Annotated in this window: 57 protein-coding genes (1 of these 57 running past the window's edge); 27 read left to right on the top strand and 30 right to left on the bottom strand. The window is 59.2% G+C overall.

Going from position 1 to position 55331, the window contains the following annotated elements:
* Positions 1–53: 53 nt before the first annotated feature.
* Positions 54–167, bottom strand: a complete 114-nt coding sequence (locus tag EDE05_RS27185; RefSeq protein WP_245505247.1) for a BA14K family protein — start codon at positions 165–167, stop codon at positions 54–56.
* Positions 168–732: 565 nt separating this feature from the next.
* A complete protein-coding gene (locus EDE05_RS27180) occupies positions 733–1044 on the bottom strand; it encodes a hypothetical protein (RefSeq protein WP_245519891.1) in 312 nt (103 codons plus the stop codon).
* Positions 1045–1148: 104 nt separating this feature from the next.
* Here EDE05_RS27180 and EDE05_RS11100 point away from each other — a divergent pair, with 104 nt between their 5' ends.
* Complete coding sequence (locus EDE05_RS11100) at positions 1149–1388, top strand: DUF378 domain-containing protein (protein WP_112803666.1); 240 nt, start codon at positions 1149–1151, stop codon at positions 1386–1388.
* A 62-nt stretch (positions 1389–1450) separates the two neighbouring features.
* On the opposite strand, the gene EDE05_RS11095 is transcribed toward EDE05_RS11100, so the two are convergent.
* Positions 1451–1762, bottom strand: a complete 312-nt coding sequence (locus tag EDE05_RS11095; RefSeq protein WP_112803664.1) for a hypothetical protein — start codon at positions 1760–1762, stop codon at positions 1451–1453.
* Between the two features lie 80 nt (positions 1763–1842).
* Here EDE05_RS11095 and EDE05_RS11090 point away from each other — a divergent pair, with 80 nt between their 5' ends.
* The 3 genes from EDE05_RS11090 to EDE05_RS11075 all read left to right on the top strand — a co-directional run bounded on the left by EDE05_RS11090 (position 1843) and on the right by EDE05_RS11075 (position 3598).
* Positions 1843–2082 carry a DUF982 domain-containing protein gene (locus EDE05_RS11090; protein WP_348631503.1) on the top strand — a complete coding sequence of 80 codons (240 nt, stop codon included), beginning with the start codon at positions 1843–1845 and terminating at the stop codon, positions 2080–2082.
* Positions 2083–2420: 338 nt separating this feature from the next.
* A complete protein-coding gene (locus EDE05_RS27495) occupies positions 2421–3008 on the top strand; it encodes an HNH endonuclease signature motif containing protein (protein WP_348631502.1) in 588 nt (195 codons plus the stop codon).
* A gap of 323 nt (positions 3009–3331) precedes the next feature.
* Positions 3332–3598, top strand: coding sequence for a DUF982 domain-containing protein (locus tag EDE05_RS11075; RefSeq protein ID WP_105370892.1), 267 nt, complete (start codon positions 3332–3334; stop codon positions 3596–3598).
* Between the two features lie 43 nt (positions 3599–3641).
* Here EDE05_RS11075 and EDE05_RS11070 read toward each other — a convergent pair whose 3' ends face one another.
* Positions 3642–4346 (bottom strand): DnaB-like helicase C-terminal domain-containing protein, encoded by a 705-nt coding sequence (locus EDE05_RS11070; protein ID WP_112803660.1) that lies wholly within the window; start codon positions 4344–4346, stop codon positions 3642–3644.
* Entirely contained in the window at positions 4279–5055 is a 777-nt protein-coding gene (locus tag EDE05_RS11065) for a DnaB-like helicase N-terminal domain-containing protein (RefSeq protein ID WP_162712564.1), read from the bottom strand. The genes EDE05_RS11070 and EDE05_RS11065 overlap by 68 nt, the downstream gene beginning before the upstream one ends.
* 19 nt (positions 5056–5074) lie before the next feature.
* On the opposite strand from EDE05_RS11065, the gene EDE05_RS11060 reads away from it, so the two are divergent.
* From EDE05_RS11060 to EDE05_RS11050, 3 genes are all read left to right on the top strand, one after another.
* Positions 5075–5389 (top strand): hypothetical protein, encoded by a 315-nt coding sequence (locus tag EDE05_RS11060; RefSeq protein WP_208325207.1) that lies wholly within the window; start codon positions 5075–5077, stop codon positions 5387–5389.
* 117 nt (positions 5390–5506) lie between these two features.
* A complete protein-coding gene (locus EDE05_RS11055) occupies positions 5507–5713 on the top strand; it encodes a hypothetical protein (protein WP_105370890.1) in 207 nt (68 codons plus the stop codon).
* Between the two features lie 199 nt (positions 5714–5912).
* On the top strand, positions 5913–6404 hold the full coding sequence (locus tag EDE05_RS11050) for a cupin domain-containing protein (RefSeq protein ID WP_105370889.1): 492 nt from the start codon (positions 5913–5915) through the stop codon (positions 6402–6404).
* A gap of 39 nt (positions 6405–6443) precedes the next feature.
* Here the strand turns inward: EDE05_RS11050 and araD are convergent, their stop codons facing one another.
* A complete protein-coding gene (gene araD / locus EDE05_RS11045; protein ID WP_134101030.1) occupies positions 6444–8180 on the bottom strand; it encodes an L-arabinonate dehydratase in 1737 nt (578 codons plus the stop codon).
* Positions 8181–8324: 144 nt separating this feature from the next.
* Between araD and EDE05_RS11040 the strand changes: the two genes are divergently transcribed.
* Positions 8325–9044 carry a GntR family transcriptional regulator gene (locus tag EDE05_RS11040; RefSeq protein ID WP_112800866.1) on the top strand — a complete coding sequence of 240 codons (720 nt, stop codon included), beginning with the start codon at positions 8325–8327 and terminating at the stop codon, positions 9042–9044.
* Between the two features lie 99 nt (positions 9045–9143).
* Here EDE05_RS11040 and EDE05_RS11035 read toward each other — a convergent pair whose 3' ends face one another.
* Positions 9144–9866 (bottom strand): FCD domain-containing protein, encoded by a 723-nt coding sequence (locus tag EDE05_RS11035; RefSeq protein WP_166675445.1) that lies wholly within the window; start codon positions 9864–9866, stop codon positions 9144–9146.
* A 211-nt stretch (positions 9867–10077) separates the two neighbouring features.
* Between EDE05_RS11035 and gudD the strand changes: the two genes are divergently transcribed.
* Positions 10078–11421, top strand: a complete 1344-nt coding sequence (gene gudD, locus EDE05_RS11030; protein WP_112800886.1) for a glucarate dehydratase — start codon at positions 10078–10080, stop codon at positions 11419–11421.
* Positions 11422–11493: 72 nt separating this feature from the next.
* The gene (locus EDE05_RS11025) at positions 11494–12462 is read left to right on the top strand and encodes a tripartite tricarboxylate transporter substrate binding protein (protein WP_134101024.1); all 969 of its coding nucleotides are present in this window, start codon (positions 11494–11496) and stop codon (positions 12460–12462) included.
* Between the two features lie 102 nt (positions 12463–12564).
* Here EDE05_RS11025 and EDE05_RS11020 read toward each other — a convergent pair whose 3' ends face one another.
* Genes EDE05_RS11020 through EDE05_RS10990 form a run of 7 tightly spaced genes read right to left on the bottom strand, consistent with a single transcriptional unit; the run spans position 12565 to position 20074 of the window.
* Positions 12565–13272, bottom strand: a complete 708-nt coding sequence (locus EDE05_RS11020) for a hypothetical protein (protein ID WP_134101021.1) — start codon at positions 13270–13272, stop codon at positions 12565–12567.
* A 10-nt stretch (positions 13273–13282) separates the two neighbouring features.
* On the bottom strand, positions 13283–14335 hold the full coding sequence (gene ugpC / locus EDE05_RS11015; RefSeq protein WP_134101018.1) for a sn-glycerol-3-phosphate ABC transporter ATP-binding protein UgpC: 1053 nt from the start codon (positions 14333–14335) through the stop codon (positions 13283–13285).
* 14 nt (positions 14336–14349) lie between these two features.
* A complete protein-coding gene (locus EDE05_RS11010; protein WP_134101015.1) occupies positions 14350–15192 on the bottom strand; it encodes a carbohydrate ABC transporter permease in 843 nt (280 codons plus the stop codon).
* Entirely contained in the window at positions 15182–16114 is a 933-nt protein-coding gene (locus EDE05_RS11005; protein ID WP_134101012.1) for a sugar ABC transporter permease, read from the bottom strand. The genes EDE05_RS11010 and EDE05_RS11005 overlap by 11 nt, the downstream gene beginning before the upstream one ends.
* Before the next feature lie 11 nt (positions 16115–16125).
* Positions 16126–17397 carry a sugar ABC transporter substrate-binding protein gene (locus EDE05_RS11000; protein WP_112800853.1) on the bottom strand — a complete coding sequence of 424 codons (1272 nt, stop codon included), beginning with the start codon at positions 17395–17397 and terminating at the stop codon, positions 16126–16128.
* A 29-nt stretch (positions 17398–17426) separates the two neighbouring features.
* On the bottom strand, positions 17427–19028 hold the full coding sequence (locus EDE05_RS10995; RefSeq protein WP_134101219.1) for an FAD-dependent oxidoreductase: 1602 nt from the start codon (positions 19026–19028) through the stop codon (positions 17427–17429).
* Positions 19029–19048: 20 nt separating this feature from the next.
* Positions 19049–20074, bottom strand: a complete 1026-nt coding sequence (locus EDE05_RS10990) for a LacI family DNA-binding transcriptional regulator (protein ID WP_112800851.1) — start codon at positions 20072–20074, stop codon at positions 19049–19051.
* 106 nt (positions 20075–20180) lie between these two features.
* Between EDE05_RS10990 and EDE05_RS10985 the strand changes: the two genes are divergently transcribed.
* Complete coding sequence (locus tag EDE05_RS10985; RefSeq protein ID WP_134101009.1) at positions 20181–20843, top strand: GDSL-type esterase/lipase family protein; 663 nt, start codon at positions 20181–20183, stop codon at positions 20841–20843.
* Positions 20844–20990: 147 nt separating this feature from the next.
* On the top strand, positions 20991–22013 hold the full coding sequence (locus tag EDE05_RS10980; RefSeq protein WP_134101006.1) for an LLM class flavin-dependent oxidoreductase: 1023 nt from the start codon (positions 20991–20993) through the stop codon (positions 22011–22013).
* A gap of 53 nt (positions 22014–22066) precedes the next feature.
* Here the strand turns inward: EDE05_RS10980 and EDE05_RS10975 are convergent, their stop codons facing one another.
* Positions 22067–22783: a response regulator transcription factor gene (locus tag EDE05_RS10975; protein ID WP_105370875.1), complete on the bottom strand. Its 717-nt coding sequence runs from the start codon at positions 22781–22783 to the stop codon at positions 22067–22069.
* A 1-nt stretch (position 22784) separates the two neighbouring features.
* On the bottom strand, positions 22785–24017 hold the full coding sequence (locus EDE05_RS10970; protein WP_112800845.1) for a sensor histidine kinase: 1233 nt from the start codon (positions 24015–24017) through the stop codon (positions 22785–22787).
* Positions 24018–24255: 238 nt separating this feature from the next.
* Here EDE05_RS10970 and EDE05_RS10965 point away from each other — a divergent pair, with 238 nt between their 5' ends.
* The 5 genes from EDE05_RS10965 to EDE05_RS10945 all read left to right on the top strand — a co-directional run bounded on the left by EDE05_RS10965 (position 24256) and on the right by EDE05_RS10945 (position 29647).
* Positions 24256–25272 carry an ABC transporter substrate-binding protein gene (locus EDE05_RS10965; protein WP_112800843.1) on the top strand — a complete coding sequence of 339 codons (1017 nt, stop codon included), beginning with the start codon at positions 24256–24258 and terminating at the stop codon, positions 25270–25272.
* A 91-nt stretch (positions 25273–25363) separates the two neighbouring features.
* Positions 25364–26827: a sugar ABC transporter ATP-binding protein gene (locus EDE05_RS10960; protein ID WP_105371045.1), complete on the top strand. Its 1464-nt coding sequence runs from the start codon at positions 25364–25366 to the stop codon at positions 26825–26827.
* A complete protein-coding gene (locus tag EDE05_RS10955; protein ID WP_105370872.1) occupies positions 26824–27765 on the top strand; it encodes an ABC transporter permease in 942 nt (313 codons plus the stop codon). Before EDE05_RS10960 ends, EDE05_RS10955 begins: the two co-directional genes overlap by 4 nt.
* Positions 27762–28709 carry an ABC transporter permease gene (locus EDE05_RS10950; RefSeq protein WP_105370871.1) on the top strand — a complete coding sequence of 316 codons (948 nt, stop codon included), beginning with the start codon at positions 27762–27764 and terminating at the stop codon, positions 28707–28709. The genes EDE05_RS10955 and EDE05_RS10950 overlap by 4 nt, the downstream gene beginning before the upstream one ends.
* A gap of 20 nt (positions 28710–28729) precedes the next feature.
* Positions 28730–29647 (top strand): SMP-30/gluconolactonase/LRE family protein, encoded by a 918-nt coding sequence (locus EDE05_RS10945; protein WP_112800880.1) that lies wholly within the window; start codon positions 28730–28732, stop codon positions 29645–29647.
* Between the two features lie 43 nt (positions 29648–29690).
* Here the strand turns inward: EDE05_RS10945 and EDE05_RS10940 are convergent, their stop codons facing one another.
* Positions 29691–30503 (bottom strand): class I SAM-dependent methyltransferase, encoded by an 813-nt coding sequence (locus EDE05_RS10940; protein WP_112800841.1) that lies wholly within the window; start codon positions 30501–30503, stop codon positions 29691–29693.
* Positions 30504–30661: 158 nt separating this feature from the next.
* On the opposite strand from EDE05_RS10940, the gene EDE05_RS10935 reads away from it, so the two are divergent.
* From EDE05_RS10935 to EDE05_RS10920, 4 genes are read left to right on the top strand one after another with little or no spacing between them, the layout of a single operon-like run.
* Positions 30662–31762, top strand: a complete 1101-nt coding sequence (locus EDE05_RS10935; protein ID WP_245422775.1) for an ABC transporter substrate-binding protein — start codon at positions 30662–30664, stop codon at positions 31760–31762.
* 58 nt (positions 31763–31820) lie between these two features.
* Positions 31821–32957 (top strand): ABC transporter substrate-binding protein, encoded by a 1137-nt coding sequence (locus EDE05_RS10930; protein WP_134101003.1) that lies wholly within the window; start codon positions 31821–31823, stop codon positions 32955–32957.
* Complete coding sequence (locus tag EDE05_RS10925) at positions 32957–34024, top strand: iron ABC transporter permease (protein WP_134101000.1); 1068 nt, start codon at positions 32957–32959, stop codon at positions 34022–34024. The genes EDE05_RS10930 and EDE05_RS10925 overlap by 1 nt, the downstream gene beginning before the upstream one ends.
* A complete protein-coding gene (locus tag EDE05_RS10920; RefSeq protein ID WP_105370866.1) occupies positions 34018–34770 on the top strand; it encodes an ABC transporter ATP-binding protein in 753 nt (250 codons plus the stop codon). The genes EDE05_RS10925 and EDE05_RS10920 overlap by 7 nt, the downstream gene beginning before the upstream one ends.
* A 54-nt stretch (positions 34771–34824) precedes the next feature.
* Here EDE05_RS10920 and EDE05_RS10915 read toward each other — a convergent pair whose 3' ends face one another.
* From EDE05_RS10915 to EDE05_RS10905, 3 genes are all read right to left on the bottom strand, one after another.
* Positions 34825–35193 (bottom strand): DUF779 domain-containing protein, encoded by a 369-nt coding sequence (locus EDE05_RS10915; protein ID WP_105370865.1) that lies wholly within the window; start codon positions 35191–35193, stop codon positions 34825–34827.
* 69 nt (positions 35194–35262) lie between these two features.
* Entirely contained in the window at positions 35263–36771 is a 1509-nt protein-coding gene (adh, locus tag EDE05_RS10910; RefSeq protein ID WP_105370864.1) for an aldehyde dehydrogenase, read from the bottom strand.
* Between the two features lie 141 nt (positions 36772–36912).
* A complete protein-coding gene (locus EDE05_RS10905) occupies positions 36913–37866 on the bottom strand; it encodes a GAF domain-containing protein (protein WP_105370863.1) in 954 nt (317 codons plus the stop codon).
* A 302-nt stretch (positions 37867–38168) separates the two neighbouring features.
* Between EDE05_RS10905 and EDE05_RS10900 the strand changes: the two genes are divergently transcribed.
* Positions 38169–38828 (top strand): peroxiredoxin, encoded by a 660-nt coding sequence (locus tag EDE05_RS10900; RefSeq protein WP_105370862.1) that lies wholly within the window; start codon positions 38169–38171, stop codon positions 38826–38828.
* Between the two features lie 124 nt (positions 38829–38952).
* Here EDE05_RS10900 and EDE05_RS10895 read toward each other — a convergent pair whose 3' ends face one another.
* The 6 genes from EDE05_RS10895 to EDE05_RS10870 form a co-directional block, all read right to left on the bottom strand.
* Entirely contained in the window at positions 38953–40026 is a 1074-nt protein-coding gene (locus tag EDE05_RS10895) for an ABC transporter ATP-binding protein (RefSeq protein ID WP_105370861.1), read from the bottom strand.
* The gene (locus EDE05_RS10890; protein WP_105370860.1) at positions 40023–40850 is read right to left on the bottom strand and encodes a carbohydrate ABC transporter permease; all 828 of its coding nucleotides are present in this window, start codon (positions 40848–40850) and stop codon (positions 40023–40025) included. The genes EDE05_RS10895 and EDE05_RS10890 overlap by 4 nt, the downstream gene beginning before the upstream one ends.
* Entirely contained in the window at positions 40847–41749 is a 903-nt protein-coding gene (locus EDE05_RS10885; RefSeq protein ID WP_105370859.1) for a sugar ABC transporter permease, read from the bottom strand. The genes EDE05_RS10890 and EDE05_RS10885 overlap by 4 nt, the downstream gene beginning before the upstream one ends.
* A 106-nt stretch (positions 41750–41855) precedes the next feature.
* Entirely contained in the window at positions 41856–43088 is a 1233-nt protein-coding gene (locus EDE05_RS10880; RefSeq protein WP_134100997.1) for a sugar ABC transporter substrate-binding protein, read from the bottom strand.
* Between the two features lie 67 nt (positions 43089–43155).
* Positions 43156–44058: a sugar phosphate isomerase/epimerase gene (locus EDE05_RS10875; protein ID WP_112800830.1), complete on the bottom strand. Its 903-nt coding sequence runs from the start codon at positions 44056–44058 to the stop codon at positions 43156–43158.
* 10 nt (positions 44059–44068) lie between these two features.
* Positions 44069–45103 (bottom strand): Gfo/Idh/MocA family oxidoreductase, encoded by a 1035-nt coding sequence (locus EDE05_RS10870; protein ID WP_134100994.1) that lies wholly within the window; start codon positions 45101–45103, stop codon positions 44069–44071.
* A 126-nt stretch (positions 45104–45229) separates the two neighbouring features.
* On the opposite strand from EDE05_RS10870, the gene EDE05_RS10865 reads away from it, so the two are divergent.
* Positions 45230–46246 (top strand): LacI family DNA-binding transcriptional regulator, encoded by a 1017-nt coding sequence (locus EDE05_RS10865; RefSeq protein ID WP_105370855.1) that lies wholly within the window; start codon positions 45230–45232, stop codon positions 46244–46246.
* An 87-nt stretch (positions 46247–46333) separates the two neighbouring features.
* Here the strand turns inward: EDE05_RS10865 and EDE05_RS10860 are convergent, their stop codons facing one another.
* Complete coding sequence (locus EDE05_RS10860) at positions 46334–47428, bottom strand: RHE_PE00001 family protein (protein ID WP_105370854.1); 1095 nt, start codon at positions 47426–47428, stop codon at positions 46334–46336.
* Positions 47429–47492: 64 nt separating this feature from the next.
* Positions 47493–47804 (bottom strand): hypothetical protein, encoded by a 312-nt coding sequence (locus tag EDE05_RS10855; protein WP_134100990.1) that lies wholly within the window; start codon positions 47802–47804, stop codon positions 47493–47495.
* A gap of 907 nt (positions 47805–48711) precedes the next feature.
* Here EDE05_RS10855 and repA point away from each other — a divergent pair.
* From repA to repC, 3 genes are all read left to right on the top strand, one after another.
* Positions 48712–49926, top strand: coding sequence for a plasmid partitioning protein RepA (gene repA, locus EDE05_RS10850; protein ID WP_105370851.1), 1215 nt, complete (start codon positions 48712–48714; stop codon positions 49924–49926).
* On the top strand, positions 49923–50930 hold the full coding sequence (repB, locus tag EDE05_RS10845; protein ID WP_134100987.1) for a plasmid partitioning protein RepB: 1008 nt from the start codon (positions 49923–49925) through the stop codon (positions 50928–50930). Before repA ends, repB begins: the two co-directional genes overlap by 4 nt.
* A gap of 181 nt (positions 50931–51111) precedes the next feature.
* Positions 51112–52464 (top strand): plasmid replication protein RepC, encoded by a 1353-nt coding sequence (repC, locus tag EDE05_RS10840; protein ID WP_134100984.1) that lies wholly within the window; start codon positions 51112–51114, stop codon positions 52462–52464.
* An 88-nt stretch (positions 52465–52552) separates the two neighbouring features.
* Here the strand turns inward: repC and EDE05_RS10835 are convergent, their stop codons facing one another.
* Positions 52553–53176 carry a TetR/AcrR family transcriptional regulator gene (locus EDE05_RS10835; RefSeq protein ID WP_134100981.1) on the bottom strand — a complete coding sequence of 208 codons (624 nt, stop codon included), beginning with the start codon at positions 53174–53176 and terminating at the stop codon, positions 52553–52555.
* Positions 53177–53729: 553 nt separating this feature from the next.
* Here EDE05_RS10835 and gabD point away from each other — a divergent pair.
* Positions 53730–55184 (top strand): NADP-dependent succinate-semialdehyde dehydrogenase, encoded by a 1455-nt coding sequence (gene gabD, locus EDE05_RS10830; RefSeq protein ID WP_134100978.1) that lies wholly within the window; start codon positions 53730–53732, stop codon positions 55182–55184.
* Positions 55185–55325: 141 nt separating this feature from the next.
* On the opposite strand, the gene EDE05_RS10825 is transcribed toward gabD, so the two are convergent.
* Positions 55326–55331: the end of a carbamate kinase gene (locus EDE05_RS10825; protein ID WP_134100974.1), read on the bottom strand. 903 nt of this gene lie beyond the right edge of the window; 6 of the gene's 909 nt are visible here — the last part of the coding sequence; its start codon lies beyond the right edge, outside the window; the stop codon is at positions 55326–55328.

Here is a 55331-nt window from a genome sequence, read left to right as displayed (position 1 = left end):
ACAGAACCCGCCGCGGTGAGGCGACGGGCTGATGATCAGTTACTTCCCTGCGGTTAGTTGTAAGAGGAGTTGCACTGCGCCCTTACACCTGCGCGGGGCACGTAAGTGTTGTCATATGCACGATACGAGCGGTACCGGTCTGCGCACCATTGCACGTGGTCAGACATGCCGCTTGTTCTCCGCTGATTAGCAACGACTCCACCGATGATGGCTCCAGCAGCGAGCCCGCCGATGATTGCCCCCGTATTGTCTCGGCGGCGGTTATCGTGGCGTCGCGTGTATCGATCGCGCCGCTCATAGCGATTACTGCGATCGTACCTGTTCCCATCGTAGCGTCGGGCATCGCGCGGAACGTATCTCGGGTCGCCTTCGCGATACTGAATCTGCTGGACAGCGGTTACCCCAGCGGGTGCTCCCGGCGCAGACGGGAAGGCTTGCGCTGAGGTGACGCTGCCGAAAGCCGTCATCAACGAAAGCACTACGAGAGCGAGCTTTTTCATTTGTGGTTTCTGCAGAGCTTGTTTCGCGCCTAACACCAGAAGGTGGCTTGCTGATAACGAATTGGCCCGTGCTTACATCGTGACGCGTTCACGAGCACAAATTTCGCTCGGCCGTCCGCCTGGAAACGGGCGGCACCTCTTCGAGGTTTGCAAGTACACCTTGTTTCAACAAGAACCGGCGAACGTTCTCCCGGATCGCGGGCAAAGGGAAAATTCCCTGGTAGGCCATCCGTCACGCCTTCGCCAATATCTCGTACGTTGCATCCCTTTTTTCTGCCGGCCAATCATCGAGCACGTCGAAGACGTCTTCTAGGCTGCCGAGCTCTTGAACATAGCGAGCTCTTTTCACCAACAACGGACTGTCGAAAAGGGTGTTTGCCATCGCTGCCTCCTCCACGAACCGCGCGTGATGGTCTCCAAAGCGGTTTCTGATCCGGTCCAAGGTGGCGATCGCCCTCGTCTGCCCCACAGTTGGCATCACATGCGCAGGCACGACCTGAATGCCGTGCTCCGCAAAGATCGCTTCTGCTTCGGTATAGTTCATTCGACTCTTGCTCCGGTCGGTATCACGAATGATTGCTCCCCATCTATGGAACAAGCGGGCACCAACAATGTTGAGCGGCGATTAGCCCGAACAAAGGAAATAAAATGCACCTGCTCAACCTCGTCACGCTTCTACTGATCATTGTCGGTGGCCTTAATTGGCTGCTCGTGGGTCTTTTCCAGTTCGACCTCGTCGCCGTACTCTTCGGGGGGCAAGATGCTGTTCTGTCCCGGATCGTCTACGTCCTGGTCGGGCTGTCGGCCCTGTATCAGATCATCCCGTTGTCGCGGGCTATCTCGATTGGAGAGCCGGCGGCAGAAGGATCTCTCGGCCATCGCCACTAAGTAATAAGGCGTTTTCACTATGGCCGCCGGCGCTTCGACGCGGGCGGCTTTTTCATTGGCCTTCATGCGGTGCCGACCCTCCTCCCGATCTCGATAGCTCTGCCCTGTTTGAATATCTTCTCCGCCGCCGCGAACTTGGCCTGCTTCACGCTGCCGCCATCCTCGAACTTTTCGCCGCGGATGGGCTTGCCGTTCATGAACGCGACCACATGCTTCAGGCATTCCTCGGCCGCTTCACCCTTCGTCGGGAATAACTTCGGCTTATCGCCGGCATCCATGACCGGGGTCGGGTGGCTGTCCCGGCAGAACTGGATCATTGCCCAGAACCCGAACCCGCCGGGGATTCGATGAGGATATGCGCTGTATTTGTTCATATTCGGTCTCCCGCAGATATGACGTCCCCGGGAACTATGACGCCGCCACGTGGATTAGTAGAAGGGATCAGTGAACGCTCATGAGGACGTTGAATATGTTGGTGACACGCTGGAAGACACCCGTTGTGATCAATGACGGCGGTATCCGGATAACCCTTACGTCGCCCGAAGAGGCCATTAATTGGCTTGCTCATGAGCGCGACCAGAGGAGCTCCAAATGGCGACATGCGTGGCAGACTTGCAGAGCCGTCCACGAGGGGCGACTTCCCGCGGATGAAGCCTGGTCCGCTGTTCAACTGGTCGCCCACGGCAGGCACTGATTGCAGCCACCGCCGCCGCGGATTGGATGGGCGTAACCGGCGAATTGGTTCATGCTGCTGTCCTCCAGTGATAGGCAAGCTCCGCCCTGTTTGATCGGCGGAGACAGCTGGGAGATGTTCGAAATGTCGTGGGGACTCGAGCGAGGGCGCATCTATAACCGGCGAGCTGACATCCATGCGCGATTCAATGGAGAGCAACGAGGAGGTATCGTCACCCGTCCGGCGCCAATGTAATCTTCTGTATTTTCACTGGCGAGACCGGCGAGAGCCACGGCTATTCTGATCGCTGGCGTCCGGACGGCGTTTTCGAATATTACGGTGAAGGCCAGGTCGGCGACATGCAGATGCAGAAGGGCAATCGCGCTGTTGCGGAGCATGCGAAGAACGGCAAGAGCATTCTCTTGTTTAAGATTGGGCCCCAGGGTGTCAAATTCGCAGACGATGTGGTCTGCGAAGGATACGAGGTCAGGAAGGCGCTGGGCCGCCTGGGCAACATTCGGGACGCCTTCGTGTTTCACCTCCGCCCAATGGACAACTTGAATGAAAGGGTAGACGCGCAACAAGTGTCCGCACTCGACATGGGAGCGCTTCTTGAAATGGCATTCAGCGCTGCGAACCCACCACCTAAAAAGACTACTATCTTGTCCCAAGTTGTAGAGCGATCGCGCGCCGTCAGGGACTATGGGGTCGCCCGCGCCAATGGTCACTGCGAAGGATGCAGTGCCCCTTTTCCCTTCGTTCGCGCCAACGGAATACCCTACCTGGAACCGCATCACATTCGGCGACTGTCCGATGGAGGCCCGAATGATCCCCGCTTTGTCATCGCTCTTTGCCCGAACTGCCATCGGAGGGTGCACTTTGGCAGCGATGACAATACCTACAACACTAGCCTCCCTGCTAAGATAAAGTCGATCGAGGTCACTTGAGATCTGAGGGGGCAGGATCTCCGTAAATACCGCAGCAACGCCCTGAAGATTGTTTTCGTGAGCCCATTGAAGCAAAGCGATGCTGTCATTTCCGTAGCTGACAAAGACGACAAACCGGATCGGAGCTTTGGTGCCGTGGGAACGGGGAAGGGCTACTTGCTGCATCAAAGGCCAAGCCCCCACTGCTGGCACTTCAACCGCGGTCTAGATCGTCCGACGTACCTGGCTACATCCATTTGGTTAGCCCGAGCTAATTGGCTTGGCCGGTGCAATAGGCCAATCTCTCCATAGAACTTGCACGGATGGTCTAGAGGGAATGGGCTATGTCGGATGTGATTCCGGTATCGTTCGGTGCTCGCTGGGGAGCGCCGGTCTGCCTTGTGCAGAAGCGGGCAGTAAAGCGTATCAAGGGGCCGGCGGAGGCTATCCGGTTCATGAAAACCGACTTCAAAGAGCATTCCGGCACGGCTTATTCCCGTGCGGTTGCCGTCTGTTTCGCGGCGCTTCGTCGAGAAACCGAGCCGGATGTCGCGAGGCACTTTTTCCTTGCTGCCTATGAGAGTGAACTGAGGGCTCGGAGTGAACACTAAAACATCTCCTCCTGCTGGAGCTTCGACTTCTGGGAGACGAAGGTCATAGCAGCGTCCTTTCGTTCATCGCCTGCCGGAAGGCCGGGCCGTAGCTGGTGGACTTGCCGTCCCACTCGATCTCCTTGCGGCGCGGGAACTCGCTCTCGCGTGACAGGGAAAGGATAATGTCGGCCTTGCCGGCGACGCGGTTCATGGCGTCTTCCCAGACTGGGTAGTCGTCGGATTTTTCGGCCGGTTCCATGCCGGCGACGATCGGGCGGGCTTGGAAGACGATCAGGACCTGGTCAGCGTCCTTGTCCATGTTGCCAACAAGGTCGCGGTAGGTCGGCCGGCGGTTCATGGCTGCGCTGAGACGTTCTTTGAACCTGCGCCCCTGGTAGCCCTGGAACGTCGATTTCTTCAGGTGGGTGAGCGCGATGATTGGGATATCGTGCTTCTGCGCGAAGTCCTTGAGGATCGAGGTGGCGCGCTGGCCCTGCTTGAACTCATCCTCGTATTCCATCTTACCTGTCCACTGGATCTTGCCGATGTGGTCTAGGAAGAAGGCTTCAATGCCATGTTCCCCGATGAGACGCGCAATCTTCTGGTCGATCTGGTCGAGGGTCAGGCGACGGCAATCTATGTCGATGTGTTTGAGGCGCTTCATGTCCTCGCCGGCGCGGAATAGATCCTCAACCTCGTTATCGCTTATGGATCCGCGCTGCTGGCGGGTGGAGCTTATTCCAGTGCGCCGAGCCTTCTCGCGCATGATGATGCATTCGGCATATTTCGCCGCTGTTGAGCCCTACAGGAGCCTTTTCAGCGATATTGAACATGCACTGCATCGCGAGCGCGCTTTTGCCCTGCTTCACACCGCCACCGATGATGATAAGTTGCTTCTTCTGCCAAGGGCCGGTGAGCGTGGTGATCTCCGGAATGCCCGGATCAATTCCGACCGGGGTCGCGCCGCGCACGGCATCATTGGTCCGGTCGAGCATATCGTCGACCATGTCGGCAAAGCTGTCTTGCGGATCGTTACGGCTTTCTATCGCTGAAACGATCGCAGTAAGCTTGTCCCGGCATTCCTTGATCCGATCAATGAATTCGAGCTCGTCTTCCGCCTTGACGCCGGCAAGATGGGCATCATCCCCAATGCTCATTGCCTCACGACGGTGGAAATATCCGGTGATCGCGTCTGCGAAGTCGGGAACGCCCTGGATGCTGACCGCGTCGGAAACCAACCTCGCCAAATGTTGGGAAACGGTCATGTCCCCCACTTTCTCGGCGGCTATTTCTGGAACCATGAATGACCGGACGGTGACCGGGTTCATGCTCTTCCCAACTGCGCGCCCCCGGAGGACAGCATCATATATGTGTCGATGAAGCCGCTCGAAGAAGTGATCGGTCTCGAAGGTCGGAGGAACGACCGACAGCGTGGCCTTATGCTGTCCGGCGAGCAGGCCGACGCGCTGGTGCATGTCACGGACGGACGTGCGCTTGTCATCAAGAGGCCGGCATGGTCGGCATCCGGGCATCGCGGAAACCTACCGGCGCAGGATCGAGCGTTTGACCGAGACGCTGTATCATCCCGACCAGGCAGTCGATGCAGCTGACGCCTTCCGCGGGGTCATCGATCGCAGCGTCGTGACTCCCGGAAAGAAGCGCGGCAGCTACACCATCCCCCTGCAAGGCGAGCTTGGCGCCATCCTCGTTTGGATCGACCGCAGTGGAAAACCCGGCTACAAGCAACGGTCGGACACCCCCCAATCCTATTTGTCGGCCTCGGTAAATACTCGGGGCTGTAGCACGTGACGACCGTCCGAACTGCTCCGCCGGTGTCTTATCCGGGACGCATTCTCAGAACGTCTCCGAGGCTGCATTTTCCTTCAAATCCCTATAAGACGTCTCTGGAGCAAACCAGGAGAGAGAATGGAAACCGTGGAGATTAGCAGCCGCAGTGATTTTGCCCTCTGGGCGATCCAGCGCGCACAGGAAATTGTGACAGCCGAAGGTGCCGCCTTTGCGATGTCCGCCCGTGACATGAACGAAGAAGTATTGGCGGAGACTGCGGCCGCACTCGGTAAGGCCATCAGCGATGCGATGCTTGAAGTTTTCGACGGCCTGATAGGCGAATGATTTCGAAAGTGCAGTTCCACGAATGCGGACTGCAGGTGATCATTGTCGTTTATCAGCGGGGCATTAGCTTTACCCATGTCAGCAGGACTGGCTGATCCAACCGAATCCGCCTACGTCATCAGCGCGGCTCGAAGACTTTATGCACGCGCAGTGCCTGATTCGAGAAAACCCGACCAAGCAGACTAGAATCGAGACCAGAGTGACCCACAACCATCACGACCACGACGACCATCATCATGCGGATGACCACTGGCGCGAGAATGGCGTCAAGGTCATTCCCGGCAATTCGCTCGATCCAAATACGGCCCAGACGCCCGGCATGAACCGCGCCACCGCCATCAGCAAGGCGCGCGCCGGAGCGGAGAAGATCTGGGCCGGCACGGTGACGATCCACGCCAATGCCAAAACAGGCGCCCATCACCATGGCGATCTGGAAAGCATCATCTACGTGGTCAAGGGCAAAGCCCGCATGCGCTGGGGCGAGCATCTCGAATATACTGCCGAAGCCGGTCCCGGCGACTTCATTTATGTACCGCCCTATGTGCCGCATCAGGAGATCAATGCCAGCCGCGACGAAACCCTGGAATGCGTTCTCGTCCGCTCCGGCCAGGAGCCGATCGTCGTCAACCTCGATATTGAGCCGGTCGAGAAGCCGGAAGACGTGCCCTGGATCGATCCCATCCATCGATGACCGTTGCGAGCGATGCGCAGCAACGGGGTAATGCTCCCCTCAGTTGATAACCGGTTCCGGCGTCTTGCTGCCAAATTCGGTCTTCAGAAAATCGAAGTCGCAACCTTTGTCTGCCTGTTCGATATGGCTTGAGAACATGAAGCCATAACCGCGTTCGTAATGTCGGACCGGTACAGTCCAGGCTGAGCGGCGGGCGGCTATCTCCTCCTCCGAAACCAGCATGTTGAGGCTGCGCGCGGGAATGTCGAGCTCAACCAGATCGCCCGTCTTCAACAGCGCCAATGGCCCTCCGACATAAGCTTCCGGCGCGACATGCAGCACGCAGGCGCCGAAGCTGGTGCCCGACATGCGGGCGTCCGAGATGCGAACCATGTCGCGCAGACCAAGCTTCAGAAGAGCCTTGGGCATCGGGATCATGCCCCATTCCGGCATCCCCGGCCCGCCCTGCGGACCGGCATTGCGCAGCACCAGAACAGTATCCGGCGTCAGCGGATAGTCCGGATCCTCGATGATCTTCTTGATTTCCGGATAGCTGTCGGCGATCAATGCCGGACCCCGATGCCGATGGAATTTCGGATCACAGGCAGCCGGTTTGATGACCGCGCCGTCGGGACAGAGATTCCCCTTGAGCACTGCAAGCGAACCCTCATGATAGACCGGGTTCGATAGTGGACGGATGACGTCGTCATTATAGATCTTCACCTGATCGAGGCCTTCCACCAGCGGCTTTCCGGTGACGGTAATTGCCGTCGGGTCCAGCTTGTCCCCGAGCTGCTTCATCAGGGCACGCAAGCCACCTGCATAAAAGAAGTCCTCCATCAGATAGGTCGAACCGGAAGGCCGGATATTGGCAATGACCGGCGTCGTGCGCCCGATGCGATCGAGATCATCCAGTTCCAGCGGAACACCCGCCCGGCGGGCCATGGCGATCAAGTGAATGATCGCATTGGTGGAGCAACCGGTAGCCATGGCAACGGTGACCGCGTTGTCGACGGCCGCCGGAGTGATGATCTGGTCCGGCGTCAGATCTTCCCAGACCATGTCGACGATGCGGCGACCACAGGCCGCCGACATCCGCTGATGGTTGGCATCGGCGGCCGGAATGGAGGATGCGCCGGGCAAAGTCAGCCCCATCGCCTCGGCGATAGCCGTCATCGTCGAGGCCGTCCCCATCGTCATGCAATGGCCGTAACTGCGGGCGATCCCGCCCTCGATGCCCTGCCATTCTTCCTGAGTGAGAGTGCCGGCGCGCCGCTCGTCCCAATATTTGAAGCCATCGGTGCCGGAGCCGAGCGTCTTGCCGGCGTAGTTGCCGCGGAGCATGGGACCCGCGGGGAGATAGATAAAGGGAATCCCCATGCTGACCGCGCCCATGACGAGACCCGGCGTGGTCTTGTCGCAACCACCCATCAGCACAGCGCCATCAATCGGGTGGCTACGCAGCAGCTCTTCAGTCTCCATCGCCAGCATATTGCGGTAGAGCATGGTGGTCGGCTTGACGAAGTTTTCGGAAAGGGAAAGAGCCGGCAGCTCCATGGGAAAACCGCCCGACTGCAGGATGCCCCGCTTCACCCACTCGACACGCTCACGGAAATGCATGTGGCATGGCTGGGCGTCGGACCAGGTGTTGATAATGGCGATGATCGGCTTGCCCTGCCAGTCCTCCGGCGCATAGCCCATCTGCATGGTTCGTGATCGATGGCCGAAAGAACGCTGATCGTCAGGCATCATCCATCGCGCCGAGCGCAGTTGCTCGTAAGTTTTCCTCACCGTCACTGCATCCCCTCCACGCACACAGCGGCCACTTCCGTCTGTGCTTCCGTCAAACTGATATTTTAGTTTGATATATATATCAACGGCGGCTCTTCATTGTGCATTGGCCGTGCTGCGGCTATGGATGAGCGAAAAGGATTGGCTCGTATGAATCCCCAGCTTGCCACGACGCTCGGCTTGTCGGCACCCGGTTTTCCAGTCGTCCTCGGCGGTACGGTCCAACGGGTTTATGACGACCTGCGCAAACGGATCGTCACCATCCAGCTTCCGCCGGACACCACGTTGTCGCGCACCGAACTTTCCGAGACCTATGAAGTCAGCCAGACCCCGATTCGCGAGGCATTGCAGCTTCTCAAACAGGAGGGATTGGTTCGCATCTATCCGCAATCCCGCACCGTAGTGACCCGGATCGATGTCCTGCAGATTCACGAGGCGCATTTCCTTCGCGTTGCACTGGAAACCGAAGTCTGCCGCCGCTTGGCCAATGACCCCGATCTGGATCCGAGCGTCGTCACGCGCGCCCGTTCGATTATCAAAATGCAGTCGGCGATCGCCGACGATGCCGAGCAGGTCGCGATCTTCCAGGAGCTCGATGAGATCTTCCACCAGACATTGTTTGCCGGCGCAAAGCGCAGCGGCCTGCACCAGCTGGTTCGCGAACGCTCCGGTCATCTGGAACGCATTCGTCGTCTTCATCTGCCCGAAAAGGGCAAGATCGTCAGCATTCTCGAAGGCCATCGCGCCATCATCGAGGCCATTGCCGCACGCGACGAACAGGGTGCCGTCAATGCCATCCGCGAGCATCTGAGCCGCACTGTCGCAAAGGTCGAAGACCTCCGAAAGGAATTCCCTCACTATTTCGTCTGAGGATGCCGCGCCGGCGTTGGTTAATCCAAGAATCCGTCTTCATTGACAATCCCTGTGGCTGGCTGGCGCCCCGCGAAAGTGTGAGCTCCGCCCGTCTTTTCAGCCGCTTTCTTCACCTAAAAGCCGAATGACGCTCTGCCTCATGTGAAAGTTCATGACCTCGCGTGCAAGCGCGGGATCGCCGGCCTTGATGGCTTCGAGAACACGACCGTGTTCCTCCACGACACGCGGCGCTACCTGATCGGCCGGCCGCTCCTGCAGCTTGCGGGTAAACTCCATCGTCAGCTTGATCTGGTTGCGCATCGTGCCGAGCGCGAAGGTGAAATAGGGGTTGCGAGCCGCCTGTGCCACGGCCATGTGAAAGGCGAAGTCGGCGTCAAGCACACCCTCGCCGCGCGGCAGGGTCAGCATTCGCCGATGCGCTTCCTCGATGCCGCGGATCGCTTCTGGATCGCAAAGCCGTGCTGCATCTTCCGCCGCCGCGCATTCCACCACCTGGCGAAACCGCATGCAGCGCTTCATGTCGAACACTGTCTGGATCGACAGGCTCTGAATGTCGGTGGTTGCCGCCACGACATCCGCGCGAGGCTGTACGAAGTTGGCCGACCCGCGCCGCGAGACGATCCGGCCGGCTTCCCGCATCTTCACCAGGGCCTTTCGCAGGACAGGACGCGAAACGCCGAACTGACGGGCAAGCTCCGCCTCCGGCGGCAGGCGTCCGCCGCCGTGCCAGGCCGGCGCATCAAGCATCGCTTCGAGCCGGGCGAGCACATGAGACGACAGGTCTTGCAGGGGACGTGTTTGTTGAGTGATCTCATTCATCACGCCCATACTACCGTCGGCATTCCGCCATTCCAATAGGCAGGGCAAATTTACTAATATTTACTTATATTGACAAATTGGTTTGCCTGCGCAACTAATAACACGATGCGGTGAGTGATTGCCGCCAAAGAACCTAAAGCCGCGTGACCAGAATTGCGGGACAGTGACAGAGGATCGGATGCTTATCGAGCCGAATTCGTCGACACCCACCATGGACAGCCCCCTCGCCCGGCACACGCCGCATATCGTTTCCGTGCGGGCTATCCCGGTTGCAGGGCAGGACAGCATGTTGCTCAACCTGAGCGGCGCGCATGCCCCTTTCTTCACCCGCAACCTCGCGATCATCGAAGATGACTCTGGCCATACCGGCATCGGTGAAGTTCCCGGTGGCGAGGCAATCCGCAGGACGATCGAGGAAGCGGGCCCGCTCCTGATCGGACAGACGACCGGCAACTATAACAGCTTGCTCAACAAGGTGCGGAAGGCTTTCGGCGACCGTGATAGCGGCGGCCGTGGGCTGCAGACTTTTGATCTGCGCACCACTATCCACGTGGTGACGGCGCTGGAGTCGGCTCTGCTCGACCTTCTCGGCCAGCATCTCGGCGTGCCGGTGGCAGCCCTTCTCGGCGATGGCCAGCAGCGCGATCGGGTCGAGATGCTCGGCTATCTCTTTTATGTCGGCGACCGACGCAAGACTGACCTGCCCTATCGCGATGGCAAAGACGAAACGGACGCCTGGTTGCGACTGCGCGACGAGCAGGCCCTGACCCCGGAGGCGATCGTCCGGCTCGCCGAGGCGACGAAGGAGCGTTACGGTTTTCGCGACTTCAAGCTGAAAGGCGGCGTCTTGCAAGGCGACGAGGAAATCGAGGCGGTAACGGCAATTGCCCGCCGCTTCCCCGAAGCGCGCGTGACGCTTGATCCGAATGGCGCGTGGTCGCTGGAAGAGGCCATTCGCCTCTGTAAGGGGCGCGGCGACGTGCTCGCCTATGCGGAAGACCCCTGCGGCGCCGAGCAGGGTTATTCCGGGCGCGAGATCATGGCCGAATTCCGCCGTGCCACCGGTCTGCCGACCGCTACCAACATGGTGGCAACAGACTGGCGCCAACTCTCACATGCCATCCAGCTGCAATCGGTCGACATTCCGCTGGCCGACCCGCATTTCTGGACCATGCAGGGCTCGGTGCGCGTCGCGCAGATCTGCCAGACCTTCGGCATGACCTGGGGCTCGCATTCCAACAACCATTTCGATGTATCGCTAGCCATGTTCACCCATGTGGGCGCGGCAGCACCCGGACGCGTCACCGCGCTCGATACCCATTGGATCTGGCAGGACGGCCAGCGGCTGACCCGCGAGCCGCTGAAGATCGAGGACGGACATATCGCCGTACCGGACCGGCCAGGTCTCGGTGTCGAACTGGATATGAGCCAAGTCGAGAAGGCTCACGAACTGTACCTGAAACACGGGCTCGGCGCGCGCGATGACGCGACCGCCATGCAGTACCTCATCAAGGGCTGGCGCTTCGACAACAAGCGACCTTGCCTCGTGCGATAGCCACAGAACGTCCGAGCGCCCGGGCGGCATCACCTGGAAGCGGCGCCAAGGATCATTGAGGAGGATGAACCTATGAAAGCAAAAAACCTGATCGCCATTTCACTCGGCCTTGGCATCGCCTTTGCGGCGGGCATTGCCAAAGCCTTCCCGGATGGCCCGATCACTATTGTCGTACCCTTCCCGCCAGGCGGCGCGACCGACACGACTGCGCGGCTCATGGAACCGCAGATGTCAAAAGTATTGGGCGCAAACATTGTCGTGGAAAACAAGCCGGGCGCCACCGGTGCGATCGGGGCCGGCCTGGTCGCCGATGCCGAAGCCAACGGCCAAACGTTGCTGGTCGCCTCGCTCGGCACCTTTGCCACCAATCCCTACCTGCAGAAGAAGCTCTCCTACGATCCGATGAAGGACTTCGATCTCCTGACCGTCGCCGTGAGCACGCCCAATGTGCTTGTCGCGACGCCGAAATTCACGGCAAACAGCGTGCAGGAACTCATCTCGGCCATGAAGGAAAAGCCGGAGAGCGTCACCTTCGCAAATTCCGGCACCGGCTCCTCCGACCACCTGACCGCAGCCCTCTTCTGGCAGGCGACCGGCACCAAAGGTGTGCACGTGCCCTATAAGGGAGGTTCCGCCGCACAGGCCGATCTCGTCGGCGGCCATGTGGACGTGTCGTTCCAGAACCTCGGCGCCATCATGAACTTCGTGCAGGCGGGGCAGATGAAGGCGCTCGCACAGACCGGCGAGAAGCGCCATCCGCTGCTGCCGAACGTGCCCACACTCACCGAACTCGGCTATGGCAATGTCGTGGTCAACGCCTGGCAGGGTGTTGCCGCACCCAAGGGCCTACCGGCCGACGTCAAGGCGAAACTCAATCAGGCGATCCAGGCATCGCTCAAAGACCCCGAGGTGGTCGCCAAGTTCAGCAAGCTGGGCTTCGAGGTCGTAGCGAACTCCAATGAAGAGTTCGGGACTTATCTCGGCAAGGAGATGACGCGCTGGAAGGACGTCATCGAAAAAGGCAATATCAGCGCGGAATGATCCGTGAAAATGGCCGCCGAAGTCTCTTCGGCGGCCATGTTTCATAAGGAAGCCGCCCTGAACGGATAGAGCTGCAGGGCCGTTTCATCAAGCTGGTAGACGCTAGACAAGCGGGGCCGACGCTCTTGCGCTCTCTGCGATCGGACCAACGGCGGCTTCCATGCTTTCCGTCGTCGTGCCGGTCACGATGAAGCCGAGCAGCGGCGCAGCGATGCCAGCGGCTTTCAGCTTCGGCATGTCGTCCCCGACGAACCGCTTCTGGCTCGGCGCGATGACCGGGATGCCGACCTTGCTGGTGATGTCCCTGTAGCGGGCAAGATCGGTCTCATTCATCGGTTTGCCATAGTCTGCGAAGGCGGCGACAGACGCCTCCATCATCACGCCCGGAATGGCGATGATCTTTGCCAATTCCTCATCCGTGCCCTTTTCACCGAGAGCCGGCATCGGCCTGAGCCTGGATTGCAGGAGATGCGGCTGCATGTCACTGAAATAGATATTGAAACCCTCGAAACCGAGATCGGCAAGCACATCCATTTCTTCAGGGCTCGGCACCTTTTCCTGTCCAGCCATGACCAGTAACGGCACGCCAAGTGTCGCAAGTTTTTCGTAGAAGGGCCGCTCCTCGGCGAAGCTTCCGAAGGTCGTGCCCGAGGCGCGATGATAGGCGTTGAGGTGCACCTTGATCGCGAACGCCCCTGCCCCGATCGCGGCTTTCGCAAGATCGAGATCGTGGCGGGCGAGCGAGACGATGACGGGAAATTCCCCACCGCGTAGCGCCCTGGTAAGTCTGGTTTCCGGATAGATTGGCATGGATAAGACCTCAGTTCAAACGCTGCCCATCATCGGCCGCGAAGAGGTGGGCGGTATTGATATCCGGACGAACACGGATCGTCGCGCCGGGAGAGAGCGAGACGCGCTCGCGAAAAACGCCCGTGATCTGCGTTTCGCCGAGCTTCATCGTCACCTGAGTCTCCGAGCCCATCGGCTCGACGAGCACAATTTCGGCCGGCACCCCACTGCTATCGAGGACGAAGTGCTCCGGCCGGATACCATAGATCGCCTTGCGAGCACGGAATTTATGTGCCGATTCCGGCAGCGGCAACAGGATACCAGGCGCAGCAAATCCTTCCGCGGTGATCGTGCCGGTCAGGAAATTCATGGCCGGCGAACCGATGAACCCTGCCACGAACTGGTTGGCGGGTCGGTCGTAGAGATCGAGCGGCGCGCCAATCTGCTCCACCCGGCCACCGTTCAGCACCACGATCTTGTCGGCCATGGTCATGGCTTCAACCTGATCGTGAGTAACATACACAGTAGTCGTCCTAAGCTTCTGGTGCAGGCTCTTGATCTCGCCCCGCATGACGACACGCAGCTTCGCATCGAGATTCGACAGAGGCTCGTCGAAGAGAAACACTTGCGGGTTGCGAACGATCGCCCGGCCCATAGCGACGCGCTGCCGCTGCCCCCCGGAGAGCTGGCGAGGGTAACGGTCGAGCAGCGGCGCGAGACCGAGGATATCAGCCGCCCATTTGACCCGTTCGGCGATCTCCGCCTTGCCGCCTCCGCGGTGCTCCAGCGAGAAACCCATATTGGTCGCAACCGTCATATGCGGATAAAGCGCATAGTTCTGGAAGACCATGGCGATGTCGCGGTCCTTCGGGTCTAGATCGTTCACCACCCGCCCGCCGATCTTCACCTCGCCGCCGGAGATCGTCTCGAGCCCCGCTATCATCCTGAGCAGCGTGGACTTGCCGCAGCCGGACGGCCCGACCAGCACGACGAATTCGCCGTCGTTGATGCCGAGATCGACACCATGGATGATATCGACGGCGCCATAACTCTTGCGGACATCAGAAAGGGTAACTTCAGCCATAGGAAATCCGATTTTCAGCCCTTGAGACCGGTGTGCGCGAGCCCTTCGACGAATTGCTTCTGCGCGATGATGAAGACAATGAGGACGGGAAGCGCCGTCAGCGTTGCGGCGGCGAGCTGGATATTCCACATCGGGCCGCCGTAAGCGTCGGTGTATTGGGTCAGCGCCTGCGGCAGCGTGAACTTTTCCGCGCTCGACAGGAACACGATCGGTTCGAGAAACAGGTTCCAGGAATGCAGGAAGGTAAAGATCGCGACTGACGCCAGTGCCGGCTTGGCGAGCGGAAGCGCGATCATGCGGAATATTTTAAAGCGGCCAAGGCCATCGACGCGTGCCGCCTCTTCGAGCTCTGCCGGCAAGGTCACGAAAAACTGTCGCATGACGAAGGTGGCGAAGACGCTTGGCGCTCCGAAAATCGGCACCAGGATCAGCGGCCAATGGGTGTTCACCATGCCGGCTTTCAGGAACATCCGGAAGAGAGGCACGATCGTCACCTCCGAGGGGATAAGCAGGCCAAGCAGCACGATCATGAAGATCGTATTCGCGAATGGAAAGCGGATACGGGCAAACGCGTAACCAGCCATCGACGAGACGGCCATCGTCCCGATCGTCACGACCGCTGCGATATAGGCGGAATTCCAGTATTGCTGCACGAATGGCTGCAACTCGAAGACCTTGGAATAGGTCGTCCAGTCATAGCTCTCAGGAATGAGCTGCGGCGGAAAGGCGAAGATGTCGCTAATCGGCTTTACCGAGGACGTCGCCATCCACCAGGTTGGAAAAACGAAGGGAATGAGAAACACACACATCAGCCCATAGAGAAGGGTTTTCAGGCGCGGGGAGAGTTCAGGTTTCATAAAAGACGATCCTCTTGCGCATCTGCCACTGGGCGAAGGTCAGCACGGCGACGATCAGGAAAAGCAGGATCGACAGCGTCGAGCCGTAGCCAAAGAAATGGAACTGGAAGGCCTGCTGGTAGAGATAATAGACGAGCACGGTCGTCGACAGACCAGGCCCGCCCTGGGTCAGAACCGCAATCTGCGCGAAGACCTGCAGCGACCCGACGATCGTGATGATCGAGGTCAAAAGGATGGTCGGGCTGATCAACGGCAGCGTGATGCGGCGGAACTGCTTGAAACGCGGCGCCCCGTCGATACATGCGGCTTCATAAAGTTCATTCGGCACGCCCTGGAGTGCTGCGAGGAACAGGATCATATTGAGCCCGACATTCTTGAAGACCTGTACGACGATCACCGAGATCATCGCTGTCGTCTCTTCGCGCAGCCAGTTCGGCCCCTCGATGCCTAAGACCTGCAGCATGCCGTTGATGCCGCCGTTTTTTTGAAGAAGAAATCCCCAGACGATCGTCCAGGCGACGAGCGATACTACGACCGGCGAAAAGAACAGGGTGCGGAAGATGGTTATTCCGGCGAGCCTCTGGTTAAGCAGAATCGCCAAAAGCAGCGCCAGCGACAGATTGAAGACGACCAGGCCCGCGGAAAAGACGGCTGTCGCACCGAGTACTTCGAGGAGATTGCTATCCTCGATCAGCATTCGATAGTTCTGTGCGCCTGTATAGGTAAAAGTATTGGCAAGCACATTCCATTCGTGCAGGGAATACCAGAACACGAGCCCGAGTGGGATCAGCACGAAGGCGATGATGCCGACCAACTGCGGGGCGATGAAGAGGAAACCGGCGAGGCTGTCGCGCCGGGCAATCGTCCAGAAGGGCGATGAGGAGCGTCCTTCCGGACTTGCGTGATCCTGCGCGACAGCCATCTTATGCTTCCTTAGCGTTTCAGGAGCGGGCCGATCTGGCCGCAGATCTTTAGGAGCGTGCCCGGGATATCCGCATCCGGACGCCAAATCGCATCGAGGCCAGAGCGCACCGCCTGCTGGATCTGCGCAAAACCCGTATGACCCGGGATGACCTTGCCCGTAGCGATGCCTGAGATCACGACCTTGTCGATTTGCTCCTGGCTCAAGAGCGGGTTGGTCTTTTTCAGCACTTCGGCATTCAGCAGTGACTTGCGGGCCGAGGGGAAGAACTGGCTGAGCTTGGCCGAGTTCTCCGGATTCGTCATATACGCGACAAATTCGGCAGCGGTTTTGGCGTTCTTGCCCGTCTGCATGACGCCGAGGCCGGCCTGGCCGATCAGCGCGTAGTTGCCGGCTGGCCCCTTCGGCAGCGGTACGAGATCCCAGGCAAAGGGGTTTTCCTTCGGCAGCAACGAGGCGCGGCTGATCTGGGTAATCGTCATTGCCGCATTGCCGGCGAAGAAATCGACGTTTTCTCCGGGACCCGGGATCGCCTTCTTCTTGAAGATCGCGTCATGGATGAAGGTTAGCGCATCGACCATCGGCTTTTCGGCCATAGTGCATGCCTTGCCGTCGGCGCTCCAGGGCGAAGCGCCCCAGCCGTTCCAGACCGAGGCGAGATTCTGCCAGATCTGGTAGTTGAAATCGCGGACGATCAGCCCACCCTTGCCCGTTTGACCCACTGCCGAAGCCGTCGCGATGGCATTGTCCCAGCTCCACTGATCGGCAGCAATCAATTCGGCTGGGGGCTTGGCGCCTGAAGCCTTGATGAGATCGTTGTTGACGAACATCGCGAACGGCGACGTCGAGAACGGATAGGCATAGAGTTTGCCATCCTTCGACCAGCGTTCGGCGGCGCTCGCACTCAGCTCTTCGAGATTGTAGCCCTTGGTTGCCTTAAGGGTATCGCTCAGCGGGAAAAGCGCACCGGAATTGACAAAGTCGTAGGCTGCGGTCTCGAAGATCCAGGCCATGTCCGGCGCGTTGCCGCCAGCGATCTGGGTGGTCAGCGCGGTCGTATAGGTATCGAACGGCAGCGACTCGTATGTCACCGTGACATCAGGATGCTCCTTCTTGAAACCTGCGGCGATCTCATTGAACAGCTTCAGATGGGCCTCGTTGGCGCTCCAGATGGTCATGCGCAGATTGACCGCATCCTGCGCAGTGGCAGTGCAGCTCCAGCCGAGCGGCATAGCAAGCGCCAATGCCGCGACCGCCGATTTCAGTGCCCTATGATAGTTCATTCCCGTTCCTCCTCCAAAGATGGGTTTGATTAATAGGCCGAGATATCCGGCCAACGGATTTCAATGCCCTCACGGATAAGCGCCCGCTGAAGATCCTGCAGATGCTCGTCGTTTGCCTGCACCTGATGCGGCTTCAGCCCCTTTTCGAGGCAATAGGCGGCGAGCATGCCCGCGGCTTCGCCGATGTTCCATTCGACCGGATGCAGGCGGTAGCAGCCATTGGTGACATGGGTGGTGCCGATATTCTTGCCGGCGGCGATGAGGTTCTTCATCCGCTGCGGCAGCAGACTCCCAAGCGGGATCTCAAACGGACAGGACGGCACGTCGATATAGTTGTCGCCACCGGTCGAGGGGTGCAGGTCGATGCGGTACATGCCGATACCGACGCTGTCGCGATAGTTTACCGCGCCCTTGTCGCCGCGTACCGCATGGGAAAGATCCTGTTCGACAATGCGAGTGACCGGCTTGATGCGGCGACTTTCACGGATATAGGGCGCCATGGCGAGACCGTGCTCGGTGCCGGTGATGTCGCCGCGCAGACGAAGGCCGCGATAGCCCTGCCCGCCGTCAATACGCGGTGCTTCCGTCTGCAGCCAGTAGAAGACCGAATAGGAAAGGTCCGCGGCGCCTTTGAGGTGGCGCGCCTTTTCCTCTTCCGAGACGTCAATGATCGTACCGTCCATGTAGTCGATCATCGGCCAGTTTACGAAGCAAATGTCGGACTGATAAAAACCAGGCGTAAAATTGCGCCGCGCCGCGATGCGACGGAAGAGCCAGAGGTTCTCATCGCCACCACCCTTTCGCTGGTCGGCATCGACAGCCAATGGATCGTCGTCGACATTCGGCGTGAATGAGCGGGTGGTGAATTCCAGCGTGCGCGGATGCGGTGCGGTGAAGCCGAGTAGCGGCCCGCCCCAGAAATGCGGCTCATACTTGCGCCAGTAGTCGTAGTTCTCCGGCTTGTCGATCGTCTGGTCGCCATCGACACAATCGACCGCGAAACAAACGGAAACGGCCTGGACATTGTTCGGCTGCGCTTCTGAAGGTGCGCTCGGCTCGCCGGTATCCGACTGCGCCTCGAAACCCTTCACATATTCCGTACCGGTCATCGGCAGCAGGTCGCCGAGTTCGGTCGCGTCGAGCACATAATCTGCGAAGATGACGATCTCCCAACCCGTATCGCGATGACGGACGGCGACCGAGCGAATGATGTCGCCCTCTACATCCGCCGCGACCGGACGAAAGGGCTGCAGCACCTTGAGGCGGCCGGCACCGCGATAGGCCATCAGCATCGCTTCCATCACCGCAAGGCTGACACGCGGCTCGGCGCAGATACGGCTGACCCACCCGCCACCCGGATTGAGATCACCCCAGGCGCGAGCGCCTTCGGTCAGCGGGTAGTTGTCGCGGTAATACTGGCGGATGCCGTTGCGCAGCTTGCGGTAGGAGCGTGTGATGCCGAATTGCTCGACCCAGGTATGTTCGTCGGAGGGAACTGCCTGGCTCGTCAACTGGCCGCCGATCCAATCGAATTCCTCGGTCATGATGACACTTTTGCCCGCCCGGCAAGCACCGATGGCCGCCGCCACGCCGCCGAGGCCGCCGCCGACCACCAGAATATCCGCACGCATCTCTTTTGCAGGCATTTCAATCACGTCCGTTTGTTCGCGAGGGTTTGCCCCTCGACCGGTTCACAAGTCAGAAGAATTTGTTCGATCGGGGCCGCACCCTCGATGCGACGCACCAGCATCGCCGTAGCCTGTCGCCCCATTTCCTCGCGGGGAATGTCGAAGGCGGTAAACTGCATATGGCTGCGTTCTGCACGCACGTGGCTGCCGAGCACGATGGCTGAGAAGTCCTCAGGCACGGAAAGCCCTCTCGCCCTCGCCGCCGCCTCGACACGCACCGCATCAGCCAGTTCGACGAAGAAGACCGCGGTCGCACCACTTGCGACGATCGCATCCAGCGCTTCACCAGCAGGTCGGCCGACCTCGTTCACGTGCAGGACCAGTTCGGCGCCTTCAGCGATCACTTCGGAAAAACCGCGCCAGCGGTCGACGATCGATTCCGCCGAGCCGCTCGGGCCGACATAGGCGAGTTTCTCGTGCCCGAGCGCTCTCGCCTTTTCGACCAATGCACGGGTGCCTTTGGCGTAATCGCCGCCGACATAAGGAACGGGTCCGCCAGCGTCCTCACGTCGGCCGATAGCCACAAAGGGGTAGTCACCCAGCACCAGCCGCCTCAACTCAGCCCGATCGAACTCGCGGCCGAGCACGAGGCAACCGTCAGCGATCCGAAGCCGGTTGCCATCGGCAAAGATTTTGCGTTCCCGCCCGACGCCTGCGCCGGTTAAAAGCAGAAGGTCGTAATTCTGCGCCTGCGCCTCTTCCTCGATGCCGAGCAGAAAAGGCGTGAAAAAGTCCGCCTGCTCGCTCGGAAAAGCCGGCTCATAGGTGAAGACGCCGAGGATACGGTTGAGGCCCTTGGCCATGCGTCGGGCAATCGGATCAGCCACGTAGCCGGTCGTCCGGATAACGTGCTGAACGCGCTCGCGGGTTTCCTGCGGGATACGCGCCAAGGCCGTGGGAGCACCATTGAGGACAAGCGAAACGGTCGCCTGGCTCACACCGGCCAGTTTCGCAATATCGCGCTGGGTCAAGCGCTTAGTGCCCGCCACGCATCATCCTCCCAAGCTCCTCTTGACTGCTAATGCGTATTAGCAGCTAATACGTATAAACAAAATTAGACGACCGACTGTCAAGCGAGAAAATGAAGGAGGACCGATGAGGTTTGGAGAACATTTGAAATCGCTGGGAATTTCCGGCATCCGCGTCTTCGGTGACAGCATCACCGCCGGCTTCAATGCCAGCCAGCCACATCTTGCCTGGCCGGCTCTATTCGCAGCCGAGGTCGATGGCTTCCCGATCCGTAATTGCGCGATCCCCGGCACGGTGCTGCAGGGAGCACACCTTGCGGATGACAAAGCACGGCCGGACAACGGCATCGGCTGTTTTGAATACGCGCTCCTGGATGCACACCACCACGACGCGATCCTAATTCTCTATGGGTATAACGATGCCCGTTATACGGCGGCGCCCGACACCATGAATGTCCCGAACTTCACGCGCGACTATGCATGGATGCTGGAAAAATTGATCAGAGCCGGCCACGGAGATCGGCTCGCAATCGGCAGCCCGCCCTACATTCCTGATGCTGGGTTTTCGGTTGGCAGCGCCGGATTCACGGGCCAGACGCGGATGGGTTTCGAAAGTTATGCCGAAGCGGTGCTCATGCTGGCACGACGCTTCTCACTTTTTTATGCGCCTGTTTACGAGACCATGAAAGCTTACGGCGACGGCGCCTTGGCCTCCGCCGATCCAGTCCATCCGAGCGATGCCGGACATCGCGCGATTTCTGGCGCTTTTATAGGTGCGGATCGTCCATAGGTCTCCAGACAGCGTGGCTCCAACATCGGTGTCTGCGTCGCCGTCTCAAAGTGCAGGATGGCCCGCGCACACAAATGTTTTGCCCCTGCCTTGGTGATCATTCTGTGCCATAAGGCATGACTCATCGTCAGGTAAGGCAAACTCGTCATGAAAAAGATCGGTTTTCTGTCCTTCGGCCATTGGACGCCGTCGCCCCAATCACAAACGCGCTCCGCCAGCGACGCACTCTTGCAGTCCATTGATCTGGCGGTTGCCGCGGAGGAACTGGGGGCCGACGGAGCCTATTTCCGCGTTCATCATTTTGCCCGCCAGCTCGCCTCGCCTTTCCCTTTGCTGGCGGCCGTCGGTGCCAAAACCAGTCGTATCGAGATCGGCACCGCGGTGATCGACATGCGTTATGAAAAGCCCCTCTACATGGCTGAAGACGCAGGTGCCGCCGACATCATCGCCGGCGGGCGCTTGCAACTTGGCATCAGCCGCGGTTCGCCGGAGCAGGTGATCGATGGTTGGCGTTATTTCGGTTATGTGCCGCCCGAGGGACAGACCGACGCGGAGATGGCGAGGCATCATACGCAAGTATTCCTCGACGTTCTGCGCGGCGAAGGTTTTGCCAAGCCCAATCCGCGGCCGATGTTCCCCAATCCTCCAGGCCCGCTACGCTTGGAGCCGCATTCCGAGGGATTGCGCGAGCGTATCTGGTGGGGCGCAAGTTCCAATGCGACGGCTCAATGGGCGGCAGAGCTGGGGATGAACCTTCAGAGCTCGACACTCAAGAACGACGAGACGGGGGAGCCCTTTCATATCCAGCAAGCCGCTCAAATCCGCGTCTTCCGGGAGGCATGGAAAGCCGCCGGTCATGAGCGCGAGCCGCGGGTATCAGTCAGCCGCAGCATTTTCGCGCTGGTGGACGATCGCGACCGCGCCTATTTCGGCCATGGAGACGACGGCCAGGATCAGATCGGCTTCATCGACGAGAAGACCCGGGCGATTTTCGGTCGCAGCTACGCCGCCGAACCGGAGGTTCTGATCGAGCAACTGGCGAGGGACGAGGCGATTGCGGAAGCCGACACGCTGTTGTTGACCGTGCCCAATCAGCTCGGCGTCGACTACAACGCCCACGTGATCGAAGCTATTCTCTCGCACGTGGCCCCGGCGCTGGGATGGCGATAGGCATCGGCTTCTAGTCCACGACCGTCGTCGTGAAAGATAAGGCCGCAGCCGAGTCAGGAGCCGCTGCGGTCGTGGAGCTCCCGTTCGGCGCGTTCCAACGCACTGGAATTCAGGACTTTGCGGAGTAGCGCAACTGCGACGGCACGCATGCGCAGATTGTACCAGCCTTCCATGCCATCGTCCGGCAGATCATAGACTTCGAGCTTTTCGTAAAGCTGCTGTAGCCTGTTCTGGACGCTACGCAATGAAAGTCTCTTGCGTTGGGCGATCGCCTTGTCGGTCAGGCCGAGTGCCACATCCACCAGAATCTCGTATTCCGCATCCGTCAGTCCGTGAGCATTGCCCAGGCTCTTTTGCTGGATGCCCCTCACTTCGCGGTCGATGACACATTGGGATTCGACAAACACGCTTCGAAGCGCCAGTTTTAGCCGTTCATCCGAGGCCGATTTCAGCACATAACCGTAAGTCGCCCCTTCCGGTACGATCCGCGAGACGCCGCGTACATAGGCTTCATCCGAATAATTGGACCAGAAGAGAATTTTGGTGTCGGGTCTTTCGCGCCAGATGGTGCGGGCAGCTTCGATCCCGTTGCGCTCGCTCATCTGCAGATCCATGACGACATGTTCCACGCGCGCCTTGCGAGCTTCAATCTCACCGCTTTGGCCGCTTTCCGCCTCGACGACCATGTCGCATTCCGGCAGCGCCGCACGAACCGCTTCATGCAGATAAGAACGGTGCAACGGGTCGTCTTCAACGATCAAAACCCTCATTTTAATGATCCCGTATTCGTTTGCGGCCGAGAGGCAATTGGACCTTCACGAAGGTGCCGGGGCCTGAGTCGTTCTGACCGATCTCAAATCTTGCAGCGATGAGACGGGCGCGCGTCTTCATATTGTCAATTCCGTGGCCTCCCGGATTGCGGGAGGACATCAAGCCGCTACCGTCATCGATAACCTCGATGGACAAAGTGCCGTTCAGATTTCTTATAATCACGAGGATGACCTCCGGCTGGGCATGGCGGATGGCATTATTGACGGCCTCCTGCACGATACGAAACAGCGCCGTCGCCACCGTTTGGCCCAGGGCGTCGAGCGCACCATTGCTTTCGTCCACCATCCGCCATTGGATCGACAGGCCGCTTTCTCGCGCCGAACGATCGAGATGGTTTTCGATCGCTTCCGCGACGCCGAAGAGCTGCAGAACCGTGGGTTTTGCCTCTTCGATAATTTGTCGCAGATCATGCATGCACTGCTGCAGCGCTCGAGACAGGGGCTCCAAACTTTCCCCGGGCAGCTCTGCCTGCCCGCTCAGCCGTTCCATGCGTCGGGCAAGCCGCGTCAGGTCGGCGAGCGTCTGGTCGTGCAGGTCCATGCCGATGCGCTGCCGCTCCGCCTCCAAGGCCTCGGTAAGCTTCAACGCACCGAGTCTCAGCCCCTCCTCGCGAGCCCGGGCTTCAGCCTCAACGATGGCCGAGCGTTTCGCTTGCTCGGCGGCCCGCAGCGCAAAGAAATAGGGGGCCAGCAAGTCGGCAATCGAGCGGGCGTTCTCGACATCCTCCATGGTGTAACAGTCATGGGAATGGCTGGAGCAGCTCAGTGCGCCGATAATATCTCCCTGCACCTTCAGAGGCACGTGCAGTCGGCTGCGCAGCGACAGTTCGACGATCGGGCTCGAAAAGGCACCCTCAAAATGAAATCTCGGATCCGTGCAGGCATCCGGCGAAAGAAGAAAATCCACCTCGCCCGATAGAAGGCTGCGTATCGGGCTGCCGGTCAAGAGAGCCGGCGGGTGTTTGCTCCAGGCGGTTTCGAGACCGCTTTCATAGGCAATGTGATATTTGCCGTCGACCATCTTGATGCACACATCGAGATGGTCGTGCGGGATGATGTGGCTGATCTCGGCAGCCACGGCCTGGATGATGGAATGAAAATCGAGCTGGCCCGCGAGCAGCCGCGAAATCCCGAGATAACGGTCGAACAGCGATTCTCGCGCCGGATTGAGCATGCCTGGACCTCCTCCCAAGTCCTTTTGCAATTAAGCGCCTGCTTTACACCTTTGTCCTGCGGAAACCCGCATATTTTGCGCGAATATCCGCAAACAGATTGCTTGGATGCGCCTGTACAACACCGGTATTTTTCCTCATTCTCGATCTACTGAGCAACCGGGCCTCAGCGCTTTCACTATCTCCGCAAACCGTTGAGGAGCGGCCGGAGATGAGCCCGTCGGGACTAGGGAGGAAACCATGATCATCAGGAAGATGCTGTTTGCATCTGTCGCCACAGCCTGCATCGCAATCCCACTTTCCGCGGTCGCAGACACCGCCGACAAAAAGATTGCACTGTCTAACAACTATGCCGGCAACTCATGGCGGCAAGCCATGCTGACGAGCTGGGACAAGATCACCAAGGAGGCCGTTGCCAAAGGTATCGTCGCAGCAGCCGATCCTTTCACGACAGCTGAAAACCAGGCAACCGAACAGGCTGCGCAGATCCAGAACCTCATCCTGCAGGGCTATGACGCCATCGTCGTGAACGCGGCCTCCCCGACCGCTCTGAATGGCGCGATCAAGGAAGCCTGCGACGCAGGTATCACCGTCGTTTCCTTCGATGGCATCGTCACCGAGCCTTGCGCCTGGCGGATTGCGGTAGATTTCAAGGCGATGGGCGAAAGCCAGGTCGAATACCTTGCGAAAAAACTGCCGAAGGGTGGAAACCTGCTGGAGATCAGGGGTCTTGCGGGGGTTTCGGTCGACGATGAAATTCACGCGGGCATTCAAGCTGGCGTCCAGAAAAATCCGCAGTTCAAGATCGTCGGATCCGTTAATGGCGACTGGGCTCAGGATGTGGCTCAACGCGCCGTTGCCGGCATCCTCCCGAGCCTTCCGGAAATCGCCGCTGTCGTGACCCAGGGCGGGGACGGCTATGGCGCCGCCCAAGCCTTTGCGGCGGCCAAGCGGCCGACCCCAACGATTGTCATGGGGAACCGCGAGGACGAACTTGTCTGGTGGAAACAACAGAAGGACAAGAACAGCTACGAGACGATGTCCGTCTCGATCGCCCCCGGCGTCTCGACCCTGGCTTTCTGGGTCGCCCAGCAGATCCTCGACGGCAAGGATGTCAAAAAGGACCTCGTCGTGCCCTTCCTGCGCATCGACCAGGATAACCTCGAGGCGAACCTTTCCAAAACCCAGAAGGGCGGTGTAGCGAATGTCGAATATTCGCTTGAGGACGCCCAGAAGGTGATCAGCGCCGCGAAGTGACGGTTAGAGGGAGCCGATACGGTTGGCGGGCCATCCGCTCCGCCAATCCTATCTCGGCGGCCTCTCGGCCGCGCCACAAACACGAGCCTTCATGACTGCAGACCCAATGAAAAACGAGGTGGTAGCCGCCCGCGGCATCAAGGTCGCCTTCGGTGCCGTCAAAGCGCTCGACGGCGTCGATCTTGTTATCCAGGCCGGCGAATGCGTCGGTCTCGTCGGCCATAACGGGGCCGGCAAATCGACCATCGTCAACGTCATCAATGGCGGCCTCTCGCCTCAGGAAGGCGTCGTTAGCTATGGCGGCAAAACCGGCGCGCACGGAATTTCGGCGGCGCGAGCCAATGGCGTGCGGTGCGTTTTCCAGGAACTTTCGCTCTGCCCCAACCTCACCGTCAACGAAAACGTCAGGATCATGCATCCAGACCTGAAAGGCTGGGATTGGCGCAGCCGCGCCTTGGCACTCGTAAAAAGGCAGCTTCAGGACATCTTTCCCGGCCATCTGATCGATTGCGACAGCACCGTGGACGATCTTTCGATTGCCGAACGCCAGATGGTTGAAATTGCCATCAGCTTTGCGGGGCTTGGCGCTCCGCCGAAACTAGTCATTCTGGATGAGCCAACGTCCTCGCTGGACGCAGGGCTTGCCGCGCAGATGATGGCCTATATTCGACGTTTTGTTGCAGGCGGCGGCGCGGTTTTGCTGATCTCGCACATTCTTGGTGAAATCCTGTCGACCGCAGATCGTATCGTGGTGATGAAGGACGGTCGCGTTGTCGCTGATCGTCAGGCCTCGGAAATGAATTCCCGGAGCCTTGTCGAAGCCATGGGCAATGTCGTGCGCGAACAGGAATACCTGCGCTCGGCCGCCGCAAGGTCGGGTTCGCCTGTACTTTCGATGCCGCCCCGGCGTGGACGCGGGCTCGCCTTTGAGGCCCATCGCGGCGAAATCGTGGGACTGGCAGGCCTTGGCGGCCATGGTCAGACCGAAGCACTTCTCGACCTCTACCTCTCACGCAACAGCAATTGGTGGCCGGGGCGCGGGGGCGAACTTGCCTTCGTCGCGGGAGACCGCGGCCTCAACGGTACCTTCCCGCTCTGGAGCATCCTGAAGAATCTCAGCATCGCTTCCCTGCAGGATCTTTCCTCACGCATGCTCATCGACAATGCGCGCGAAAGCAGACTGGGCCTCGGCTGGAAGAACCGCATCGAGATCCGTACTCCGGACCTGGAAAACCGAATCTTGTCGCTGTCCGGCGGCAATCAGCAGAAAGTCCTGTTTGCGCGCGCGCTCGCCACCACGGCGAGAACCGTGCTAATGGACGACCCGATGCGTGGTGTGGACATCGGGACCAAGCAGGAGGTCTATCAAATTCTTCGTTCCGAGGCCGCGTCGGGCCGGACCTTCATCTGGTATTCTACGGAAATGGACGAGATTCGCCTTTGCGACCGGGTCTATGTCTTTCGCGAGGGAGCGATCGTCGCCGAACTCACCGGTGACGAGATCACCGAAAAGAACGTGCTCGCCGCCTCATTCAGCGCTGGAGAAGCGGCATGAAAATTTCTTCTGGCACCGTTCGGCTGATCATCCCGGCGGCCTCGCTGTCGGTTCTGCTGGCAGCCGTGTTTTATATGCAGCCGCGTGCCATGAGCTATACCGGGCTCAACCTGCTCTTCAATCTCGCCGTCCCGATTGCGCTCGCGACGGTGGCGCAGATGCTCATCATGGCGGTCAACGACCTCGATCTGTCGATGGGCACGTTCGTCAGCTTCTGCGCCTGTGTCACAGCCACCTTCCTGCAGGCCTCACCGGGAACCGGTATGCTGATATTCTTGGGCGCGATCGCCGCTTACGCAGCGATCGGCGTCATCATCTATGTCCGCGAACTTCCAGCAATTGTCGTGACGCTCGGCATGAGCTTCGTCTGGGGCGGCCTTGCGGTGTTGATCTTGCCGTCGCCCGGCGGCGCCGCCCCGGGATGGGCACGCTGGCTGATGACGTCGAAGCCCCCGTTCGTCCCGATGGCAATCGTCGCCAGCGTGGTGATCGCTCTCATAACCCATTTCCTCATCATGCGATCGTCCTTCGGCGTGCTCATCCGCGGGGTGGGCGGCAATGTCCGCTCGGTGGAACGCGCCGGCTGGTCCGTCATCAAGGTGCGGGCCGCCGCCTATGGGCTCGCAGGCCTCTTCGCGGTGCTGTCAGGGATTGCGCTCGTCGGCCTGACGACCTCGGCGGACGCCAATATCGCGCTTCGCTACACGCTGCTTTCCATCGCCGGCGTTATCCTCGGCGGCGGCGAATTCGTCGGCGGCAAGGTTTCGCCGATCGGAGCCGTCATCGGCGCGTTGACGCTGGCACTTGCCGGCTCGTTCCTCTCCTTCATGCGGATTTCGCCGGACTGGCAGATCGGCGCTCAGGGCGCGATCCTGATCATCGTTCTGGCGATGCGTCTGTTCCTGAACCGGTTGGAAAAGCGGGAGAAAAGCCGATGAATGCACATCGACTGCTCCTCGCCAAGCCTTGGATCTGGTCCTTCGCAGCAACGGCCGCCGTCTGGATCATCACGGTGCTTTTCACCGGTGGAGCCAGCTCGCTCGGCTTGTCTCAGGCGGCTTTGACCTTTGCCGCGTTCTCCGTCGTGGTCGGCATCGGCCAAATGTTCGTCATCACTCTGGGGCCGGGCAATATCGACCTGTCCGTGCCGGCCACGATGACGCTTTCGGGCACGCTGGCATTGAAACTGATGGATGTGCAGGACAGCATGATCCTGGTTGGTCTCATCCTATCCGTCGGACTTGGCTCCATTATCGGGCTGGGCAATTACGCGCTGATCAAACTTTTGAGAATTCCACCGATCATCGCAACCCTGTCGATGAGTTTTATCGTCCAGTCGACGGCCATATGGGCCAATCGCGGCCTGCGCATCAAGCCGCCGGAAATGCTTGCAAGCTTTACCACATCCAGCCTTTTCGGCATCCCGAATGTCGCGCTCGTGGCTCTGATCCTCTCGGCCGTCGCGTGGCTGCTCTTGGAAAAGACCATTTACGGGCGCTGGATTTCCGCGGTCGGTCAGAGCATGCCTGCCGCGCGCATGGCCGGCATTCCGGTCGATGGCACGCGGCTCGTAACCTACATTCTTTGCGCTGTGCTCGCCTCTCTTTGCGGCTATCTGCTTGCCAGTTTCTCCGGCGGTGCCGCTCTCAATATGGGGACGGAATACCTCCTCATGTCGATTGCTGTCGTCGTGATCGGCGGAACCGCGGTGGCCGGGGGGAATTCCAATATTCCCGGGATCTGGGGAGCCTCGCTCTTCATGTTCCTCGTTGTATCGATGCTGAATACCTATGGCTTCGGCGCAGGTTTCCGTCTCATCCTCACCGGCCTCATCATCATCGCCGTCATCCTCGTGGCCGGCGGACGCCGATCCACCCGATGAACCCCAATCGGACAGTAGCCATGCCCCAAAAATTGTCGATCTATGAAATTCACGACGAACGCTTTCGGCAGCTGATCGTGGCCAGTGCGAGACTGGAGGAACTTTACGGCGAATGCCGTTGGGCGGAGGGGCCTGTTTGGTTTGCCGACCTCAACTGCCTGATCTGGAGCGATATTCCCAACCAGCGCATGTTGCGCTGGGTGCCAGACGGCGGTGTGTCGGTTTTCCGTTTCCCTTCCAATTTCGTCAACGGCAATACGCGCGACCGCCAAGGCCGGCTGATATCCTGCGAACACGGCGGCCGACGCGTGGTGCGGACGGAGGTCGACGGCACGCTCACCATTCTGGCAGACCGTTATCAGGGCAAGCGGTTGAACTCCCCCAATGACGTCGTGGTCCGCTCCGACGGCAGTATCTGGTTTACCGACCCTACCTACGGCATCAAGTCCGACTATGAAGGCTATCGAGCAGAACCCGAGCAGGCTACCCGCAACGTCTATCGGCTGGATCCGGAAACCGGCGCGCTCGAAGCCGTGATAACCGACTTCGGCCAGCCCAACGGGCTCGCCTTTTCGCCCGATGAAACCAGGCTCTATGTCGCCGATTCCGCTTCAAGCCACGACGTGACCGCGCCGCGCCACATCCGCGTCTTTGACGTTGTCGGGGAGATGACCGTCGCGAACGGAAGGGTCTTCTGCAGTCTCGATAACGGCCTGCCCGACGGCTTTCGCATCGACGTGCAGGGCAATCTGTGGACCAGTGCCGGCGACGGCGTCCATTGTTTCTCTCCCGAAGGAACCCTGCTCGGCAAGATCCTGGTGCCGCAGACGGTCGCCAATCTCACCTTCGGCGGCCCCCGTCGCAACAGGCTCTTTATTACCGCCACCACATCCGTCTACTCCGTCTTCGTGGCGACGAATGGCGTGACTCTGGGCTGACTACTCGGCCGCCTTGTTGCAGCGGGAGGTTCTCGCCTGCGGGTCAACCCAGCTTTTCGGCACAAATCGCGTACCGGTGCTGGGTAGCCCGCTCGAGCCCTTTCAAAAAGCTGAAATTCTTGCGTTGGCTTCGGTGGATCGCTCCCAAACCTGTATCGACGGTAATCTTCTCGAAACCCGCTTGCCTGAGCAGATCCACGACTGCATCGGCCCGAGCCCCTTGCGAAAAATGGACCCGCGACAGAATGCTCTGGTGCGTCTGTGTCAGCTCCGCCGTGTGAGGGCCATTCTGCTGCCCGCTCTCGCCGAAGCCCGCCTTCGCCAGCCACACCGACAACTTCTTCGCCAAACGCGACACCAGACTCGGATTGACGAAGTCCCCGTCGATGATCAACAGCTTGCCGGACGGCTTCAGAACCCTATGCCATTCACGAAAGCAGGCCAGGGGATCGACAAGCGTCCAGACGAGATGACGGTTGATGACCACGTCATAGGTCTCATCGGCTTCCATGGTGCGCTCAGCATCACCGACCAGGAAGCGGATCTGCCGGCCTCGGGTCTTGGCTTTGGCCCTCGCCCGCTCCAGCATGGCTTCGGACCAATCCATCCCGGTCACCTTGAAGTCGAGGTCGTCCATCAGATGCGAGACGACTGCTGTTCCACAAGCAAGATCTAGCGCGACTTTGCCCCTACCGTCTCCGAGATGCTTACGCAGAAGCGCGTGCCACGCTGCCCGCTCCTCCTCCGAAAAAATCTCATGTCCAGGCTGCGTATCGAAGGTCTCGGCTCTCAGGGACCAATAGGCTTTGATTTCATCACGCAGGTCATGGTTATGCAGGGCAGTCTGGTTGAGCATCGCGAAATCTCTTGGACGAGTCGAATTAGATTGGAAGACTTCTAAAAGATATTTCTTGACGGATAAAGTCATGAAAACATAAATCGCCGTTATTAACACCTACACAGGAGAGGAACCCCGTGTTGAAGCTCAAGATGGCGGCCGGTGCCGCCACGGTTATGCTTGCAGTTTTGCCAACGATTGCCACGGCTGCCGAAAAGATCAAGGTCACAGACATCTCCGGCCGCGAGGTCGAGGTGAGCGTGCCGGTCGAGCGCGTGATCCTGGGCGAAGGCCGGCAGATCTACTTCACGGCTGCTCTCGATACCGATGAACCCTTCAAACGCGTCGTCGGCTGGCGCGACGATTTCAAGAAGGCCGATCTCGACGGCTACAATATCTATCTGAGCAAGTTTCCGCAGATGGCAAAGATCCCCACCTTCGGGGGCATGAAGGATGGCACGTTCGACATCGAACAGGCCGTCGCACTGAAGCCGGACGTGATCATTATGAACACCGAGGCAAAATCAGCCACCGAGGAAAGCGGCTATATCGAAAAGCTCGCCAAGGTCGGCATCCCGCTCGTCTACATCGACTTCCGGGAAAAGCCGATGGAAAACACCGATGATTCCATGCGTATCATCGGCAAGTTGTTTGGCAAGGAAGAGCGCGCTGAGGAATTCGTCAAATTCCACGACGAGCAGATTGCCCGGGTAACGGACAAGCTCGAAAAAACAACCGATCTGAAGAAGCCGGTTGTCTTTATCGAGCGCGCCGGCGGCTATTCGGACGATTGCTGCATGTCTTTCGGCAACGAGAATTTCGGCCGCATGGTGGAACTGGCCGGCGGAACCAACATGGCGAAGAGCATCATTCCGGGCACCTTCGGCACGGTTAATCCCGAGCAAATCATCGCCTCCAATCCCGATCAGGTGATCGTGACAGGGTCGAATTGGGAGCTTTACGTTCCCGGCGGCGCCTGGGTAGGCGTTGGTCCGGGCGCCGACAAAGCAAAAGCTCAAGAAAAGCTCGCTGCACTGATGAAGCGGCCCGCCTTTACCGGCATCAAGGCAGCGGCAAACGGCAATGTGCATGCCATCTGGCACCAGTTCTACAACAGCCCGTATCAGTTTGTTGCTGTGCAGCAGATCGCCAAATGGCTGCATCCCGAACTGTTTGCCGATCTCGATGCGGATGCAACCTTCAAGCAGCTGCACGAACGTTTCCTGCCGGTCGCCTACAACCCCGGCTATTTCGCGTCGCTGAAGGCGGGCCTCTGATATTTGGTAAACCCAAGGGGCCGGCGGTGCCAACCGCCGGCCGCCAAAGGATAGAGTAATGATCATCACATGGTTTATTCGGGCGCTTGTCGTCCTGTTTCCGTTTCTGGCCAGCTCGGCTCTTGCTGTTGAAATCACTGACGTCGCCGGCAGAACGGTCGATATCGACTTACCTGCCAAACGCGTGATCGTCGGAGAAGCGCGCCAGGTCCATGTGATTGCCGCCTTGCGCGGAGATAGAACCTTCGACACGATCGTCGGCTGGCGCGACGATCTCTTGAAGAAGGATCCCGACAGCTATCAGGCCTATGTCGAACGCTTCCCCGAAATCGCCAATCTGCCGCAGTTCGGTTATGTGCCCCAGGGCAATTTCGACCTTGAAACCGCGATCACTCTTTCCCCGGATGTCATCACCTTAAATCTCGAAGCCGCCAAGGTGGCCAAGGAGAGCGGCTTCGAAGACAAAGCGGCCGCAGCCGGCATCAAGGTCGTCTATCTCGATTTCCGCATCGATCCAGACAAGAATACGGAACGCTCAATCGACATACTGGGCAAGTTGTTCGGAGCGAGCGACAAGGCCGAAACCTTTAAGACCTATCGCAAAGCCCAGATCGCCCGCGTCACCGATCGCCTGGCGGTCGTCAAGGATCTGAAGCGTCCGAACGTATTCATCGAACGGTCTCCGGGCATTTCCGGCGAAGACAGGTGCTGCCGCACATTCGGTCCCTATAATTTCGGTGCCATGGTCGATCAGGCGGGGGGCCAGAATATTGCGGACGGGATCATCGGGACGACCTTCGGCGATCTCAATCCCGAGCAACTGATCGTCTCCGATCCGGACCAGGTCATCGTCACCGGTTCCAACTGGGCCGCCGAATCCGACATCAACCAATTTGTCGCGGTCGGCCGGGGCGCCGATCTCAAAGCCGCGCGCGAACGTCTCGCCAACCTGATGAAGCGAACCCCCTTTCCCGAGGTGAAAGCCGTCAGAACCGGGCAGGTTCATGCCGTCTGGCACCAATTCTATGGCGCGCCCTACGAGTTCATTCCGATCCAGCAATTCGCCAAGTGGTTCCATCCGGAACTGTTTGCCGATCTCGATCCGGAAGCGACCTTCATCGAGTTTCACCAGAAATTCCTGCCTGTCACCTACAAGCCCGGCTATTTCGTCTCGCTGGAAAAAGGACTGAACTGATGGCCGTCTTGATTCAGCAGCAATCTGTTGTCGAAGGGGGCCGGCGCTACCGGAGCCTTGCTGCGCGGAGAATCTTGATCCTCTGCTGTCTGCTGGCGGCGCTCGCGCTTAGCATCGCCATCGATATCGGCCTCGGTCCAGCCCGATATTCATTGGGTGAGGTACTGGCTGCGATCTTCACGCCAAGCACAGTACCGAACCAGCTTCGTGTCGTGATCTGGGATATCCGCATGCCGATCGCGTTGATGGCTGTGACCGTAGGCGCCTGCCTCTCGGTCGCCGGCGCGCAGATGCAGACGATCCTCGCCAATCCCCTCGCCAGCCCCTTCACGCTGGGAATTTCTGCCGCAGCCGGCTTCGGCGCAGCTCTGGGCCTCGTTGCGGGCGTCGCGGTCTTTCCGGCGGCCGTACAGTACATGGTTCCCATCAACGCCTTCCTAATGGCGATGGCCGCCTCGCTCTTCATCTACGGCGTGTCGACACTCAGAGGCGTTACCGTCGAGACAATCGTTCTGCTCGGCATCGCTCTGGTCTTTACCTTCAATGCACTTCTGTCGCTGCTCGAATATCTCGCATCCGAACAGGCGCTTGCCGCCGTGGTCTTCTGGACCATGGGCTCGCTCACCAAGGCCACGTGGAGCAAGGTCGCCGTCACCGGAGCGATACTGGTCGTCGTCATTCCACTGTTTGCCCGCAATGCCTGGGCACTGACGGCGCTTAGGCTCGGCGACGAGAAAGCCTCCTCCTTCGGCGTCAGCGTCAGAAGGCTCCGTTTGGAGACGATGATGCTTGTGAGCCTGCTTGCAGCCATTCCGGTTTCCTTTGTGGGTACCATCGGCTTTGTGGGACTGGTCGGCCCGCATATCGCGCGTATGCTCGTTGGTGAGGATCAGCGGTTCTTTCTGCCGGGTTCCGCCATCTGCGGGGCCTTGTTGCTTTCGGCAACTTCGGTCGTATCAAAAGTGCTGATCCCGGGCGCCATTTTGCCGATCGGCGTTATCACGGCCCTCGTCGGCGTGCCCTTCTTCTTCTCACTGATCTTCACCAACAGGAGGCGCGCATGGTAAGCATCGAGCTTTCCGGCGTCGGAGCGCGCTATGGTCGCACTCACATCTTCGCCGACATTACCACCGGACCTATCGAAGGGGGTCATTTGACCGCCGTGATCGGACCGAACGCCGCCGGTAAATCCACCCTGTTCAAGCGAATCGCCGGCCTGCTCAAAGGCGACGGCGTCGTCGAAGTCAGCGGAGAGGAGGCCTTGTCGCGGCCGGTCTGCTATATGCCCCAGGATACAGGCGCCAACGCGGTCCTGACCGTCTACGAATCCGTGCTGCTTGCCGCAAAGCAGGGCTCGGGCTGGCGCGTTGCCGATCAGGATCTCCACGGCATAGACGAGATCCTTCATTCGCTCGGCATCACGGACCTGGCATTTCGCGATCTCGGCGCTCTTTCAGGTGGACAGCGCCAGCTGGTTGCGATCGCACAGGCCCTGGTGCGCAAGCCGCAGGTTCTTCTGATGGACGAACCCACTTCGGCGCTCGATCTCTTCCGGCAGATCGAAGTGCTGCAGTATATGCGCGGGCTTGCGCGAAAAAGCGGGATTGCCGTGTTGATCGCACTGCATGATCTCAACCACGCCATGCGATACTGCGATCATACCATGGTCGTCGCCGACGGCCGGCTCGTAGCCAACGGGCCTACAGCGGAGGTCATTACCGCATCGCTCCTGAGTGACGTCTACCGGGTGAGCGCCCGTATCGAAACCTGTACGCATGGGCGCCCGCTGGTGATTGTTGACGGCACTGCCTGAGGCCGATCCCACCGCGACGCAGCTGCCCACCCGTCGTCTTGAGATGGGGTGCATTTACCGAAAAATCGGGCAGCTCTCGCCGCCGCGTATTCTTGAGCGGGTGAGGAAGCGTCGTTCCCGGCCGTTATCAAGCGAGAACATGCCCCCGCGGCCCTGGACGACGTCGATGATCAATTGGGTGTGCTTCCAGGCTTCGTACTGGCCGCCGCTGATATAGAAAGGCACGCCGCCGATTTCGCCAAGCCGTACGTCGTTTTCGCCGATACGAAACTCGCTCTTGGGATAGCACATGGGGGACGATCCATCGCAACAACCGCCCGACTGATGAAACAGGATATCGGGGTGATCCTGCTGGATCTCCAAAATGAGATCGAGGGCTTGCTGCGTCGCCAGAACCGGCGCTTCGTTCTCTGACTCGGCCATCTTTCTTTCCCTCCGCGCCGCAGAAAGGAGAGCCCCAAAAGGATGGGGCTCCCGACGATTGAAAGACGCTCAGAAGAAGCCGAGCGCCTTCGGGCTATAGCTCACCAGCATGTTCTTGGTCTGCTGGTAGTGATCGAGCATCATCTTGTGCGTCTCGCGGCCGATGCCTGACTGCTTGTAACCACCGAAGGCAGCATGGGCGGGATAGGCGTGGTAGCAATTGGTCCAGACACGTCCCGCCTGGATCTCCCGGCCAAAATGGTAGGCGCGCATACCATCGCGGGTCCACACACCGGCGCCAAGACCGTAGAGAGTGTCATTGGCAATCTCCAGAGCTTCCTTTTCATCCTTGAACGTCGTGACCGACACGACCGGACCAAAGATTTCCTCCTGGAAGATGCGCATCTTGTTGTGGCCCCGGAAGATCGTCGGCTTTACATAATAGCCGCCTGCGAGGTCGCCGCCGAGATCATTGCGCCCGCCACCGGTCAGCACCTCAGCCCCCTCCTGTCTGCCGATATCGAGATAGGCAAGAATCTTTTCCAACTGCTCGTTGGATGCCTGGGCTCCGATCATCGTCGCGGCATCGAGGGGATTTCCCTGTTTGATCGCTTCAACGCGTTTGATGGCCTTTTCCATGAAACGATCGTAGATCGATTCCTGGACCAGCGCGCGGCTCGGGCAGGTGCAGACCTCGCCCTGGTTCAACGCGAACATGGCAAAGCCTTCAAGCGCTTTGTCGAGAAAGTCGTCGTCTTCGGCCATGACATCGGCAAAGAAGATGTTGGGCGACTTGCCGCCGAGTTCGAGCGTGACCGGAATCAGGTTCTGGCTGGCATATTGCATGATGAGCCGGCCGGTCGACGTTTCGCCGGTGAAGGCAATCTTGGCGATCCGGTTGCTGGTGGCGAGTGGTTTCCCCGCTTCAAGCCCAAAACCGTTGACGATGTTGAGTACGCCAGGAGGCAGAAGGTCGCCGACGATCTCCGCCCATACGAGGATCGATGCCGGTGTCTGTTCGGCAGGCTTGAGGACGACGCAGTTGCCGGCGGCAAGTGCCGGAGCAAGTTTCCATGCCGCCATCAGGATCGGGAAATTCCATGGAATGATCTGGCCGACGACGCCCAGTGGCTCGTGGAAATGATAAGCAACCGTATCGTGATCGATCTCGCCGATCGAACCTTCCTGCGCCCGAATGCAAGAGGCAAAGTAGCGGAAATGGTCGATGGCAAGGGGAATGTCGGCTGCCATGGTCTCACGGATCGGCTTGCCGTTGTCCCAGCTTTCCGCCTGGGCCAGAACCTCAAGCTTGTCCTCCATACGCTGCGCCATCTTCATCAGGATGTTGGCGCGTTCCGTGGTCGAGGTGCGCCCCCACTTGTCCTTGGCGGCATGGGCGGCATCGAGGGCCGCATTGATGTCCTTCTCGTCCGAGCGCGGGATCTCGCAAATCGTTCCACCCGTGACAGGCGTGATATTGTCGAAATACCGACCGCTAATCGGCTCCCGCCATTCGCCACCGATGTAATTGCCGTATTTAAGCTTGAACGGAGATTCGATAATTTTCTGATGCAGCATCTGATCCTCCCAGGATAACAGGTTCATCCCGAACCGAAAGAGAATCTGCCTTTCTTTCCGTAGATGTGACAGAGGCGGAACATCATACCGCAGTGCACAGTGTCGCAAATCTGCGACAGATCGTCAGGCAATCTGCAGCAATCAGTGCAAACCGAACCTGTTGATCTTCCGGTGCAGCGTCGCCCGGCTCATGCCGAGGGAAAGAGCAGCCTGGGTCACGTTTCCATTAGCCCTGGATAAGGCGCGGAGGAGAGCTGCACGCTCGGCCTCCCTCAAGTCCTGCCGCTCGGCGCCTACGCCTTCGCCAAGAAGGTCGGCTGCGCAGATGCCCGCATCTATGCGCTCGTCATCGAGTTCAAGAGCGGAGCGCGCCGTCCGGGTGGCGCCAAGCACCATGTCGCTCTTGTCGACAGCAAGCAGCGCGGACATCGTGCCGGTCGGAGTTGGAAGCACGACGAAACGGGCTCCCGCAAAAGCGTGACGGAAGAGGTTAAGTTCGATCCGCATGGCCGTATCGCGGACGGTCTGCGAGATGATCGAAAGGGTGGTCTCATTGAGGTCGTCGCGGCAAGTCGAGACGTCCAGTGCTCCGGCCAATTGGCCACGTGAATCGCGGATCGGGGCGGTCGTGCAGCTGAGGTTGATTGTGGAACTGAAAAAATGCTGGTCGCGAATGATGGACACGGCCCGATCATCGGCAATCGCCGTGCCGATGCCGTTCGTGCCGATGCTGGCTTCGGTCCAGATCGAACCAGGCCACAAGCCAATGTCGTGAAATTCCTTGTCGTCGGCGGCGACGCCGCGCCTTTCAAGCGCTATGCCCTCGTGGTCGGTCAGGAGCAGGCAACATCCGGCCTTGCCGACGGTTTGGAACAATAGATCCAGTTCATCTACCGCCTGGGCAATCAGTTCTTGCGATTGCGCGCGCACCAGGCGCAATTCCTGCTCCGTCAGGCGGAGAGGCAACCTTTTTTCTTCCGGCGCGAGACGGTGGACCGTCATGCAGCGTCGCCAGGAGGCCACAACGCGCGAGCTGGCGGCAGCCGATTGCGCTGACACATAGACCTGATCCGCATGCGTGACATGCTCTTGCATCGGCTCCTCCCACCGAACGGTGCCTCATTCTCGTTTTAAAAGCATGGCGCTGCAACTGGCCTAAGGTCTAAGAAGACTTGGCTTTTGCGAAAAGTAAGATGACAAATCGGACTCGAACGAAAACCGGGAGCCGAGCAGGTTCTCAGTGAAAGGAACCAACAAGCCGCTTGACGTGGAGAGATTGCAGCACCGCATTCTTCCGCACAATTGGAATAAACTTCCTTGAAGAATAAGCCGGGAAAATCGAGAGTACGGTACAGATTGCCGCATGTCGCACCGGCTTCAGCACCAAGAGGAATATCATGAGCCTTCGTATCAACGACATCGCCCCGGACTTCACGGCAGAGACCAGTCAAGGCACGATCCATTTCCATGAATGGATCGGCGATGGCTGGGCCGTCCTGTTTTCGCATCCGAAAAACTTCACCCCGGTTTGCACGACGGAACTCGGCACCATGGCCGGCCTCGAAGGTGAATTCAAAAGGCGCGGCGTGAAGATCATCGGCATCTCCGTCGATCCGGTCGAAAGCCACGCAAAGTGGAAGGGCGACATCAAGACGGCAACCGGCTTCGACGTCGAGTATCCATTGATCGGCGACCGAGACCTCAACGTTGCCAAGCTTTACGATATGTTGCCGGCCGGTGCAGGCAGTTCGTCGGAAGGCCGCACCCCGGCGGACAATGCCACAGTCCGCTCCGTCTACGTTATCGGCCCTGACAAGAAGATCAAATTGATCCTCACCTATCCGATGACCACCGGCCGCAATTTCAACGAGATCCTGCGCGCCATCGACTCCATCCAGCTGACCGCAAAACATCAGGTTGCTACGCCCGCAAACTGGCAGCAGGGAGATGATGTCATCATCACGGCTGCCGTATCGAACGAGGACGCCATCGCCAGGTTCGGCTCGTTCGAGACGATCCTGCCTTACCTGCGGAAAACCAGGCAGCCCGCCGCTTAACCGGCCTTCACCTCGATTCGATGACCCACGCGAGCTACTGCGTGGGCTTTCCCCTCCTTTTCGTGAGCCGACCACCAGACGCGGCGGAGAGACTGCGTCTTGTTGCATGCGGTCGCGGTCAGTATCAGCCGAGCCGCATCTCGGTCTGCTGGTCGAAGAGGTGTAGGTGGGACGGATCGAACCGCAACCCTATCACCTCGCCGGATCGGATCGCTGCACGGCTATTGAGCACAATGACGAGTTCCGGCTCCGTCGCGGTGGTGATGTAAGTGCTGGCGCCCGTGGTTTCCACGGCGCCGACGGGCAGGCGCAGCATCGCGTCCGCATCGCCGGCAAGTTCGAAATGCTCCGGCCGAATACCGACCAATAACGGCTGGCCCGCCTGGACGGGTCTTGTCAAAGGAATCGCCTGCGGCGCCTCGAATTCGAGGCGGAGAGACTTTCCATCGGCCCCGGACGACGCAGGCACGAAATTCATGGCAGGCGAGCCGATGAAGCCGGCAACGAATTTGTTCACCGGACGATCATAGAGATCCAGCGGCGCGCCCTGTTGTTCTATGATCCCTTGACGCATGACGACCACATGATCGGCCATGGTCATCGCCTCGATCTGATCGTGGGTAACGTAGACGGACGTTGCCTTGAGCCGATCATGAAGGGCGCGGATCTCCTTGCGCATATGCACGCGCAACGCAGCGTCCAGATTGGACAATGGCTCGTCGAACAGAAACGCTTTAGGGTTGCGGATAATCGCCCGGCTCATCGCCACGCGCTGGCGTTGACCGCCGGAGAGCTCTCGCGGATACCGGCCAAGAAGGTGGGAAAGGCCCGTCGTCGCTGCGACCTCCTCGGCCTTGCGCTTGGCCTCGGCCTTATCGACACCCCGGATGCGAAGACTATAGGTGAGGTTCTGTTCGACCGTCATATGCGGATAGAGCGCATAGGATTGAAAAACCATGGCAAGGTCGCGCTTGCGAGGCGGCACCCCGTTCATCTTCGTCCCGGCAATGACGAGGTCGCCGCTTGAAATCGTTTCAAGGCCGGCCAATGAACGCAGAAGCGTGGATTTCCCGCAGCCCGATGGTCCGACCAATGCCACAAACGCGCCTTTGCGGATCTTCAGGTCGATATCCCGCAGCGCATGGTAGGCGCCGTAATATTTGTTGATACCCGTCAGCTCGATCTGGTGCACGGTCATTTAAGAGCTCCCGACGTCAGGCCGGACACGATCCGGCGCTGCAAGAGGACGAAGATGGCAAGAATCGGGGTCACATACATCGCCGCATAGGCCATGATATTGTTCCATTCGTTCGTATTGGGCCCCATGAACGAGTTGAGCCCCACGCTTGCCGGCTGATATTCGATCGCCTGGATCATAGACTTCGAGTAGACGAATTCGCCGAAAGCCTGCATGAAAATCAGAATGGCGCTGACGAGAATGCCGTTGCGCGCAAGCGGCAGAACGATATGGAAGAAGGCTCCGAAGCGGGAATTTCCGTCGACAAGCGCGGCTTCCTCGAGCTCCATCGGCACGCTCATGAAGGTCGCGCGCACCAGGACCACAAAGAACGGCATGCTTTTGGCCGCAATCGCCAGGATGACAGCAGTGCGCGGGTAGTCCAGGAGACCTATTTGCGAAAATCCGACGAAGATCGGGGTGATCATCAGCGAGGCCGGCAGTACCTGCAGCATCAGGACGAGGAACAGGCCGGCATCCACCCAGGCATTACGGTAACGAGCAAGCACATAGGCGCAACCCGTTCCAAGAACGGCGATCATCGACACCGCCCCCGAGGCGATCACCACCGAATTCCAAAGATAACGGCCGACGTTTCGGCTCTCCCAGACCGAGCGGTAGATGCTCCATTGAGGATCGGCGGGCCAGAAGGACGGAGGCGAGGCAAACATGGCCGAGCCTGTTTTGATCGCCGTCACATACATCCAATAGAGTGGGAACAGATAGACCGCCGCCAGCAGAACTGCGATGATCAACATGATCTTGTCGCGCAAGGCCCAACTCATCCGCGTACCTCATGGCGCGTGGAACGCACATAGACGACCGAGGCGATCATCACAAAAACGATCATGATGACCGATATCGTTGCGCCTTGAGCAAAATCGTATTGTCGGAAGGAAAGATCCCAGGCCCAATATTGTGCGACATTGGAGGAATTGTTCGGTCCTCCGGCGGTGATCGCAGCAAAAAGGTCGAATTGCTGCAGCGTGAAGATCAGCCCCAGTGAAATGATGGCTCCGATCGTCGAGCGCATCATCGGCAGGGTGATGGTGAAAAAGCGCTGGATGACATTGGCTCCGTCCAACTCTGCCGCCTCGTAAAGATCCTGAGGTATCGTCGACAACCCGACCGAAAGAAGGATCATGTTGAAGGAAATGCCAAGCCAGATGTTGGCAATGACGACTGCCCACAGCGAGAAATCAGGGTCGGAGCGCCAAAAAATATGTCCGGTGATGAGGCCGGATTCCCGCAGCAAATAGTTCAGGACGCCAAAATCGCCGGACAAGATCCAGTTCCAGATGGCGCCGACCACCAGGCCCGGCATGACCCAGGAGACGAGAAAGAGGCCGCGCATCCAGGAGGCGCCTGGAAAGTTCGTCCAGAAGAAGAGCGCGAGCGCAAAACCAATGATGAACTGGCCGGCGATCGAGGCGATAACGAAAAGCGCGGTGTTTTTGAGGATCGGCCAGGTCTCCGGCATGGAAAACAAGGTTGTATAGTTCTTGAGCCCAACGAACGGTCGAAAGATCGTGCCGAGGCTGAACATGTCCACTTCCTGGAAGCTCATGACGATATTGTAGACAAGCGGCAGGCCCGCCATCGTGAAGAGGAAGATAAGCGGCACCGACACCAGGGCTATATCGAAGCCACGCCCGTCGCTGACGGAAAGAAGCAGTCTCTTCATGTTTCCTCCAGATCGACATTCACCTCCGGTCCGGAGCCGCAAGGACTGGCCACTGCGGCCCCGGCCGGGAGGAAGGAAAGCGGCTAGCGAAGACGCCACCTCAGCATCAGCCGAGCACCGCCTTGATCTTCTGGTCGGCCTGATCGAGCGCCTCCTTAGGGCTCATCTGGCCTGTCAGCGCGGCCTGGATGGCATCTTGAATGGCCTTGGAAATTTTCGGCCAGGCCGGATGCGGGCCCCGCGGCTGGGCATATTGCAGCTGCTCCTGGAAGACCTTCAACGCGGCATCCTTCAACGGCTGACCGGTCGATGGAATAGCAAGATCCGAGCGGGCCGGCAGTTGGCCGAAATCCTTGAACATCCGATTGTCCTGCGACACGAAATATTCAAGCACCTTGAAAGCTTCCTTCGGGTGTTGCGTTTTTGAAAAGATCGCCCAGTTGAAATCGCCCATGGCCGACGAGCGCTTCGAACCCGTTTCCGGAAGCGGCAGGAGTGCCACACCCCAATCGAACTTCGCCTCCTTGACCATGCGGTCCAGCTCCCAAGGGCCGGAAATCGCCATGGCGGCATTGCCCGAGTTGAAGGTGCCGGTGGAATCCCATTGGCTGCGGGTCAGCGTGTCGCGAGAGGCGAGTTTTTCGTCGATGATCGTCTTCCAGATTTCCAACGCCTTGACGGCTCCCGGCGCATTGATCTTGTCGTAGCCGCCGCCGCCCATCTGCGCCCAGGGGAGGAACTGGAACGTGCCCTCCTCGTTCGCCTTCGCAGAAAAGGTGATGCCGTAGACGTTTTTGGCCGGGTCACTCAGCTTGCGGGCTGTATCGACCAATTCGTCCCAGGTCTGCGGCGGCTTGTCAGGATCAAGCCCTTTGGCGCGGAACATATCCTTATTGTAGTAAAGCGCGATCGTGTTGGTCGCCTTCGGCACGCCAAAATATCGCTCCTTCCACATCACCGACTTCAACGGACCGGGGTAATAGTTGTCAGGCTTGATCACGCTCGACTGGGCAATCATATCGGTCAGGTCGAGGAAGGCGCCACGCGATGAAAACAGTACGTGCTCCGGGTTGTCGACGGCGATGATATCCGGCGCCTGCCCGGTCGAATAGGCTCGCATCGCCTCGCTCACAACGTCATCGAACTGGATCTGACGGTATTCGACGGTGATGCCTGTCTTCAGGTTGTTGAAATCCTTGATCAGGTTCGGTGCCGGCTGGATGTCGCGGTCAAGCGACCAGACGGTAATCTTCACCTCCTCGGCACGCGCCGAGGTCCAAAACGTCGACAGGCTTGCGACCGCAAGCGCGCCGACCAGGGCCAATTTACGAATATCCATGCTCTCCTCCTTCAGGTTGTACTCGCTGCGAATGCCTCCTCCAGGTCATCCGGCAAGAGAGGCTGCGTCAGGCGGGATCGATGACAAAGTCACCGCCCCGGCAGGACTTCAAATAGTTCAGTGCATGTACTTGGCCGGTCATCTCGAGCGCATCGCGATAGACCGGATCGTGCCACCCCTCGATATCGATCGATCCCGTCCACCCCGCCAGTCGCAGTTCGGAGATGACATCCGTCCAGTTGGTATCCCCGAAGCCCGGCGTGCGCATGAAAACGAAAGGATGTTTGCCGAAAATTCCGTGTTCGCGGATGACGTCCCAGCGGATCGTCGCGTCCTTGCCGTGGACATGGAAGATCTTCGCAGCCCATTTGCGGATCTGCGGCAGCGGCTCGATCAGATAAACCATCTGATGGCACGGCTCCCATTCGAGACCGATATGATCATCCGGCGTTTCGTTGAAAATCAGTTCCCAGGCATCCGGATTATGGGCAATGTTCCAGTCGCCCGTTTGCCAATTGCCATCCATGGCGCAGTTTTCAAAGGCGATCCTGATCCCCTTGTCGGCAGCCCGCTTGGCAAGTTCGCTCCATATTTCGCGGTAACGCGGCAGGCTTTCCGGCAACGGCCGCCCGCGCAGCCGGCCGGTGAAGCCGGCGACGCATGTGGCGCCAAAATGGTGGGCGTTGTCGATGCAATCCTTCCAACCCTGCAGCGTCTGCAGATCCATTTCCGTTTCTTCCAACGGATTGCCGAACATGCCTATGGTCGAAATGGTGATGTCGCGGTCGCCGATTGCCTCGCGGCAACGCTTGCCAAGGTCACCCACGTTCTGGCCGTTGGTCGTTTGCCAGAAGAAGGGCTGGAAGCTCTCAAAGCCAAGATCAGCGATCTGGCCGATCCGTTCGGCGGCATTGCCCTTCGTCGCGCTGACCATTGTCCCGATGCGAATAGACTTGGCTGGATTGCTCACGTTGAAAACCTCATGCTTGGATGGCGACAGGCTGACCGGTCTTTGCGCTCTCGATTGCGCCAAAAACCATGGCTAGGCTCTTGATATTGTCAAAACCGGCGGTCTCCGGAGGCCGACCGGATCGGATCGACTCCAGAAAGCCAGCAATCACGCTGGCATGACCATAGGTCTCTTCCTCATGTGGCGCAGCCGGCACGTCGACAGTACGATGCCCCCGCAGCAGGCCGGGTTCGTCGCCGGCAACCGTGGCATCGAAGCTTTCCTCTCCGTCCCAGGTGAGCATGCCCTTAGATCCGACCAGCCGCCAGGAGCTCTCCCAGCTCGTCCGTCGCCCCTCCGCACACCAGGAGCCGCGATAGGTGAAAACCACCTCGTCGCTGAAGCGGAAGACCGCGTTTGCCGACGCTCCATGCGCATACCACGAGCCTGGCGGATTGGTTTCGACACAGTAGACGGATTGGGGCTGCCTGCCGCTGACAAACCGCGCAGCATCGAATGTATGGATCGCCATATCGAGAAGCAGCACATTGTCCATGGCTTCCCTGAACCCGCCAAAATGCGGCGCGAGGAAAAAGTCGCAGTGGATGCCGGACAGGTCACCGATGGCCCCGCTTTCAACGAAGCGCCGCATCCGGCGCACGCCTGAGACAAAGCGGCGGTTCTGCACGACCGCATGGATGCGCCCGGCCTCCTCGGCCAGCCGCACGAGCTGCCGGGCCTCATCGAGTGATGCAGCCATGGGCTTTTCGCTGAGCACGTGGCAGCCGTGTTTCAGGCCGGCTGCAACGACAGGCTGGCGTGCGGCTGGTATCACCACATCGAAGAGAATATCGGCATTCGTTTTCTCAAGCACCGCTTCGAGATCGTTTCCGATTTCGACATCGCTGAGGCCGAAGGCTTCGGCAAGCGATCGGGCGACGGCAATATCCAGATCGACCAGACCGGCGATCGTGACCGACCTCGCCAGGTCAGGTTGCATGGCAAGAGCCCGCATCCACCCGTGCGCCATGGCGCCACATCCGCATAAGACGGCCTTCAATGTCACGATCTTCCTCCAGCTGACAGAGGTGATGCTCCTTCACCATCTCCGTAAACGTTTACGATCCTAGTTGCGGTTTCCGTTCTGTGTCAATAGGGTTTCGAAAACGATTACGATCTGGTGGACAGAACAATGAAGGGCATTCGCCGGCTGGCAGAACATCTGGATGTTTCGATTGGCACAGTTTCGCGCGCCCTCAACGGCAAACCCGACGTCAATGAAGAAACCAGGCGCCGTGTTTTGGAGGCGGCGGAAAAGCTTGGCTATGTCGCCAACCAATCCGGCCGGGCTCTGCGCAAGGGCGCAACCGGCGTTATCGGTTTCATGATGCAGACGGGCCGGGAAATCACCGGCCAGGGCGACACCTTCTTCATGAGCGTCTTTGATGGCGTTCAAGCGGTGTTGGCGCGCCACAAGCTCGACCTCGTTGCACTTTTATGCTCCTCGGAAGAGGACCCGGACGATTACCTCAAGCGCATGGTCGCGCGCGGTTTTGCCGATGGCCTTATTTTGTCAGCCACGCGGCGCCACGATCCTCGTTTTGAATTTCTGGCGCGTCACCAAATCCCCTTTATCACGCTGGGCCGCAGTCTGACGGATGTCGGCCAGCCCTGGATCGATCTTGATTTTGAGGGAATGGCCGAGCAATCCGTCGAGCGGCTCGTCAAGGCAGGCCACCGGGAGATCGGATTTGTCTGGCCGCATGGCGAACTCAATCTCGGTTACGTGTTTATCGAAAGGTGCCGCCAAGCCCTCGCCCGTTTCGGGTTGATATTGTCTGAGCACCATATCTTCCGGACTACTCCGAGCGAAATGGGTGGTTACAAGGTGGCTCGGGACATCAAGACCATCGAACGCCCCCCCACCGCTCTTATCCTGGTCAATGAGACGCTCGTCACAGGACTTTACCGCGGCCTGGAGGAAGTGGGGCTGCAGCCGGGGCGCGATATCGCCATTATCGGTCGCCAAAGCCCGCACGCACGTTTTCTGTCTCCCACCCTCACAGGATTCGACCTGTCGCTTCGCGACCTCGGAGTTGCCCTCGCCGAAGGGCTTTTGTCCGCAATGCCTGCCTATGCCGAACTTTATCCGAAAGCTCCGCGACAAAAACTGTGGCCGATGACGCTGATCGAAGGCGAAAGCGGCTGAAACTGCTTGCGCAGCACATGCCGAGGCGCAATTGTGCCAAGGTGGCGGCCCATTATCTGCCATGGCGGCAGACCGCCAGATCCGTTTTCAGATCACGCCCCAAGCCCGAAACCTTCCCCTACCGGTCAGTTCCCGCAGCGAGAGTTCGGCGGCAATTTTCAACGCTCCCTGGGGGGTAACGCAGAGCGCCTCGGCGATCATGCCCGCAGACACCATTGGCGTGGAGAGGACGAGCTCGATCAGCTGAGGAAGCTTTGATGACTGCCGCCTGCCGGCGGCTCGATGCTGCATCTGCTGCTTTGCCAGGAGCAGCCGGTCGTGCTCTTTCGAGCCGAATTCAGCCGCCATCGTGATCGCGTCAAGAAATGCCTTCAGCCGCGTATCCCGGTCTCGGCTTGCCCGACGCTCGCGCGCGATCTGCTTCAGCCCGAGATTGATTGTTGCGAGATGCGCGCTGGTGGCTCCAATCTGCCGCAGGAGTGCGGCGGTCAACTGCCGACCGAGCCAGGGCGCATGCTGAAAGACCTGCAGGACGTTCCAAGCATCCAGCAGCAAGGCTGCCCTGAGCAGCGGCGGCAGGCCCTCCGTCTCCATGTCGACAGACCGCCACTCCGCAAGCCGCTCGTCTTCATCCCAATCGGCCTCATAAACAAGGGGATCCCGGTCGCGCCGCAGCTGGGGCTCCGTGGTTCTGGCCTCAGCAAGCAGCACCTCGCTTCGTGCCAGAAGCGCATCGATGGCAGCAAGATGGACGGCAAGCGGATCATCCTCGTCCCCCTCCTCGGATGAATGCTCATGCGTCATAGCTGCGGCGTTATCGGATTGATCGGTCTCGCCTCCCCTTCCCCTGAGGCAACGCAAGCCCTCGGTACTCATGGCCCATTCGGGCGGGTTAGAAAAAATTCGCCGACGGGTACGCAGGACGTCATGCGCAATTGTCAGTTCGTGGGTTGGCGCACGCACGCTCATGCCGGCATCGTAAAGCACCAGGTCCTCGAGCTGGACCAACTCTCCGTCGACCCACAAGGAAGCACATGCTTCGGAAAAATGGGTACGCGCCAACCATCCCGGCCCGACAGATGAACGGCTAATCCGCTCGTCCACCCGTGCCAGCGCCGAGGTCGCAGCGCTTAAGGGCGTGAGCAGGTCCTGTAAGGGCAATTTGGATAATTCGTAACGCATTGAAAAAGCGTTATCTGATTTGCCTTTTGAAAGCTATAAGGGTGTTTGGTTTCATCACTGGGTGTTAACCATAATCGCCACCCACCCGGCGAATGATGAATATTGGGGTCGCCCGCATGAGCTTTGCCGAAGCGATGAACTCGACCACCGCAGCGATGCACGAATCGTAGCCCTCATCATATCCGTGCTGGCTGATTCTGACTAGGCCGACCTGCCCAGACAACATTGCACGCATCGATGATGGGCAACTCCACATATCGTCCTCCGCCAAATCACTGCGCCGGCTGCCGGAGCATCGATCCTCCCTGGGAGGAAAGATGACGACAGCGATGGCGCCATCATCGACAAAGACGCGGGGCAGCAGGAAGTCCTCCAAAAAATTACCGAACTAGATTCCGCTCCACCTTGAGGATGGCAGGACAACCCGTCTGCAGCCCGATCATGCAGTCCACGGATGACTTCCTGATGCATCAGATGACACTCGTTCACCTCGCAGTTCGGCATAAGCCGCGGCACCAACTTGGGCCCACATCACCTGGCAAAGACGCCCTTCAGCCCATGACTGCGATGCAGCGCCGGACTTGCCGGACTTGCCTTGGCAGAACCCACTTCTACCCTGAGCGCAAATGCGACCAGCAGCCGGGAGCGACTTCTACGGGCAAGTCCGAGTTTGCCGAGACGGCAACCCCGCCGGTTGGGGCGTTCAAGTTCGAGGCCCGCAGGTCCCACAGAGAGTTCAGAGCTAAAGAAGAGATGGAGGCCCTATGCGCCAGCGCAGGATTGCGACACCAGCCAGAGATCCGCGCGAAGTCCGGCCGCCGCCCCGAAAGCTGGGCCCCTGCCTTCCGCGCGTATCCAGACACACGCACCCTTTCGGACGCAGCAATGCAGTCCAACCATTTCAACGGCGGCAAAGACAGCCCTCTTCTTGCTGGCTCGCAATTCGACCGGAGAACCCTGGTTTGGCCCAACAGGCCGAAGGATTGACGGCAGTTAGCCGCGGCTAACTGCCGAAACACAAGCGAGAGAGAAGACCGGGCCTCGCTTCCAATTCGTGGCGCGGCCCAATCCGCCGCTCCGCGAATCTGATCTTCTTCCCAAAATGCGGCTCCCGATACCGCGTATGAAACGCAAGTTAGCCGCGGCTAACAGCCGCCCGGTTAGGGGGTCGTTAACCAAAAAGCCCTTGCCAAATCGACAGAATCGGGTCTCTTTCATTAACTGCGGTAAAAAACGTTTTCCTCGCCCAGAACCGTAGTTTTAGAAATTAGGCGCTCAAGTAAATGAAGCAAGCTGTTGAGAAGAATGCCGCTCCCCCGGTGGCGGACCTCAAGGGACTTATCCAGCATCATTCCGCTGCCCTGTCGGCGCAGTTGCAGGCCCATCATATGGCCGTCTTTCCGCCCAATGCGGAAAAGACAATTCGCAATTTCACGCCGGCTGAGACCGCCAAGTTGATCGGCATCGGCGAGGGGTATCTGCGACAGGTCGCTGCCGAAATGCCGGATCTCGCAGCCAGCCAAACCGGCGGGCGCCGCAGCTATTCCGTCGACGATATCCAGGCATTGCGTGTTCATCTTGACCAAGGCAGCAGGGGCGGGCGGCGATATCTGCCTCACCGCCGCGGAGATGAGGCGCTCCAGGTCATTGCTGTCATGAATTTCAAAGGTGGCTCCGGCAAGACCACAACGTCGGCGCATCTCGCCCAGTATCTGGCCTTAAGAGGCTACCGCGTCCTTGCCATCGACCTCGATCCCCAGGCGAGCCTTTCTGCACTTTTCGGGCACCAACCCGAAATCGATGTCGGACCAAACGAGACGCTTTACGGAGCAATCCGTTATGACGGCGAACGCCGCCCGATCGCCGAGATTGTCAGGGCGACCTATATTCCGGACTTACATCTCATTCCCGGAAACCTCGAACTGATGGAGTTCGAGCATGATACACCCCGCGCCCTGATGAAGCGGCAAGTCGGAGACACCTTGTTTTTCGCAAGGATCGGGCAGGCGCTTGCTCAGGCGCAAAATCTCTATGATGTCGTCGTCATCGACTGCCCGCCACAACTCGGCTACCTCACGCTCTCAGCGCTGACGGCCGCGACATCCGTCCTTGTCACCGTGCACCCGCAAATGCTGGACGTCATGTCGATGAACCAGTTTCTGGCAATGACTGGCGATCTGCTCGAAGAGATCAGCAATGCCGGAGCACGCTCGGACTACAATTGGATGCGATATCTCGTCACTCGCTTCGAGCCCAGTGATGGGCCTCAAAATCAGATGGTGGCATTCCTTCGCTCCATATTCGGTGAACATGTGCTGATCCATCCGATGTTGAAAAGCACCGCGGTCTCCGATGCCGGGCTTACCAACAACACGCTCTTCGAAGTGGAGCGCGGTCAATTTACGCGCTCCACATACGATCGCGCGCTGGAGGCCATGAACAACGTCAATGCAGAGATAGAGACTCTGATCAAGAAAGCATGGGGGAGGGCCGCATGAGCAGAAAAGACGTTTTCGCCAATCTGCAACCACCGGCGCCAGCCCAGCCGGAAATTCGGACAGCCAAGAATCGTTTGCGGCCGATCCTCGGTTCACCGGAATTGCTGGAGAACGGATCACGGTCGCCCGTAGGTGCCATCGGCCAATCCTTAAGCGAAGTGAACGACCGCAATCGCCGTGCCGACGAGATCGAGAGGCGTTTGTCGCAGGGCCATGCGGTCATTTCCCTGGATACCGCTGATATCGATCCCTCCTTCATTCCAGACCGTATGCCTGGCGCCAAGGAAGCACATGACCGGCTCGTGGCGTCAATTCGGGAGCAGGGGCAGCAAGTACCAATTCTGGTCCGGCCCCATCCAGAAATCCCAGGCCGCTATCAGGTCGCTTTCGGTCACCGCCGCTTGCGTGCCATCACCGAGCTCGGCCAGCAGATCAATGCCATCGTGCGCGAACTATCGGACGAACAGCTCGTCGTCGCCCAGGGACAGGAAAACAACGAGCGCCAGGACCTTACCTACATAGAAAAAGCGCGGTTTGCGCAGCGATTGCAGCAGCGCTTTCCCCGCGACGTCATCATGGCCGCCATGTCGCTCTATAAAAGCGACCTGTCCAACATGCTCTCAGTGGTGTCGCGGATCCCGGCAGAACTGATCGATATGATCGGTCCCGCGCCATCGGTCGGAAGGCGCAGCTGGATGGAGCTTTCCGATCTCCTATCCACCGACAAGGTCGTAGACCGGGCCAAAGCCTTCCTGGGCCGGTCCGAGATCGCCGAGTGGGAATCCGAAGACCGGTTCAAGGCGCTGATGGAGCATCTCAAGCCGCGGCCGCAAAAGGCCAAGTCGGATGTCTGGGCAACCGGCACAGGCGCTCGCCTGGCAAAGGTCACCCACAACGATACTCGCGTCGAAATTCTTATCGATCGAAGGGAGGCGCCGGAATTTGCAGCCTTCGTGCTCGATCGCCTCAAGGCTTTGTTCGAAGAGCATCGCTCTAAGAACTGAACAACACGGAACCAAAGCAGGAGCATCCAGCAAAAGAAAAAAGCCCCCGAACGTTACCGTCACGGAAGCTTTCCTCGTAGTCTCGACAGCTTCGAGAATCGCATTTCCGAGAATCACTGTCAAGAGTTTTGGCGCCTTTCGGGCGAGTGGATTTCTTTTGCCTAAACCAAGGTGAAGGCAAATGAGGCATGAATTTATAACGACGCCCTTCGGGCGGCGATCGATGTCGCTTGGAATGCTGGCAAACCAGCATCTCGCCGACCAGATCGAACCTGGAATGCGCCGGAACAAGTGGAAACTATTCCGATCGGTCTGCGAAGCCCGCCGAGCCCTGGGGATCAGTGACCGGTCGTTGACCGTTCTTGATGCGCTCCTGACATTTTATCCGGCGGACGAACTCAGCCAAGACAGCAGCCTTGTTGTTTTCCCCTCAAACGCTCAGCTCTCTCTCCGGGCAAGGGGGATGACGCCCGCAACTCTTCGCAGGCATCTCTCCATGCTGATCGAGGCCGGCCTGATTTTCCGCAAGGATAGTCCAAATGGAAAACGTTACGCGCGGCGTGCACGGAGCGGGCAAATCAGCGAGGTTTTCGGCTTCAGCCTTGCGCCTCTGCTCGCCAGAGCGTCTGAAATCGATTGCCTTGCTGCCGGGATCATAACCGACAGAGAAAATCTCAAGGCGACCAGGGAACAGATCAGCATCTGCCGACGCGATATCTCCAAGCTGCTCGCGACTGCCAAGGCCGAAGCACTTCCCGGAGATTGGGATGATTTGTTGGCCGAATTTCGTACAATTACCGCGCAGATCCCTCGCAACCCCACCTTGGAAACCCTCCTGCCAATTCGGCAGCAGATGAACGAACTTCACCACTTCATCGTTAAGAGCCTGAAGTCACAAGTTAAAATTCGGAATCTGAGCGCCAATGAATCCCAGAATGAGCGCCACAAACAGGATTCAAAACCAAACTTCAATTTTGAATCTGAAAACATCTGCATCCGAGATCATCTTCCGCCTCCAAATCCGTTGGACCAGCAAGTCGAAGTCACCGAACAGCTGCCTGATGTCGATGAAGACATCCCAAATCACACACCGTCTTCCGAAGGGATAACGCTCGATCTGGTGCTTCGAGCATGCCCCCAGATCATCGATTACGCCCCAGCCGGATCTGTCCGAAACTGGCGCGATCTTGCCGCCGCCGCTGCCGTTGTGCGTTCAATGTTCGATGTGAGCACGACAGCCTACACCAAGGCCTGCGCCACGATGGGGATTGAAACGACGGCGATCGTTATGGCCTGTATCCTCGAGCGGGCCACATCCATCAATTCGCCGGGCGGATACCTGCGTGATCTGACCAAGCGATGCGAACGCCGCCAATTCGTTCCAAACCGGATGCTCATGGCCGTCCTGCGGACTCATGCCAAAGTCGGTACCAGCAGTAATGAAACGGAGATGCCGCTTACGTTTAACAACGAAAAGCCACTTCAGAAAAAGCAATACGTTACCGTCTCGTCGGAATATTGCAGTGCCAATTGACCACGCATATGGCAGCCGCGGCCGGAGGGCTTTTCGCCCTACTCAAAATAACTAGCAGCAAAAGCCCCTGGGCTTCGGACAGCACGCCTCATTTTCCTGCTGGAGAGGCCGCAATACGCCTGACTTCGTCGGCAGCTGCGTTGAGGACGTCTTGCGACAAACCTTCGTCGAGGATGCGGGAGAGTGTGACTGCACCCACCATGAGCGACAATATGGTCATTGCTTTGCCGCTTGGTTCCGAGCCCTCGGTCACGTCCATGAGTTCGTCCAGCACTTGGAGATGAGCCTTTATGCCGTCCTGAAAAGGAAGCTTCACCTCCTCGCTTTGACGACGTGCCACGTCAGAACCGAGCGCCACCAAGGGGCAACCTTCGCCTTTCTCACCTCGATGATCCTTTGAGAGATAAAAACGGATTATGGCCTCCAGCGGATCCGGGGTCGAGGCCGCGGCGGTCGACCATCTGCCGGTCGAGCTTTCCATCGCCCGCCTTGAGGCAAGCGCTGCAAGATCGTCCTTGGACTCGAACTGCTTATAAAATCCGCCTTGGTTGAGGCCCGCACCTTTCATCAGGTCCGTCAATCCGATGCCATCAAAACCGTGCTCTCTAAACAGCCGGCTTGCGACGTCGATGACGACCTCGCGATTTGCCGCGGCTTGCGCTAAAAATCGCGGGGGGAAGCGCGGATGATTTCGCGCCGCCTCAGGAGAAATTCCTATGTCATTTCAGCGGCCGCCCGCGAAAAACATCCCCGCTCCGCCATTACCTTCCGGTCGCGGTTATAGTGATCGCGTCATCGAGCAGGGAGCCGGGTCGCGAACCGTTCTCCGCAAACGGGGAGCATCCGGCGCTCGATTGCGGTCGTTTAAGGCACGGCAACGCCGTCAGGGCGCCAACCGCGGGACGAAATGGTTTCGGAATTTGGACCCTCCGCAGCCATATCCCCCGGAAAAGCCGAAGCGATCGGGCAGGCAGAAAACCTGACATCCATCTAACACACCGACTGCCTGCCCATCCCTTTTGGCACCGTGACGACCACGTTCGTCGCGGACACTCGTCGTACCGGTGTCGTGGCACCAGCTTATGATGTCCTCCGCCCTCGACCATGCCGTTTTTCGCTATGTGGCAGAATCGGACGCCTCAATTCCCCCCAAGGCACAACCTGATTGCCGGCGCTTGGATTGGCCGGAGGCCGGCAATATGTTCTCCTCTGGAGAAGGCGGCTCTCGGCGATCCGCAGGAATCGCATCAAAAGGAGATGAGGCGATGAAACTGAACGACCCGACACTGTTTCGCGAGGCTGCGCTGGTGGGCGAGCGCTGGCTCGATGCCGATCCGTCGAACGCGGTAGAAGTCAACAACCCGGCGACTGGCGAGATCATCGGCCACGTGCCGAAGCTCGGCGCGGCAGAGACCCGCGCTGCGATTGAAGCGGCGCAGGCCGCTCAGCAGCAATGGGCTTCAAGGACCGCGAAGGACCGCTCGGCGATCCTGCGCAAATGGTTCGACCTGATGATCGCCAACAAGGACGATCTGGGACGTATCCTGACGCTCGAGCAGGGCAAGCCGCTGACCGAAGCGACCGGTGAGATCGTTTATGGCGCGAGCTTTATCGAATGGTTTGCGGAAGAGGGCCGACGCGTCTACGGCGATCTCATTCCGGGCCACCAGCCCGACAAGCGCATCATGGTGATGAAGCAGCCGATCGGCGTGGTGGCGGCGATTACACCGTGGAACTTTCCGAATGCGATGATCACCCGCAAGGCCGGCCCGGCGCTGGCCGCCGGCTGTGCCATGGTGCTGAAACCCGCATCGCAGACGCCGTTTTCGGCGATCGCGCTGGCAGTGCTGGCCGAACGGGCGGGCTTGCCCAAAGGGCTGTTCAGCGTGATTACAGGTTCGGCCCGCGAGATCGGCGGCGAGATGACGGCCAACCCGATCGTCAGGAAACTGACCTTTACCGGTTCGACCGAAGTTGGTGCGGAGCTCTACAGGCAGTCCGCGCCGACCATCAAGAAGCTCGGGCTGGAGCTCGGCGGCAATGCCCCTTTCATCGTTTTCGACGATGCGGACCTGGATGCAGCCGTCGAAGGCGCACTGATCGCCAAATATCGCAACAACGGCCAGACCTGCGTCTGTGCCAATAGGCTCTATGTGCAGGACGGTGTTTACGATACATTCGCGGCAAAGCTCGCTACGGCGGTCGGCAAGCTGAAAACGGGTAACGGCTTCGACGAGGGCGTCGTTCTTGGGCCTCTGATCGACAAGGCGGCTCTGGAAAAGGTCGAGGAGCATGTCGGCGACGCCTTATCCAAAGGTGCCCGCGTCATTCAGGGCGGCGGGCGCCATGCGCTTGGTGGCACATTTTATGAGGCAACAGTTCTGGCCGATGTGACGGCCGACATGGCCGTGGCGCGGGAGGAGACGTTCGGGCCGGTGGCACCGCTTTTCCGCTTCAAGGACGAGGCGGATGTCATTGCGCAGGCCAATGATACCGAATTCGGCCTCGCCTCCTATTTCTATGCCCGTGATCTTTCCCGAGTATTCCGGGTCGCCGAGGCGCTTGAATACGGCATGGTGGGCGTCAATACCGGCCTGATCTCGACCGCTGAAGCTCCGTTCGGAGGTGTCAAGCTTTCCGGCCTCGGCCGTGAAGGTTCTCGCTACGGCATCGAGGAATTCGTCGAGATCAAATATGTGTGCCTCGGCGGCATAGGCTGATTGACAGGAACCCTTCGATCATCCGCGGCTGCGGAGTTTTGTCGCGCACATCCTGCTTCTGCTTATCATCAGCATTGAGGAACGATCGAGCGCCGACGTGTGGTCGGGTCACGTCGTTCTGCTGCTGGGGAAGGCACGTTATCACGG

Source organism: Neorhizobium sp. R1-B (assembly GCF_004368875.1).
Classification (GTDB): domain Bacteria; phylum Pseudomonadota; class Alphaproteobacteria; order Rhizobiales; family Rhizobiaceae; genus Neorhizobium; species Neorhizobium huautlense.
Note: the sequence above shows the minus strand (reverse complement) of the source record. Positions and strands in the feature narration are given on the sequence as shown.

Excerpts from the sequence above, each read along its gene's own strand:
- EDE05_RS10985 (WP_134101009.1), top strand. The coding sequence starts at position 20,181 with ATGAGGTTTGGAGAACATTTGAAATCGCTGGGAATTTCCGGCATCCGC.
- EDE05_RS11075 (WP_105370892.1), top strand. The coding sequence starts at position 3,332 with ATGTCGGATGTGATTCCGGTATCGTTCGGTGCTCGCTGGGGAGCGCCG.
- gabD (WP_134100978.1), top strand. The coding sequence starts at position 53,730 with ATGAAACTGAACGACCCGACACTGTTTCGCGAGGCTGCGCTGGTGGGC.
- EDE05_RS10980 (WP_134101006.1), top strand. The coding sequence starts at position 20,991 with ATGAAAAAGATCGGTTTTCTGTCCTTCGGCCATTGGACGCCGTCGCCC.
- EDE05_RS10880 (WP_134100997.1), bottom strand. The coding sequence starts at position 43,088 with ATGGATATTCGTAAATTGGCCCTGGTCGGCGCGCTTGCGGTCGCAAGC.
- EDE05_RS11090 (WP_348631503.1), top strand. The coding sequence starts at position 1,843 with ATGAGGACGTTGAATATGTTGGTGACACGCTGGAAGACACCCGTTGTG.
- EDE05_RS10995 (WP_134101219.1), bottom strand. The coding sequence starts at position 19,028 with ATGCGTGCGGATATTCTGGTGGTCGGCGGCGGCCTCGGCGGCGTGGCG.
- EDE05_RS11100 (WP_112803666.1), top strand. The coding sequence starts at position 1,149 with ATGCACCTGCTCAACCTCGTCACGCTTCTACTGATCATTGTCGGTGGC.
- gudD (WP_112800886.1), top strand. The coding sequence starts at position 10,078 with ATGGACAGCCCCCTCGCCCGGCACACGCCGCATATCGTTTCCGTGCGG.
- EDE05_RS10945 (WP_112800880.1), top strand. The coding sequence starts at position 28,730 with ATGCCCCAAAAATTGTCGATCTATGAAATTCACGACGAACGCTTTCGG.
- EDE05_RS10935 (WP_245422775.1), top strand. The coding sequence starts at position 30,662 with ATGCTTGCAGTTTTGCCAACGATTGCCACGGCTGCCGAAAAGATCAAG.
- EDE05_RS11095 (WP_112803664.1), bottom strand. The coding sequence starts at position 1,762 with ATGAACAAATACAGCGCATATCCTCATCGAATCCCCGGCGGGTTCGGG.
- adh (WP_105370864.1), bottom strand. The coding sequence starts at position 36,771 with ATGCTGCATCAGAAAATTATCGAATCTCCGTTCAAGCTTAAATACGGC.
- repB (WP_134100987.1), top strand. The coding sequence starts at position 49,923 with ATGAGCAGAAAAGACGTTTTCGCCAATCTGCAACCACCGGCGCCAGCC.
- EDE05_RS11040 (WP_112800866.1), top strand. The coding sequence starts at position 8,325 with ATGAATCCCCAGCTTGCCACGACGCTCGGCTTGTCGGCACCCGGTTTT.
- EDE05_RS27185 (WP_245505247.1), bottom strand. The coding sequence starts at position 167 with ATGTCTGACCACGTGCAATGGTGCGCAGACCGGTACCGCTCGTATCGT.
- EDE05_RS10915 (WP_105370865.1), bottom strand. The coding sequence starts at position 35,193 with ATGGCCGAGTCAGAGAACGAAGCGCCGGTTCTGGCGACGCAGCAAGCC.
- EDE05_RS10890 (WP_105370860.1), bottom strand. The coding sequence starts at position 40,850 with ATGAGTTGGGCCTTGCGCGACAAGATCATGTTGATCATCGCAGTTCTG.
- EDE05_RS11005 (WP_134101012.1), bottom strand. The coding sequence starts at position 16,114 with ATGGCTGTCGCGCAGGATCACGCAAGTCCGGAAGGACGCTCCTCATCG.
- ugpC (WP_134101018.1), bottom strand. The coding sequence starts at position 14,335 with ATGGCTGAAGTTACCCTTTCTGATGTCCGCAAGAGTTATGGCGCCGTC.
- repA (WP_105370851.1), top strand. The coding sequence starts at position 48,712 with ATGAAGCAAGCTGTTGAGAAGAATGCCGCTCCCCCGGTGGCGGACCTC.
- EDE05_RS10930 (WP_134101003.1), top strand. The coding sequence starts at position 31,821 with ATGATCATCACATGGTTTATTCGGGCGCTTGTCGTCCTGTTTCCGTTT.
- EDE05_RS11010 (WP_134101015.1), bottom strand. The coding sequence starts at position 15,192 with ATGAAACCTGAACTCTCCCCGCGCCTGAAAACCCTTCTCTATGGGCTG.
- EDE05_RS10925 (WP_134101000.1), top strand. The coding sequence starts at position 32,957 with ATGGCCGTCTTGATTCAGCAGCAATCTGTTGTCGAAGGGGGCCGGCGC.
- EDE05_RS10965 (WP_112800843.1), top strand. The coding sequence starts at position 24,256 with ATGATCATCAGGAAGATGCTGTTTGCATCTGTCGCCACAGCCTGCATC.
- EDE05_RS11065 (WP_162712564.1), bottom strand. The coding sequence starts at position 5,055 with ATGCACCAGCGCGTCGGCCTGCTCGCCGGACAGCATAAGGCCACGCTG.
- EDE05_RS10900 (WP_105370862.1), top strand. The coding sequence starts at position 38,169 with ATGAGCCTTCGTATCAACGACATCGCCCCGGACTTCACGGCAGAGACC.
- EDE05_RS11055 (WP_105370890.1), top strand. The coding sequence starts at position 5,507 with ATGGAAACCGTGGAGATTAGCAGCCGCAGTGATTTTGCCCTCTGGGCG.
- EDE05_RS10865 (WP_105370855.1), top strand. The coding sequence starts at position 45,230 with ATGAAGGGCATTCGCCGGCTGGCAGAACATCTGGATGTTTCGATTGGC.
- EDE05_RS27180 (WP_245519891.1), bottom strand. The coding sequence starts at position 1,044 with ATGAACTATACCGAAGCAGAAGCGATCTTTGCGGAGCACGGCATTCAG.
- EDE05_RS10860 (WP_105370854.1), bottom strand. The coding sequence starts at position 47,428 with ATGCGTTACGAATTATCCAAATTGCCCTTACAGGACCTGCTCACGCCC.
- EDE05_RS10975 (WP_105370875.1), bottom strand. The coding sequence starts at position 22,783 with ATGAGGGTTTTGATCGTTGAAGACGACCCGTTGCACCGTTCTTATCTG.
- EDE05_RS11070 (WP_112803660.1), bottom strand. The coding sequence starts at position 4,346 with ATGCGCGAGAAGGCTCGGCGCACTGGAATAAGCTCCACCCGCCAGCAG.
- EDE05_RS10885 (WP_105370859.1), bottom strand. The coding sequence starts at position 41,749 with ATGAAGAGACTGCTTCTTTCCGTCAGCGACGGGCGTGGCTTCGATATA.
- EDE05_RS10960 (WP_105371045.1), top strand. The coding sequence starts at position 25,364 with ATGACTGCAGACCCAATGAAAAACGAGGTGGTAGCCGCCCGCGGCATC.
- EDE05_RS10920 (WP_105370866.1), top strand. The coding sequence starts at position 34,018 with ATGGTAAGCATCGAGCTTTCCGGCGTCGGAGCGCGCTATGGTCGCACT.
- EDE05_RS11025 (WP_134101024.1), top strand. The coding sequence starts at position 11,494 with ATGAAAGCAAAAAACCTGATCGCCATTTCACTCGGCCTTGGCATCGCC.
- EDE05_RS11020 (WP_134101021.1), bottom strand. The coding sequence starts at position 13,272 with ATGCCAATCTATCCGGAAACCAGACTTACCAGGGCGCTACGCGGTGGG.
- EDE05_RS10955 (WP_105370872.1), top strand. The coding sequence starts at position 26,824 with ATGAAAATTTCTTCTGGCACCGTTCGGCTGATCATCCCGGCGGCCTCG.
- EDE05_RS10905 (WP_105370863.1), bottom strand. The coding sequence starts at position 37,866 with ATGCAAGAGCATGTCACGCATGCGGATCAGGTCTATGTGTCAGCGCAA.
- EDE05_RS10970 (WP_112800845.1), bottom strand. The coding sequence starts at position 24,017 with ATGCTCAATCCGGCGCGAGAATCGCTGTTCGACCGTTATCTCGGGATT.
- EDE05_RS10950 (WP_105370871.1), top strand. The coding sequence starts at position 27,762 with ATGAATGCACATCGACTGCTCCTCGCCAAGCCTTGGATCTGGTCCTTC.
- EDE05_RS27495 (WP_348631502.1), top strand. The coding sequence starts at position 2,421 with ATGCAGATGCAGAAGGGCAATCGCGCTGTTGCGGAGCATGCGAAGAAC.
- repC (WP_134100984.1), top strand. The coding sequence starts at position 51,112 with ATGAGGCATGAATTTATAACGACGCCCTTCGGGCGGCGATCGATGTCG.
- EDE05_RS10895 (WP_105370861.1), bottom strand. The coding sequence starts at position 40,026 with ATGACCGTGCACCAGATCGAGCTGACGGGTATCAACAAATATTACGGC.
- EDE05_RS11000 (WP_112800853.1), bottom strand. The coding sequence starts at position 17,397 with ATGAACTATCATAGGGCACTGAAATCGGCGGTCGCGGCATTGGCGCTT.
- EDE05_RS11035 (WP_166675445.1), bottom strand. The coding sequence starts at position 9,866 with ATGAATGAGATCACTCAACAAACACGTCCCCTGCAAGACCTGTCGTCT.
- EDE05_RS10940 (WP_112800841.1), bottom strand. The coding sequence starts at position 30,503 with ATGCTCAACCAGACTGCCCTGCATAACCATGACCTGCGTGATGAAATC.